The sequence below is a fragment of the Bradyrhizobium neotropicale genome, assembly GCF_001641695.1.
Lineage (GTDB): Bacteria > Pseudomonadota > Alphaproteobacteria > Rhizobiales > Xanthobacteraceae > Bradyrhizobium > Bradyrhizobium neotropicale.
In genome coordinates this window covers 54464-111500 of record NZ_LSEF01000042.1, presented here as the reverse complement: position 1 = coordinate 111500, position 57037 = coordinate 54464, and the positions used below count along the sequence as shown (strand labels likewise).

Annotated in this window: 51 protein-coding genes (2 of these 51 cut by a window edge); 25 read left to right on the top strand and 26 right to left on the bottom strand. The window is 65.8% G+C overall.

Going from position 1 to position 57037, the window contains the following annotated elements:
* On the bottom strand, nucleotides 1–663 hold the 5' portion of the coding sequence (gene trhA, locus AXW67_RS13715) for a PAQR family membrane homeostasis protein TrhA (protein WP_027555047.1). 33 nt of this gene lie to the left of the window's left edge; the window shows 663 of its 696 coding nt (coding positions 1–663); its start codon is at nucleotides 661–663; its stop codon lies off the left edge, out of view.
* Nucleotides 664–841: 178 nt separating this feature from the next.
* Here trhA and AXW67_RS13710 point away from each other — a divergent pair, with 178 nt between their 5' ends.
* Entirely contained in the window at nucleotides 842–2311 is a 1470-nt protein-coding gene (locus AXW67_RS13710) for a YcjX family GTP-binding protein (RefSeq protein WP_063678308.1), read from the top strand.
* Complete coding sequence (locus AXW67_RS13705; RefSeq protein ID WP_063678307.1) at nucleotides 2308–3336, top strand: YcjF family protein; 1029 nt, start codon at nucleotides 2308–2310, stop codon at nucleotides 3334–3336. The genes AXW67_RS13710 and AXW67_RS13705 overlap by 4 nt, the downstream gene beginning before the upstream one ends.
* A gap of 116 nt (nucleotides 3337–3452) precedes the next feature.
* On the opposite strand, the gene AXW67_RS13700 is transcribed toward AXW67_RS13705, so the two are convergent.
* Nucleotides 3453–5032: glycosyltransferase family 39 protein (locus AXW67_RS13700; RefSeq protein WP_145927598.1), on the bottom strand; the 1580-nt coding region annotated here is incomplete at its 3' end.
* 217 nt (nucleotides 5033–5249) lie between these two features.
* Between AXW67_RS13700 and AXW67_RS13695 the strand changes: the two genes are divergently transcribed.
* The 4 genes from AXW67_RS13695 (at nucleotide 5250) to AXW67_RS13680 (ending at nucleotide 9064) form a co-directional block, all read left to right on the top strand.
* On the top strand, nucleotides 5250–6983 hold the full coding sequence (locus AXW67_RS13695) for an adenylate/guanylate cyclase domain-containing protein (RefSeq protein ID WP_145927593.1): 1734 nt from the start codon (nucleotides 5250–5252) through the stop codon (nucleotides 6981–6983).
* 136 nt (nucleotides 6984–7119) lie between these two features.
* Complete coding sequence (gene sorA, locus AXW67_RS13690) at nucleotides 7120–8319, top strand: SorA family sulfite dehydrogenase catalytic subunit (RefSeq protein ID WP_063678305.1); 1200 nt, start codon at nucleotides 7120–7122, stop codon at nucleotides 8317–8319.
* 12 nt (nucleotides 8320–8331) lie between these two features.
* Nucleotides 8332–8655 (top strand): SorB family sulfite dehydrogenase c-type cytochrome subunit, encoded by a 324-nt coding sequence (gene sorB / locus AXW67_RS13685; protein ID WP_063678304.1) that lies wholly within the window; start codon nucleotides 8332–8334, stop codon nucleotides 8653–8655.
* Between the two features lie 208 nt (nucleotides 8656–8863).
* Nucleotides 8864–9064, top strand: coding sequence for a cold-shock protein (locus AXW67_RS13680; protein WP_027527932.1), 201 nt, complete (start codon nucleotides 8864–8866; stop codon nucleotides 9062–9064).
* Nucleotides 9065–9235: 171 nt separating this feature from the next.
* On the opposite strand, the gene AXW67_RS13675 is transcribed toward AXW67_RS13680, so the two are convergent.
* Nucleotides 9236–9697, bottom strand: coding sequence for an Lrp/AsnC ligand binding domain-containing protein (locus AXW67_RS13675; RefSeq protein ID WP_063678303.1), 462 nt, complete (start codon nucleotides 9695–9697; stop codon nucleotides 9236–9238).
* A gap of 113 nt (nucleotides 9698–9810) precedes the next feature.
* Between AXW67_RS13675 and putA the strand changes: the two genes are divergently transcribed.
* From putA to AXW67_RS13660, 3 genes are all read left to right on the top strand, one after another.
* Nucleotides 9811–12810 carry a bifunctional proline dehydrogenase/L-glutamate gamma-semialdehyde dehydrogenase PutA gene (gene putA, locus AXW67_RS13670; protein WP_063678302.1) on the top strand — a complete coding sequence of 1000 codons (3000 nt, stop codon included), beginning with the start codon at nucleotides 9811–9813 and terminating at the stop codon, nucleotides 12808–12810.
* A 111-nt stretch (nucleotides 12811–12921) separates the two neighbouring features.
* On the top strand, nucleotides 12922–14127 hold the full coding sequence (locus AXW67_RS13665; RefSeq protein WP_027555707.1) for a CaiB/BaiF CoA transferase family protein: 1206 nt from the start codon (nucleotides 12922–12924) through the stop codon (nucleotides 14125–14127).
* A 130-nt stretch (nucleotides 14128–14257) separates the two neighbouring features.
* Complete coding sequence (locus AXW67_RS13660; RefSeq protein WP_063678301.1) at nucleotides 14258–14905, top strand: glutathione S-transferase family protein; 648 nt, start codon at nucleotides 14258–14260, stop codon at nucleotides 14903–14905.
* 195 nt (nucleotides 14906–15100) lie between these two features.
* Here the strand turns inward: AXW67_RS13660 and AXW67_RS43165 are convergent, their stop codons facing one another.
* The 3 genes from AXW67_RS43165 to AXW67_RS13650 all read right to left on the bottom strand — a co-directional run bounded on the left by AXW67_RS43165 (nucleotide 15101) and on the right by AXW67_RS13650 (nucleotide 17929).
* Nucleotides 15101–15268, bottom strand: coding sequence for a hypothetical protein (locus AXW67_RS43165; RefSeq protein WP_198024827.1), 168 nt, complete (start codon nucleotides 15266–15268; stop codon nucleotides 15101–15103).
* Between the two features lie 27 nt (nucleotides 15269–15295).
* The gene (locus AXW67_RS13655; RefSeq protein WP_063678300.1) at nucleotides 15296–16846 is read right to left on the bottom strand and encodes a hypothetical protein; all 1551 of its coding nucleotides are present in this window, start codon (nucleotides 16844–16846) and stop codon (nucleotides 15296–15298) included.
* 93 nt (nucleotides 16847–16939) lie between these two features.
* On the bottom strand, nucleotides 16940–17929 hold the full coding sequence (locus AXW67_RS13650) for a hypothetical protein (protein WP_063678299.1): 990 nt from the start codon (nucleotides 17927–17929) through the stop codon (nucleotides 16940–16942).
* A 291-nt stretch (nucleotides 17930–18220) separates the two neighbouring features.
* Here AXW67_RS13650 and AXW67_RS13645 point away from each other — a divergent pair, with 291 nt between their 5' ends.
* Entirely contained in the window at nucleotides 18221–18592 is a 372-nt protein-coding gene (locus tag AXW67_RS13645) for a Crp/Fnr family transcriptional regulator (RefSeq protein WP_027555711.1), read from the top strand.
* Nucleotides 18589–19401: an MBL fold metallo-hydrolase gene (locus AXW67_RS13640; protein ID WP_027555712.1), complete on the top strand. Its 813-nt coding sequence runs from the start codon at nucleotides 18589–18591 to the stop codon at nucleotides 19399–19401. The genes AXW67_RS13645 and AXW67_RS13640 overlap by 4 nt, the downstream gene beginning before the upstream one ends.
* 115 nt (nucleotides 19402–19516) lie before the next feature.
* Here AXW67_RS13640 and AXW67_RS13635 read toward each other — a convergent pair whose 3' ends face one another.
* The 3 genes from AXW67_RS13635 to AXW67_RS13625 form a co-directional block, all read right to left on the bottom strand.
* A complete protein-coding gene (locus AXW67_RS13635; RefSeq protein WP_063678298.1) occupies nucleotides 19517–20014 on the bottom strand; it encodes a TPM domain-containing protein in 498 nt (165 codons plus the stop codon).
* 2 nt (nucleotides 20015–20016) lie between these two features.
* Nucleotides 20017–20940 (bottom strand): TPM domain-containing protein, encoded by a 924-nt coding sequence (locus AXW67_RS13630; RefSeq protein ID WP_063678297.1) that lies wholly within the window; start codon nucleotides 20938–20940, stop codon nucleotides 20017–20019.
* A gap of 138 nt (nucleotides 20941–21078) precedes the next feature.
* Complete coding sequence (locus tag AXW67_RS13625) at nucleotides 21079–21687, bottom strand: LemA family protein (RefSeq protein WP_027555715.1); 609 nt, start codon at nucleotides 21685–21687, stop codon at nucleotides 21079–21081.
* 168 nt (nucleotides 21688–21855) lie between these two features.
* On the opposite strand from AXW67_RS13625, the gene AXW67_RS13620 reads away from it, so the two are divergent.
* From AXW67_RS13620 to AXW67_RS13605, 4 genes are all read left to right on the top strand, one after another.
* On the top strand, nucleotides 21856–22710 hold the full coding sequence (locus AXW67_RS13620) for an enoyl-CoA hydratase (protein WP_063678296.1): 855 nt from the start codon (nucleotides 21856–21858) through the stop codon (nucleotides 22708–22710).
* Nucleotides 22711–22715: 5 nt separating this feature from the next.
* Nucleotides 22716–23876 (top strand): acyl-CoA dehydrogenase family protein, encoded by a 1161-nt coding sequence (locus AXW67_RS13615; RefSeq protein ID WP_063678295.1) that lies wholly within the window; start codon nucleotides 22716–22718, stop codon nucleotides 23874–23876.
* A gap of 109 nt (nucleotides 23877–23985) precedes the next feature.
* Nucleotides 23986–24210 carry a hypothetical protein gene (locus tag AXW67_RS13610; protein ID WP_145927590.1) on the top strand — a complete coding sequence of 75 codons (225 nt, stop codon included), beginning with the start codon at nucleotides 23986–23988 and terminating at the stop codon, nucleotides 24208–24210.
* Between the two features lie 12 nt (nucleotides 24211–24222).
* Nucleotides 24223–25419, top strand: coding sequence for an acyl-CoA dehydrogenase family protein (locus AXW67_RS13605; RefSeq protein ID WP_063678293.1), 1197 nt, complete (start codon nucleotides 24223–24225; stop codon nucleotides 25417–25419).
* Between the two features lie 80 nt (nucleotides 25420–25499).
* Here the strand turns inward: AXW67_RS13605 and AXW67_RS13600 are convergent, their stop codons facing one another.
* The 3 genes from AXW67_RS13600 to AXW67_RS13590 form a co-directional block, all read right to left on the bottom strand.
* Nucleotides 25500–27821 (bottom strand): xanthine dehydrogenase family protein molybdopterin-binding subunit, encoded by a 2322-nt coding sequence (locus AXW67_RS13600; RefSeq protein WP_063678292.1) that lies wholly within the window; start codon nucleotides 27819–27821, stop codon nucleotides 25500–25502.
* 216 nt (nucleotides 27822–28037) lie between these two features.
* Nucleotides 28038–28913: a dihydrodipicolinate synthase family protein gene (locus tag AXW67_RS13595; RefSeq protein ID WP_027555721.1), complete on the bottom strand. Its 876-nt coding sequence runs from the start codon at nucleotides 28911–28913 to the stop codon at nucleotides 28038–28040.
* Between the two features lie 63 nt (nucleotides 28914–28976).
* A complete protein-coding gene (locus AXW67_RS13590) occupies nucleotides 28977–29942 on the bottom strand; it encodes a VOC family protein (RefSeq protein ID WP_063678291.1) in 966 nt (321 codons plus the stop codon).
* Between the two features lie 197 nt (nucleotides 29943–30139).
* Between AXW67_RS13590 and AXW67_RS13585 the strand changes: the two genes are divergently transcribed.
* Both AXW67_RS13585 and AXW67_RS13580 read left to right on the top strand, forming a co-directional pair.
* Nucleotides 30140–31006, top strand: coding sequence for a S1C family serine protease (locus AXW67_RS13585; protein ID WP_063678290.1), 867 nt, complete (start codon nucleotides 30140–30142; stop codon nucleotides 31004–31006).
* On the top strand, nucleotides 31003–31374 hold the full coding sequence (locus AXW67_RS13580) for a response regulator transcription factor (RefSeq protein ID WP_063678289.1): 372 nt from the start codon (nucleotides 31003–31005) through the stop codon (nucleotides 31372–31374). The genes AXW67_RS13585 and AXW67_RS13580 overlap by 4 nt, the downstream gene beginning before the upstream one ends.
* A gap of 12 nt (nucleotides 31375–31386) precedes the next feature.
* Here the strand turns inward: AXW67_RS13580 and AXW67_RS13575 are convergent, their stop codons facing one another.
* From AXW67_RS13575 to AXW67_RS13560, 4 genes are all read right to left on the bottom strand, one after another.
* Complete coding sequence (locus AXW67_RS13575) at nucleotides 31387–32463, bottom strand: sensor histidine kinase (RefSeq protein ID WP_027555725.1); 1077 nt, start codon at nucleotides 32461–32463, stop codon at nucleotides 31387–31389.
* Entirely contained in the window at nucleotides 32450–33142 is a 693-nt protein-coding gene (locus AXW67_RS13570; protein ID WP_027555726.1) for a response regulator transcription factor, read from the bottom strand. The genes AXW67_RS13575 and AXW67_RS13570 overlap by 14 nt, the downstream gene beginning before the upstream one ends.
* A gap of 97 nt (nucleotides 33143–33239) precedes the next feature.
* Nucleotides 33240–33827: a hypothetical protein gene (locus AXW67_RS13565; RefSeq protein WP_063678288.1), complete on the bottom strand. Its 588-nt coding sequence runs from the start codon at nucleotides 33825–33827 to the stop codon at nucleotides 33240–33242.
* Between the two features lie 347 nt (nucleotides 33828–34174).
* Nucleotides 34175–36511, bottom strand: coding sequence for a Tex family protein (locus AXW67_RS13560; RefSeq protein WP_027555728.1), 2337 nt, complete (start codon nucleotides 36509–36511; stop codon nucleotides 34175–34177).
* A 486-nt stretch (nucleotides 36512–36997) separates the two neighbouring features.
* Here AXW67_RS13560 and AXW67_RS13555 point away from each other — a divergent pair, with 486 nt between their 5' ends.
* Nucleotides 36998–38467 carry an amidase gene (locus tag AXW67_RS13555; protein WP_063678287.1) on the top strand — a complete coding sequence of 490 codons (1470 nt, stop codon included), beginning with the start codon at nucleotides 36998–37000 and terminating at the stop codon, nucleotides 38465–38467.
* A gap of 40 nt (nucleotides 38468–38507) precedes the next feature.
* On the opposite strand, the gene AXW67_RS13550 is transcribed toward AXW67_RS13555, so the two are convergent.
* Nucleotides 38508–38825 carry a hypothetical protein gene (locus AXW67_RS13550; RefSeq protein ID WP_063678286.1) on the bottom strand — a complete coding sequence of 106 codons (318 nt, stop codon included), beginning with the start codon at nucleotides 38823–38825 and terminating at the stop codon, nucleotides 38508–38510.
* Nucleotides 38826–38972: 147 nt separating this feature from the next.
* Here AXW67_RS13550 and AXW67_RS13545 point away from each other — a divergent pair, with 147 nt between their 5' ends.
* Both AXW67_RS13545 and AXW67_RS13540 read left to right on the top strand, forming a co-directional pair.
* The gene (locus AXW67_RS13545) at nucleotides 38973–39884 is read left to right on the top strand and encodes a PaaI family thioesterase (RefSeq protein ID WP_063678285.1); all 912 of its coding nucleotides are present in this window, start codon (nucleotides 38973–38975) and stop codon (nucleotides 39882–39884) included.
* Between the two features lie 107 nt (nucleotides 39885–39991).
* On the top strand, nucleotides 39992–40357 hold the full coding sequence (locus AXW67_RS13540) for a hypothetical protein (RefSeq protein ID WP_027555732.1): 366 nt from the start codon (nucleotides 39992–39994) through the stop codon (nucleotides 40355–40357).
* On the opposite strand, the gene poxB is transcribed toward AXW67_RS13540, so the two are convergent.
* The 3 genes from poxB to AXW67_RS13525 all read right to left on the bottom strand — a co-directional run bounded on the left by poxB (nucleotide 40354) and on the right by AXW67_RS13525 (nucleotide 43731).
* Nucleotides 40354–42090, bottom strand: coding sequence for a ubiquinone-dependent pyruvate dehydrogenase (gene poxB, locus AXW67_RS13535; protein WP_063678284.1), 1737 nt, complete (start codon nucleotides 42088–42090; stop codon nucleotides 40354–40356). The two genes, AXW67_RS13540 and poxB, sit on opposite strands and share 4 nt — an antisense overlap.
* Nucleotides 42091–42176: 86 nt before the next feature.
* Nucleotides 42177–42803 (bottom strand): 2-dehydro-3-deoxy-6-phosphogalactonate aldolase, encoded by a 627-nt coding sequence (locus AXW67_RS13530; protein ID WP_063678283.1) that lies wholly within the window; start codon nucleotides 42801–42803, stop codon nucleotides 42177–42179.
* A 13-nt stretch (nucleotides 42804–42816) separates the two neighbouring features.
* Nucleotides 42817–43731 carry a 2-dehydro-3-deoxygalactonokinase gene (locus tag AXW67_RS13525; protein ID WP_063678282.1) on the bottom strand — a complete coding sequence of 305 codons (915 nt, stop codon included), beginning with the start codon at nucleotides 43729–43731 and terminating at the stop codon, nucleotides 42817–42819.
* A 214-nt stretch (nucleotides 43732–43945) separates the two neighbouring features.
* Here AXW67_RS13525 and AXW67_RS13520 point away from each other — a divergent pair, with 214 nt between their 5' ends.
* Nucleotides 43946–45043, top strand: a complete 1098-nt coding sequence (locus tag AXW67_RS13520) for an LLM class flavin-dependent oxidoreductase (protein WP_063678281.1) — start codon at nucleotides 43946–43948, stop codon at nucleotides 45041–45043.
* 57 nt (nucleotides 45044–45100) lie between these two features.
* Nucleotides 45101–45655 carry a flavin reductase family protein gene (locus tag AXW67_RS13515; protein WP_063678280.1) on the top strand — a complete coding sequence of 185 codons (555 nt, stop codon included), beginning with the start codon at nucleotides 45101–45103 and terminating at the stop codon, nucleotides 45653–45655.
* Between the two features lie 203 nt (nucleotides 45656–45858).
* On the opposite strand, the gene AXW67_RS13510 is transcribed toward AXW67_RS13515, so the two are convergent.
* From AXW67_RS13510 to AXW67_RS13490, 5 genes are all read right to left on the bottom strand, one after another.
* Nucleotides 45859–47727 carry a sigma-54-dependent Fis family transcriptional regulator gene (locus tag AXW67_RS13510; RefSeq protein ID WP_063678279.1) on the bottom strand — a complete coding sequence of 623 codons (1869 nt, stop codon included), beginning with the start codon at nucleotides 47725–47727 and terminating at the stop codon, nucleotides 45859–45861.
* 184 nt (nucleotides 47728–47911) lie between these two features.
* Nucleotides 47912–51214 carry an acetyl-CoA carboxylase family protein gene (locus AXW67_RS13505; RefSeq protein WP_063678278.1) on the bottom strand — a complete coding sequence of 1101 codons (3303 nt, stop codon included), beginning with the start codon at nucleotides 51212–51214 and terminating at the stop codon, nucleotides 47912–47914.
* A gap of 11 nt (nucleotides 51215–51225) precedes the next feature.
* On the bottom strand, nucleotides 51226–52947 hold the full coding sequence (locus AXW67_RS13500; RefSeq protein WP_063678277.1) for an AMP-binding protein: 1722 nt from the start codon (nucleotides 52945–52947) through the stop codon (nucleotides 51226–51228).
* Between the two features lie 167 nt (nucleotides 52948–53114).
* Complete coding sequence (locus tag AXW67_RS13495) at nucleotides 53115–54797, bottom strand: methyl-accepting chemotaxis protein (RefSeq protein WP_063678276.1); 1683 nt, start codon at nucleotides 54795–54797, stop codon at nucleotides 53115–53117.
* A gap of 117 nt (nucleotides 54798–54914) precedes the next feature.
* Nucleotides 54915–55514: a TetR/AcrR family transcriptional regulator gene (locus AXW67_RS13490; protein WP_063678334.1), complete on the bottom strand. Its 600-nt coding sequence runs from the start codon at nucleotides 55512–55514 to the stop codon at nucleotides 54915–54917.
* A gap of 190 nt (nucleotides 55515–55704) precedes the next feature.
* Between AXW67_RS13490 and AXW67_RS13485 the strand changes: the two genes are divergently transcribed.
* The 3 genes from AXW67_RS13485 (at nucleotide 55705) to AXW67_RS13480 (ending at nucleotide 56694) form a co-directional block, all read left to right on the top strand.
* Nucleotides 55705–56082, top strand: coding sequence for a tautomerase family protein (locus tag AXW67_RS13485; RefSeq protein WP_027555743.1), 378 nt, complete (start codon nucleotides 55705–55707; stop codon nucleotides 56080–56082).
* 77 nt (nucleotides 56083–56159) lie between these two features.
* Complete coding sequence (locus tag AXW67_RS42715) at nucleotides 56160–56297, top strand: hypothetical protein (RefSeq protein WP_161491254.1); 138 nt, start codon at nucleotides 56160–56162, stop codon at nucleotides 56295–56297.
* 1 nt (nucleotide 56298) lies between these two features.
* The gene (locus AXW67_RS13480) at nucleotides 56299–56694 is read left to right on the top strand and encodes a GFA family protein (protein WP_063678275.1); all 396 of its coding nucleotides are present in this window, start codon (nucleotides 56299–56301) and stop codon (nucleotides 56692–56694) included.
* A gap of 32 nt (nucleotides 56695–56726) precedes the next feature.
* Here AXW67_RS13480 and ubiA read toward each other — a convergent pair whose 3' ends face one another.
* Nucleotides 56727–57037 carry the 3' end of a 4-hydroxybenzoate octaprenyltransferase gene (gene ubiA, locus AXW67_RS13475; RefSeq protein ID WP_063678274.1) on the bottom strand. Its footprint extends 604 nt past the window's final position, so 311 of the gene's 915 nt are visible here — the last part of the coding sequence; its start codon lies beyond the right edge, outside the window; its stop codon occupies nucleotides 56727–56729.

Genomic DNA, 57037 nt, shown 5'->3' with positions numbered 1-57037 from the left:
ATGGCACGCCGCGCCGGCCAACACAAAGCCGTGCCAGATCGCATTCTGGAAGCGCAGGCGACGCCAGGCGTGGAAGATCACGCCGAGCGAGTAAAGCGCGCCGCCCGCAAGCACGAGGCCCAGCGCCATCGCAGGCAGCGCCGTGACCACGGCGTCGTAGAGCATCAGGCCGCTCCAGCCCATGGCGAGATAGATGCCGATCGAGACGCGGTCGAACTTGCCGGGCCAGCCGAGCTTCAGCACGATGCCGAGGATCGCCACGCACCAGACGCAGACGAGCAGCGCCAGCGCGAACACACTGTCCTTCAGCTCCAGGATGAACGGCGTATAGGTCGCGGCGATCAAGAGATAGATCGCGGAATGGTCGAAGCGCCGCAGCAGCCATTTGGCCGGCGACACCGGCCAGAGATTATAGGTCGCCGAGAGCACCAGCATCGAGAGCAGGCCGGCGACATAGATCGAGACACCGACGATGTCGACCGCGCTGGCATAGACCGCCGCGAGCACCACGAGGACGGTGGCGGCAATGATGCCGGAGAGCACGCCGATGGCATGGATGATGCCGTCGGCGATCAGCTCGGCGCGGTCATAGTCCCAGCCGATCGCATCGGCCGCGGCATGGACCGAGTTGGATGCAAGTTGCTTCACTCTGAAGACGGTCATGGCAATCCGAAGGCGACGCTATGGCACTCTTATGTGGGTCTTGCTGGCTCGGCAGAGCGTTCAACCGCTGCTTCGCCGACAAAGGCGGTGGAAGTATGAACTTGATTTTCGTCAGGCAGTTGCCACCTTTGTGACTAATCCATTTTGCGTATTACCCCGCCCGAGCCCCTTCGTTCACATGGCATTCAGCTTTCAGGATATGGTCGAGGAGGCACGCCTGTCGGCCCGGGCGCTGATGGACTATGGCGAGCACTTCTTCAACCCCACGGTGCGGCTCGGCGTCACCGGCCTGTCGCGAGCCGGCAAGACCGTGTTCATCACCGCGCTGATCCATGGCCTCACCCGCGGCGGGCGGTTTCCGGTGTTCGAGGCCTACGCGTCGGGCCGGATCGCGCGGGCGCATCTGGCGCCCCAGCCAGACGACGCCGTGCCGCGCTTCGCCTATGAGAACCATCTGCGCGCGTTGCTCGAGGAGCGGCGCTGGCCGAATTCGACCGTCGACATCAGCGAGCTGCGCCTCATCATCGACTACCAGCGCCAGAACGGAGCGGACCGGACCCTGACGCTCGACATCGTCGACTATCCCGGCGAATGGCTGCTCGACCTGCCGCTGCTCCAAAAGAGCTACGAGCAGTGGTCGGCGGAGAGTCTGGCGCTGTCGCGCGAGGCGCCCCGCGCCCATCTTGCCGCCGAATGGCACGCGCATCTTGCGACGCTGAAGCCGGAGGCGCGCGAGGACGAGCAAGCGACGCTTGTCGCTGCAAGGCTCTTCACGGGTTATTTGCGCGCCTGCCGCGACGAGCGCTTTGCCATGAGCCTGCTGCCGCCCGGCCGCTTCCTGATGCCCGGCAGTCTCGCCGATACACCGGCGCTAACCTTCGCGCCGCTCGACGTGCCTGCGGGCGGACAGGCGCCGGACGGCTCGCTCTGGGCGATGATGGTCCGCCGCTTTGAAGCCTACAAGGACGTCGTGGTGCGGCCGTTCTTCCACGATCATTTCGCCCGGCTCGACCGCCAGATCGTGCTGGCCGATGCGCTCGCCGCATTCAACGCGGGGCCCGAGGCGCTGCACGATCTCGAAGCCGCGCTCGCCGGCATTCTCGACTGCTTCCGCATCGGCCGCAGCACGTTCCTCTCCAGCCTGTTCCGGCCGCGCATCGACCGCATCCTGTTCGCGGCGACCAAGGCCGACCATTTGCATCATTCCAGTCACGACCGGCTCGAGGCCGTGCTGCGCCGTGCGGTCACGCGCGCGGTGGCACGCGCCGAAAACACCGGTGCGGAGATCGACGTGGTGGCGCTCGCCGCCGTGCGCGCCACCCGCGAGGCGCAGGTCGCGCACGGCCGCGACAGGCTGCCGTCGATCCTGGGAACACCGGCGGCGGGTGAAAGTGCCGGCGGCGAGTTCTTCGACGGCAACACGGAAGTGGCGACCTTTCCGGGCGACCTGCCCGCCGATCCCGAAGCGTTGTTCGACGGTACCGATGCCTATCGTGGCCTTTCCACAGGCGAAGCCGAGAAGAGCGATTTCCGCTTCCTGCGCTTCCGCCCGCCAAAACTCGAACGCGAAGGCACGGAAGAGCCGGCGCTGCCTCACATCCGCCTCGACCGTGCCTTGCAGTTCCTGATCGGAGACAAGTTGCTATGAACGACCGATCCCAACAGCGGCGGCCGGCAACGTTCCGGCTGGATGATCCGGGCGTCGTCGTCACCGAGGCCGATGAGACCGGGCGGATCGGTCGCGGGACGATCCAGATCACGCCGGAGCCCGATTCGTCGATGCTGCCTGTGCCGATCGAGCCGGCGCTACCGGCGCGGCGTGGCTTTCCCTGGGGCACGCTGTTCTGGTCAGGCGTCGCCGGCCTGACACTGCTCGGGGTCGGGCTTGGCGTGGTGCATCTGATCGAGGATCTCTTCGCGCGCAATGAAAGCCTCGGGATCGTCGGCCTTGCCCTCGCTTTCGTTACCACGCTTGCGCTCGCGGTGGTGATCGGACGCGAGGCATTCGGCCTGGCGCGGCTTGCCACGATCGAGAAGCTGCATCAGCGCGCGGCCGCGGTGCTCACCAGCGATGATCGCGCCGAGAGCCGCGCGATCGTGCAGGACTTGCTCAAGATCGCGCATCAGAACCCGCAGCTCGCACGCGCCCGCGCGACGCTGGAGAGCCACGCCGGCGAGATCATCGATGGCGCCGACATGATCCGGCTCGCCGAGCGCGAATTGATGACGCCGCTGGATACGGAGGCACGGCGGCTGGTGTCATCGGCCGCGCAGCGGGTCTCGATCGTGACCGCGGTCTCGCCGCGCGCGCTGATCGACGTGCTGTTCGTGTTCGTGGCCTCGCTCCGCCTGATCCGGCAACTCGCCCGGCTCTATGGCGGCCGGCCCGGCGCACTCGGCATGATCCGCCTCATCCGCCACGTCATCGCCCATCTCGCCATCACCGGCGGCATGGCCGCGAGCGACAGCCTGGTACAGCAGATGCTCGGCCATGGCATTGCGGCAAAGCTGTCGCAGCGGCTCGGCGAAGGCGTGCTCAACGGCCTGTTGACCGCGCGGCTGGGATTGGCCGCGATCGACGTCACCCGCCCGCTGCCGTTCGCGGCTCTGCCGCAGCCCAAGCTAACCGACCTCGCGACGGATCTGCTGCGGAAGAAAGAGGACGAGGAGTAGCCTTCGCCTCTCCCGCTTGCGGGGAGAGGCCGAAATTCAAGCGCAGCTTGAATTTCGGGTGAGGGGGACTCTCCGCGAATCCATCTGTCACCGTCCCCGCGGAGACTCCCCCNNNNCCCAACCCTCTCCCCGCGAGCGGGGAGAGGGAGAAGAGGGCCAGCACACGCCACTGGAACAGCGGCGAGTCCTTCGGCGGCGAGAGCTCCGGGGTCCAGCCGGTGAGCTTTTCCAGCGCGTAGGTATCGATCACGAGGCCGCGCCAGCGCCGTTCGACCTCTGCCAGTGGCTCGCGCCTGGCCGGGATCGAATCCCATACCAGTGAGCGATTGTCGGGCACGCGGCCGACATAGATTCCGGCATGACCGCGAATCTTCTCCATGCCGGGGTCGCGAAAGTCCTGGAAGCGGCCGCGCTCGTTGAGCTCAATCACCGGCCCGCGGCCCCTGAACAGCCAGCGCATCATGGCGTAGGTGCGGTAGTCCGTGGTCGCGATCCAGGTCGCGCCGGTCTCATCCAGCGCGGTCTGGACCCGTGCCGCAACCTGCTCGTAGCCGGCCTCGGCACCGACCGGATCGATCTTGCCGAGCAGGTTCCAGGGGGCAGCAACGTAGTAGAGGAACACGATCACGACGAATACGATCCCCGAGACGACCGCCGTCTTTGCCCAGAACACGCTAAACCGGACCATCCGGACCGGCCAACATTCGCACGGCAGCATCGCGAGGTTGATCGCGGCGGCGGCAAATCCGACCGGCCACATGAACATCGGCCAGGTGTCACCGACCCGCAGCGTGAACGATTTCACGAGGAAATAAAGGAACGGCACCAGCACCGCGGTGGACAGGAGGATCGCAACCGGCTCGCGCGCGCGATAGCCGCGCCACGCCATCATCGCCAGCCCTGCCAGCACCACCGGCAGCATGACGAAGCCGACAAGCCCGAATTGCAGTCCGATATAATCTCCGACCGTGCGCAAGGAGATCCCGTAATTGGCCGTGGCACGCACGCCCTGGAAGCGGAACGAGGCCCAGTCGTGCCCGGCGTTCCAGATCAGGACCGGCGAGAACACCGCGATTGCGATCACCACGGCAAGGTAAGGATAAGGGCTGCGCAGCCAGCGCCAGCGCCAATCCGGCACCAGGAGAAAAGCCGCGACCGCAGGCGCAAACATGATCGCGGTGAATTTCGACAGCATCGACAGGCCGGCGAACAGGCCGGCCGCGAGCCACCAGCGGCCGTCACCGCCGAGCGCGAGCCGCACCAAGGACCACATCATCGCCATCGCGAACGGGATCAGGGCGACGTCGGGCGCGACCTTGGCCATCAAGAGGCCGTAGTAGAGCGCGGCCTCGGGCATCAGCACCGCGAGCGCCATCGCGCGCACGTCATGGGTAACGCGGCGGACTATGTCGATGAGCAGTAGCTGCATCACCAGCATCGCGACGATGCCGCCAAAGCGGACGCCGAGCACGGTGTCGCCGAAGATCGCGGTGCCGAAGCGGATGAACCAAGCGATCATCGGCGGATGGTCAAGGAAGCTGAGCGCGGTTTCCTTCGACCAGGTCCAATAATAGGCTTCGTCGGTGCGCAGCTCGATCGCGGAGGCGTAAACGATGCGCAGCAGCGTCATCGCCGCGATCACGAGCGCGGCCATGACGAGGGAACGACGCGCAGCGCCGTCGGGCTTCAGTGTCATGTCGGCGGCCGTCGTCACGGCCGCGCTTTTCCCCGACTTGGGAGAGCGAGTCAATGTGGGGCATGTTGCCGCGTATTTCCACGTCTTCCCGGACAAGCGCGCCGATCCGGGACAACGGCGGCGGGATTTGCCAGGTATGTGATCTGGGACGTTGCCTCCGCCCGGGAATTTAACTCTCCGCTGGCTGTTCTACTTCATGAACTGATACAACCGAATCATGGCCACCGCTTCCGCACGAATGTCCGAAATGATCCGCGGCACCAGCCTGCGGCAAGTGCGGCTGGTCTGCGGCGTCATCCTTTTCTCGTATGTGATCAGCCATTTCCTCAACCATGCGCTCGGCAACATCTCGGTCGATGCGATGGAGGCCGGGGTCTACTACCATACAGCCTTCTGGCAGTTCCTGCCGGTCGCGATCGTGTTCTACACGGCGGCACTGACGCATATGGGGCTCGGCGTGTACGCGCTGTACCAGCGTCGCCAGTTCCGCTGGAAGACGATCGAGCCGCTCCAGCTCGTGCTGGGGTTGAGCATCCCCGCCCTCATCATGGCCCATGTTATCGGGGTGCGCCTCGGCCACACGCTGTACGGCCACCAGAAGCTTTATCCCCAGGAGCTCTATCTGTTCTTCGCCGGGTCATCCAACCGGATCTGGCAGATGACCATCCTGCTTGTCATTGCCTGGGTGCATGGCTGCATCGGAATCTATTTCTGGCTCCGCCTGAAGTCTTTCTTCACGCGCGCCGCGCCCTATCTGCTCGCCGCCGCCGTGCTGATCCCGACACTGGCGCTGCTCGGTATCTACCAGGGTGGCCGCAGCGTCGTCGCCGACAGCGACGACGGCGAATGGCGCACGCATAACCTCACAAGGCGCCAGCTCGGCACCCTCGCGGAAGCCAACACGCTCGACCGTATCACCGGCGGCCTCACCGTCGGCTATCTCGGCCTGCTGGGCGTGGTCCTGCTCGCGCGCGGCGTGCGGGCCTTGCGCGAGCGGCGCGGCGGCATGATCGCGTTGTCCTACGGCAACGGCAAGACGGTGCGCGTCCCCAAGGGCCTCTCCGTGCTGGAAGCAAGCCTGCGCCACAACGTGCCGCATGCCAGCGTTTGCGGCGGCCGCGCCCGCTGCTCGACCTGCCGCATCCGTGTCATCGGCGATCATGGCGCCCTGCCCGAGCCCTCTCAGCGCGAAGCCTTCGTGCTCACCCGCGTCGGCACCACCGATCCCTCGATCCGGCTGGCCTGCCAGTTGCGGCCGACCTGCGACCTCTCCTTCTTCCAGCTCTTCACGCCGCACACGCTGTCGGCGAACGCGCAGGCCTCGACGCCGGCGCGGATCGGCCAGGAACGCTATCTCGTCAGCCTGTTCGTCGACATGCGCGGCTCGACGCAGCTCGCCGAGAAGCGGCTGCCGTTCGACACCGTCTTCATCGTCAACCGTTTCCTCGGCGCGGTGTCGCAGGCGGTGATCGAGAATGGCGGTCAACCAAACCAGTTCGTCGGCGACGGCATGCTGGCGCTGTTCGGGCTCACGACGGATCCGCAGACCGCCTGCCGCCAGGCGCTGAGGGCCGCCGCCGGCATCGCCCTCCATATCGACGAGCTCAACGAGCTGTTGAGCCACGATCTGCGCCAGCCGATCCGCTTCGGCATCGGCATCCACGGCGGCGAGGTCATCATCGGCGATATCGGCTATCGCGATCACACCGTCTTCACCGCGCTCGGCGATGCCGTCAACGTCGCCGCCCGGCTCCAGGACATGACCAAGACGCTGGCCTGCGAGGCGATCGTCTCGGAGGAGGTCCGTCACACCGCCGGCCTGGGCGACGATGCGCTGCCGCAGCGGGAGGTCACGATCCGCGGCCGCGACGAGCCGATGACCGTGCGCGTCGTCGCGGACGTCAGGCAGCTCTCCGCCCTGGTCGACCGCGGTGAGCGCGTCGCGGCGTAACACCGCCTTGTTGCAGCGCAGCGGCATGGGCCTGCTGCGAAAGCACGAATTGACTTCGCCGCCAGCGGTGCAACAGATGATCGCGGGCTCGCGGTGATGATCGCGACTCAGCGCAAAAATCTCCGGGGGGAGACACATGATCGACAGACGCAACCTGCTCAAGGGAGCGGGCCTCGCCGCGTTGGCGGCGGGATTCGGCGCCAGCAAAGCGCTGGCCCTCGACACCGTCACCCTGCCCTTCGCCAATGGCGAACGGCCGCTGGTGAGATATCCGCAGAAGCGGCCGATGATCGGCCTGACCAGCCGGCCGCCGCAGCTCGAGACGCCGTTCGCGGTGTTCAATGACGGCCCGATCACGCCGAACAACGCGTTCTTCGTCCGCTATCATTTGTCGGACCTGCCCTACAATCTGGATCCCGACAAGTTCACGCTCGAGATCAAGGGCAAGGTCGACAAGCCGCTCAAGCTCTCGCTCAGGGATATCCGGAAGATGAAGGCGACCGAGATCGTCGCCGTCAACCAGTGCTCCGGCAACAGCCGCGGCTTCTCCGATCCGCGCGTCGCCGGCGGCCAGCTCGCCAACGGCGCGATGGGCAATGCGCGCTGGCGCGGCGTGCCGCTGAAGACGGTGCTCGAGATGGCGGGCGTGCAGGCCGGGGCCAAGCAGGTCACCTTCAACGGCATGGACGGCCCGGCCAGCGACAGGACGCCGGACTTCGTCAAGGCGCTCGACATCGAGCACGCCACCGACGGAGAGGTGATGCTGGCCTATGGCATGAACGGCGAGGACCTGCCGTTCCTCAACGGCTTTCCTCTACGCCTGATCGTGCCCGGCTATTACGGCACCTACTGGGTCAAGCACCTCAACGAGATCACCGTCATCGACAGCGTCTATGACGGCTTCTGGATGAAGTCGGCCTACCGGATTCCGGACACGCCGAACAATGCGATCGAGCCGGGCACCGCGCCGAAGGCGACCATCCCGATCAACCGCTTCACCATCCGCTCCTTCATCACCAGCGTGCCCGACGGCGCGAAGCTGAAGGCGGGAAGCACAACGCTGCGCGGCATCGCCTTCGACGGCGGCAAGGGCATCAAGGAGGTCGCGGTCTCGACCGACGGCGGCAAGACCTGGACCAGTGCGAAGCTCGGCAAGGATCTCGGCAAATATTCCTTCCGCGAATGGAAGCTGCCGGTGAAGCTCGCGGCCGGCGCCTACGACCTCAAGGTTCGCGCGACCGGCAATGGCGGCGAGACGCAGCCGGACACGCCGCGCTGGAACCCGGCGGGCTATTTGCGCAACGTCGTCGAAACCGTCCGCGTGACCGTGGCCTGAAGGAGGATAACCATGCAACGGACCGTTCTCCTCGCCGTCGCGGCTGCCGCCGGCCTTGGCTGGTTTGCGCCCGGCCCCGGCGCGGTGACCGCCGCGCCCGTCAACTACAAGATCCCGGACGAGGTCGCGGCCTTCAAACCCGGCCCGAATCTCGAGGTCGTCCAGGGCAATTGCACGGCCTGCCACTCGGCCGATTACGTCAACACGCAGCCGCCGATGAAGGACAGGAAGGCCTTCTGGCAGGCCGAGGTGACCAAGATGATCAAGGTTTACGGTGCGCCGATCGACGACGCCGATATCGGCAAGATCGTCGACTATCTGGCCGCGACCTATTGACAGGTCGCGGCATGCGTGCGGGCCAAATGACCGCTAAACGGGCAAAACCGGTAAAAACGCCGCGAAGTTGAGCGGTTTTCGCCGAAACGCCCGTGCGGTTTGAGCTATCAAGCCCGCAACATTTTGCGTATCCTATTAGGACCGAACCGGCCGGTTGGCGGGGACTGGCGGTTCGCGATCTCGGAGGAAGACCCGCGGAGAAGACGTGATGCCCAAAGGTACGGTCAAGTGGTTCAACCCGACGAAGGGTTATGGATTTATCCAGCCTGCGTCGGGCGGCAAGGATGTGTTCGTGCATATCTCGGCGGTGCAGAAGGCCGGTTTGTCCACGCTCAACGAGGGACAGACGGTGGAATATGAAGAGATCGCAAACCGGGGCAAGACCTCCGCAGAAAACCTCAAAGTATAAGCCCGCCAGCCTTTGCTGCCTCCCGGACGTCTTTCGGGAGTGAGGCCAAAAAAATTTCAGAAGACGGTCAGTGCATTCGACGACAGGCGTTGCGATTGCGCACGGATAGCTATTTTGTCTGCGAAGGCCGCGTGTTCAACGCCACGGCAATGACAATCGCGACGGCACTCCTCAGCCCACCGGCAACGGTGCGTCGCGCTTGATCTCCTCCATCACCGCATAGGTGCGCGTCTCGCGCACGCCCGGCATCGACAGCAAGGTCTCGCCGAGGAAGCGCCGGTATGCGGTCATGTCGGCCAAGCGCGCCTTCACAAGATAATCGAAGCCGCCGGCAACCATGTGACATTCCAGAACCTCGGGCGCGAGTTTCACCGCCCGCGCAAAGCGATCGAAGTTCTCCGGCGTGGTCTTGTCGAGCAACACCTCGACGAACACCAGGAGCCCGAGGCCGAGCCGGTGCGGGTTGAGCCTTGCGCCATAGCCCTCGACGAAGCCTTCGCGCTGCAGCCGCTTCAGCCGCTCGCCGACCGAGGTCGGCGACAGGCCGATGCGCTCGGCGAGCTCGACATTGGCGATGCGCCCATCCTCCTGTAAAATGGAGAGGATTTTCCGGTCGATTCGATCGAGTTCCATATTCTCTACGGCTGAATATCAATCTTGCTTTATTTTCTAAGGCAAACAGACGCATTTGTCTATCGAACTGCGGCGATGAGCGGATTACCTTATTCGGATCACAGGACATTGCCATGCCGAGCATTCCTTCCCCCTTCACCGCCCCCTACGCGCCCGACGACGCCGACATCGCGGCGCGCCTTCTGCCGGCGGGACACCTCAGCCCGGCGCAGGAGGCGCGGATCGACCGCACCGCCACGCGGCTGATCGAGGCGATCCGCAAGCGCGACGACCGCCTCGGCGGGGTCGAGGACATGCTGCGGGAGTTCGCGCTCTCGACCAAGGAAGGGCTGGCGCTGATGGTGCTGGCCGAGGCGCTGCTGCGCGTGCCAGACGCCCGCACCGCCGACCAGTTCATCGAGGACAAGCTCGGTGAAGGCGACTTCATCCATCACGAGACCAAGTCCACAGCCTTCCTGGTCAACGCCTCGGCCTGGGCGCTCGGCCTGTCGGCGCGGGTGATCCAGCCCGGTGAGACACCCGACGGCACCATCGGCCGGCTGGTGAAGCGGCTCGGGGCGCCGGCGGTGCGCGCCGCCACGCGCCAGGCGATGCGGCTGATGGGCAATCATTTCGTGCTCGGCGAGACCATCGAGCAGGCGCTGGAGCGGGGTGGGCCGCGCTCCGGACAACAATCCCGCTATTCCTTCGACATGCTCGGCGAGGCTGCGCGCACGGCCGCCGATGCGAAGCGCTATTTCGACGCCTATGCGAGCGCGATTCTAACCATCGGCAAGGCGGCGGGCGACCAAGCCCTGCCCGACCGGCCCGGCATCTCGGTCAAGCTCTCCGCGCTGCATCCGCGCTTCGAGGCGGTCAGCCGCGAGCGCGTGATGCGCGAGCTGGTGCCGCTGCTGCTTGATCTGGCGCGGCGCGCCAAGAGCTACGACCTGAACTTCACCGTCGACGCCGAGGAAGCCGACCGGCTCGAGCTGTCGCTCGACGTGATCGCGGCGACGCTCGCCGATGCCTCGCTGGCCGGCTGGGACGGCTTCGGGCTCGCGATCCAGGCCTATCAGAAGCGCGCCAACGCGGTGATCGACTATATCGACGAGCTTGCGCGCGCACATGACCGCAAGCTGACGGTGCGGCTGGTCAAGGGCGCCTATTGGGACACCGAGATCAAGCGCGCGCAGGAGCGCGGGCTCGACGGCTACCCGGTGTTCACCCGCAAGGCGATGACGGACCTGAACTTCATCGCCTGCGCGCGAAAGCTGCTCGCCTTGCGGCCGCGCATCTTCCCGCAATTCGCCACCCACAACGCGCTGACGGTCGCGACCGTGCTGGAGCTTGCCGGGGGCAGCGGCGGCTTCGAATTCCAGCGCCTGCACGGCATGGGCGAAGCGCTCTACGAGCAGCTTGCCAAGGATCATCCTGACATCGCCTCCCGTACCTATGCGCCGGTCGGCAGCCATCGCGACCTGCTCGCCTATCTGGTGCGGCGGCTGCTGGAAAACGGTGCCAACTCTTCCTTCGTTGCCCAGGCCGCCGATTATCGCGTGCCGGTCCCGGCGCTGCTGCAGCGTCCGGCCGACGCCATCGCCCGGCCGCAGCAGGCCTCGCATGCCAAAATTCCACTGCCGTGCGACCTCTTTGCACCGGAGCGGCGCAATTCGCGCGGCATCGAATTCGGCGAGCGCGCCGCTCTGGAACCGCTGCTCACCGACATCAGGGACGAGACGTTCGAGCTCAAGCCGGTCACTGATGCGACACCCGATCAGGTCAACGCCGCGGTCTCAGCAGCGCGCGCGGGCTTTGCGGCCTGGAGCCGGACGCCTGCGGCTTCGCGCGCGGCATCGCTCGAGCAGGCCGCGCATCTCCTGGAGAGTCGCCGCGCTCATTTCATGGCGCTCTTGCAGCGCGAGGGCGGCAAGACACTGGACGATGCGCTGTCGGAGGTGCGTGAAGCCGCGGACTTCTGCCGCTATTATGCGGCGCAAGGCCGAAAACTGTTCGGCAGCGAGACGGCGATGCCGGGCCCGACCGGCGAAAGCAACGCACTGGGCTTGCGCGGCCGCGGCGTATTCGTGGCAATCTCGCCCTGGAACTTTCCGCTCGCGATCTTCCTTGGTCAGGTCACGGCGGCGCTGATGGCCGGCAACTGCGTGGTGGCAAAACCTGCCGAGCAGACGCCGTGCATCGCGGTCGAGGCAGTGCGGCTGCTGCACGAGGCCGGCATCCCCGCCGATGTACTGCGCCTCGTCACCGGCGACGGCCGCACCGGAGCGGTGCTGATCGCGCATCCCGATATCGCCGGCGTCGTCTTCACCGGCTCGACCGAGGTCGCGCGCGCGATCAACCGGACGCTTGCCGCGAAGGACGGCCCGATCGTGCCGCTGATTGCAGAGACCGGTGGCATCAATGCCATGATTGCGGATGCAACGGCGCTGCCCGAACAGGTCGCCGACGACGTCGTGACATCCGCGTTCCGTTCCGCCGGCCAGCGCTGCTCTGCCCTGCGGCTGCTGTTCGTGCAGGAGGACGTCGCCGACCGCATGATCGAGATGATCGCGGGCGCTGCGCGCGAATTGAGGATCGGCGATGCGCGCGATGTCGCGACCCATGTCGGGCCGGTGATCGACGAGGAGGCCAAGCAGCGGCTGGATGCGCACATCGCGCGGATGAAGAAAGAGGCAGAGCTGCACTTTGCTGGGACCGCGCCGGAGGGCTGCTTCGTCGCCCCGCATATCTTCGAGCTCCGGGATGCCGGCCAGCTCACCCAGGAGGTGTTCGGCCCAATCCTCCACGTCGTCCGCTATCCGGCGGAGAGGCTCGGACAGGCGCTGGCCGCGATCGATCGCACCGGCTACGGGCTGACGCTCGGCATCCATTCCCGTATCGACGATACGGTCGAGGCGATCATCGACCGCGTTCAGGTCGGCAACATCTACGTCAACCGCAACATGATCGGCGCCGTGGTCGGCGTACAGCCGTTCGGCGGCAACGGACTGTCAGGAACCGGCCCGAAGGCCGGCGGCCCGCACTACCTCGCGCGCTTCGCCACCGAGCAGACCGTGACCATCAACACGGCGGCGGCCGGCGGCAACGCTGCCCTGCTTGCGGGCGAAGAGTAGGCACGGGAAGGAGCGTTGCATCCCGCCAGAACATCGGTCTAATGCTCTCATGATGAGCCCGCGCTAATTCCAGCGCGCGGGAAACAACAAGAGCGAGGGAGCAACGCCACGATGGAAAAGGGCATTTTTGCGGGCCTGAAGGTTCTGGACTGCGCGAGCTTCATCGCGGCGCCCGCTGCCGCGACCGTGCTGTCGGATTTCGGCGCCGACGTCATCAAGATCGAGCCGCCCGGCGCCGGCGACCCCTACCGCAATCTGCCGAACCTGCCGGGCTACCCGACCGGCGAGCACAATTTCGCCTGGCTGCTGGAGGCCCGCAACAAGAAGAGCATCGCGCTCGACCTCTCCAAGCCGGAGGCGCAGGCCGTGCTCTACAAGCTCGTGGAAGAGGCCGACGTCTTCATCACCAACATGCCGCCGCCGGTGCGCACCAAGCTCGGCATCACCTATGATCACCTCGCCCATCTCAACGACCGGCTGATCTACGCCTCCTTCACCGGCTATGGCGAGAAAGGCGAGGAGGCCAACAAGCCCGGCTTCGACAGCAACGCCTATTGGGCGCGCTCCGGCCTGATGGACCTCGTCCGCGCCGACACCAACACGACGCCGGCCCGCTCGATCGCCGGCATGGGCGATCACCCCTGCGCCATGGCGTTCTATGGCGCCATCGTCACCGCACTGTATCAGCGCGAGAAGACCGGCAAGGGCTCGCATGTCGCCTCCAACCTGATGGCGAACGGCGTGTGGGCGGCGAGCGTGCTGGCGCAGGCAAAACTCTGCGGCGCCAAGTTCGGCGAGCGGCGGCCGCGTGAGCGCGCGCTCAACGCGGTGACCAACCACTATCAGTGCAAGGACGGCCGCTGGATCATCCTGTCGCTGCTGAACGAGGACCGGCAATGGCCGACGCTGGCGCGCTGCATGGGGCGCGAAGATCTCATCGACGACCCGCGCTTCATCACCAAACCCGATCGCCACGCCCGTTCGGTCGAGTTGATCAAGATTTTTGACGAGGTGTTTGCCACCAGGGATCTCGCCGAATGGCGCAAGATCCTCGACGGCAACGGGCTTGTGTTCGGCGTCGTCGGCATTCTCGACGACATCCCGAACGACAAGCAGATGCTCGACAACGAGGTGCTGGTGCCGTTCGAGAACGACACCATGCTCACCATCAACAGCCCGATATGGATCGACGGCGCCAAGAAAGTGCAGCCGCGCAAGCCGCCCGCCATCGGCGAGCACAGTGACGAGATTTTGCGCGGGGCCGGATACGACGAAGCGGCGATCAAGCAGCTGCGGTCGTCGGGGGCGGTGGGATAAGGGGCGGCAGGTCTGCCGTCGTCGTCCCGGGGCGCGGATGCATTTCTGGATTGCTTCGCTGCGCTCGCAATGACGATACGGGACGATGTAGCCTCACCGACAACATCGCCCATCGCCTCGTGAGGGTCCCATGCCCAGCTACCGCCTGCACTACTTCCCCGAATCCGGCAACAGCTACAAGCTGGCGCTGATGCTGACGCTGTGCGGGGAGACGTTCGAACCGATGTGGACCGACTTTGGCGGCGGCGTCACACGCACGCCGGAGTGGCGCAATACCGTGAACGAGATGGGCGAGATTCCCGTGCTCGAGGTCGACGGTGTGAAGATGACGCAGACCGCGCCGATCCTGCTCAAGCTCGCCGAACAATATGGCCGCTTCGGCGGTGAAACCGCGGGGGAGAAGTTCGAGCTGCTCCGTTGGCTGTTCTGGGACAACCACAAGCTCACCGGCTACATGGCGACGTACCGCTTCATGCGGACCTTCATCCCGAACGGCGATCCGCAAGTGCTGAAGCATTTTCAGCGTCGGCTGGACGATTTCCTCGGCATTCTGGAGAGACACCTTCAGCACAACGCCTTCGCGATCGGCGCCAAGCCGACGGTCGCCGATATCTCGATGATGGCCTATCTGCACTATCCGAGCGACGAGCACGGCTATGATTTCGCCGCGAGCCATCCGGCCATTCACACCTGGCTCGGCCGCCTCGCCGCGTTGCCGGGCTGGAAGTCGGCCTACGACTTGCTGCCCGGCAAGCGTCTGACGCATTACGCAAAGTGAAGGCCTTCCTTTTCCCTCTCCCCGTTCTTACGGGGAGAGGGTTGGGGTGAGGGGCCCTCTCCACGAAAATGGTGACGGTGAGACTCGCGGAAGCTCCCCCTCATCCGGATTGCATCTTCGATGCAATCCGACCTCTCCCCGCAAGCGGGACGAGGAGAACTTGCGGCTCGTTCTGAGATTCAACTGAAGAAGCTGCTACGACCGCAGCGCCAGCCAGCCGAGCGTAAACAAGATCCCGCCGACGATGACGACGACCGCGACCGCCCAGGTGCTGACGCGGATGCTGCCGGTGACCTGTTTGGCTTCCTCATTGCGCGCAATCTCGCGATTGCGCTCCTTGTTGGCCTCGCTGGTATCCGTCATGGGTCAACCAAAATCGCTGTTGCCGGCTTAACGCGTCTTGATGAAACACATGCCGATGCGGCTCGATGCCGAAGCAGCCTGACAGGTGAGACCTGTAGCACAGGTCCATGACGTAAAACTCTTGTCAGCCGTTCCCGATCCCGCATTTTGCAGGGAACAGTGCGCGCCCCAGCCGTCCTGATATTCGGTGCCCGCCAGCTCCCGGCTGCCGCGGGTCTGCGGCCGGCTGGCAAATCCGCGTGAGAAATCAGGACGCTTGCCTTCGGCGAACGCGGTCAGGATATCGCGGCGGCGGATCTGGTCGCCGAAGAAGTGCGGCGAGGCCGGCACGATGGTGGAATTGGACGGCTTGTCCGCGAGCCAATCCACGCCCGGAAAATGGAAACCGCCGATGCCGCGGGTCTGATGGCAGCCGGCGCAGGTGACGTCGTTGAGGCGGCGCTGGAAGCCCGCGACGGAGCGGATGTTCTCCATGGTGATGCCGCGCGCGGCCGCCTGTTTCAGCGCGCCGACCACGTCACTGTCGGTGAAGACCGGTTCGGCCTTGCCCTCGCCTTTCCCCTCTCCCTGCATCATGCCGAACTCCGGCTGCAACGCCGAGGCATCGACGCCAGCGGGCGTCGGCGCCACCGCGGCCTTGGCCAGGAACTTTTCGGGGATCAGCACCGTGCCGCGATCGAACTCGCGAAGATTTTCGGGGTCGAGCAGCCACGCCTTGAAGTCGCGTCGGAGCGCATCGTCGGCGAGGATCCTGTCGCGGTCGATCTGGTTCTCCAGCGTCGATTCCTCGAACAGTTTTGTGTCGTGGTTGTACCTGAAGACCTTGAGAAGATAGTCCGAGCGGAAATCGTGCAGCGCCGATTTCGGCGCGACCGAGATCTGGATGTTGGTCTCGATCCGGTCGATCATCGCATCGTAGGGAAAAGAAACGCTGCCGATCAGCCCCTGCCAATCGCCATTGTCGAGCCAGCGCCGCGCGACCTCGGCGCAAGTGATCGGCTTGCCGTTTGAATCGGTCTGGCGCGCGTCCCTCGCCTTCATCACCAGGTTGAGCGTCATCGGCAGGCGCGTCGCGGTCTTGCCGCCGTCGGGATTGCCGTCGAAGCGCGCCAGCCGGTAGATCAGGCGGATCTCGCCGCAGGAGTCTTCCGAAACGTAGGCGCGGTCCATGCGGTTGACGATACCGGCGAGCACGAAGCGGGTGTCGGGGGATTTCAGGAAGGCGCGGTCGAACAGATGGACGTCAAAGCCTTCGCCGACGCCAATGCTCTCGGTCGGCGACGCCGCCCTGTATTGCGCGACATAGCGGTCGAACTCCGCGTCGATCGCCGGCGGAATCTCCTTGAGCGGCGGCAGCGATGAGAACAGGAGGTCCGTCGTCAACGGAAAATCCGCGTTCCGCTCCGGCCACAACAGGCGCGAGATCGTGAGCGTATCGCTCTGATCGAGCTTGCGCAGTAAATCGGGATCGGTGATCGCGGTGCCGCGTTCGAGCGGCGCATTCTCCGCCGCCGATAGCGAAATGAGGCCGCCGAACAGCACGACGGCAGCAACGAGAATTCGCAACGCGCGGCTCATGTCTCCACTAACACCGCGCTGGTCCGCCTATTCAAGCAAAAAGGCGCTTCACATCGTGGTGAAGCGCCTCTTTGAAAGTCGGATATCGGCGGCTCAGCGCGCGACGATCAGGCCCTTGCTGGTGACGACCACCCAACGGCCATCCTGGCGGCGGATCGCGTCGACGCGGCCAAGGCCGGGCAAGGGATCGCCGGCATAGACCTCGTAGAGGCCTCCCCGGCCCTCGATCAGCGCGCCGCCATTGGCGACGTCGCGCAGCACCCAACCTTCGATCGTCGGCAGCCGGCCGACCTCGGTCTTGGGCGCGGCGGGCACTGGGGCCGGCCCAGCTGCGGCGGTGGCAACCTGGGTCGGAGCGATCGAGCCGGTGGTCTCCTTCGCGGGTGCCGCGGCTGCGGCCTGCGCGGGCGCGGCGGGCGGCGTGGCGCGGAGCTTATCGACGGTCTCGGACAGCTTTGCCAGCTTGGCCATCGGCTCGGCCTGCGCCTTCTCGATCTTGTCGAGACGGTCGTTGGTCCGGTTGAACTGGCTGAGGCCGGTCTTCGAGGTGTGCTCGACACTGGCCTTGAGCGCGACGACGTCGGCATCGATCCGGGCGACCGAGCTCTCCAGCGCGCTGGTGTCGGCCACCTGGGCCGGCGCCGGGGGCGGGCTGGCGGCGAAATGCATCACACCGGCGGTCGCCAGCGCGCCGCTGACCGCACCGACGCAGCCGGCGAGCGCGATCACCGCGGCCATCGCCGACATGCGCCGCTTGCCGCCCGCCTCGCGCGGCTCCTCAGCCTTCACATGCGGGGCGAAATCCTCACGGTCCCAGGAGCGGTCCGAGGGTGCCATGACAATGAGCTTGCCGGGCTTCGTCTCGAGCTTGGCTTCAGCCTTGGCCTCGATCTTGGGTTCGGCCTCCTGGCTGGCGCTGAGCTTCGGCACCACGATCCGCGGCGCCTCGACCTTCGCCTCGTCCGGCTGGGGGGGCGCCTCGTGGTCGGGGGCGATCGAGGGGGCCTCGATGCCGGCGCCAGCCTCGACGGCCTGCGGCGCGGCAGCGGCATCAAGGGCGCCAGTCTCCTGGCCTTCGGGCATTGCTTCGCTCACGGCTCAAATACTCCACTCAAGATTGACCTTTTGGTAACTTTCATTGCTTGCGAAATCCTTACCTTCGGACCCGCTTACCGAAATTTTAGGAACTCATCCGAGGCCGAATTTGGCCGGGAAAGTGGAACCGGCGTGGCGGCCGGGAAACAAATTGTCAGCCGATGCTGCCTTGCGGCATGCGCCGTCTCCGTCGAACGGCTTGTTTGCCGGACCTTGGTCCGCGGCTAACATGGCGCGTCCCGTCAGCCAGAAGGCCAGGGGGTGCCAAGGGGAGGCACAATGACGATCGAGAAGTGCATCAACGAGTTTGGTGTCGGTGACGTCATCTTCGAGGAAGGCTCGACCGGCCGCGAGCTGTTCGTCGTGCTTGACGGCGAGGTCGAGATTGCCAAGGTCGCCGGCATCACCAAGACCACCATCATCACCCTCGGCAAGGGCGAGTTCTTCGGCGAGATGGCCGTGATCGACGGCTCGGCGCGCTCGGCAACCGCGATCGCGGCGGCGCCGAATACGCGGGTGATGAAGATCAACCACGCCCGTTTCGTCTATCTCGTCAGCCAGCAGCCGGCCTTCGCGCTGATGGTGATGGACGCGCTCTCCAAGCGCCTGCGCGCCTCCAACGCCGTCACCTACCGGGCAGCGCAGCCATGAGCGACCGCAAGCCGACGGCCTTCCCGATCCTGATGAAGAACGACACCTGCTCGCTGATCCAGGCGGCGGAGGACGTCTATCAGATCCGCTTTTCCAATCGCGCCGCCAACGCCTATCTGGTGCGCGGCTCGGCGCGCACCATCCTGATCGACGTCGGGCTCTCCACCAACTTTCCGGCGATGGTGGAATGCCTGAACTTCGCCGAGTGTCCGCCCGAGAAGATCGACATGGTGGTGCTGAGCCACGAGCATCTCGACCACATCGGCGCCGCCTGGCATTTCAACGAGCGCCGTACCTTCATCGCCGCCCATCGCCTCGCCGCCAACAAGATCATGCTGCGCGACGACTTCTCGATGCTGCGCAAGATGTTCAACGAGCCGAACGTGCCGATCAACATCGACATCTGGCTCGAGGAAGGCAATCTGATCGACCTCGGCAATTTCCGCCTCAACGTGATGCACACGCCGGGCCACACCTCGGCCTGCATCACGCTGTTCGACCAGGACAAGGGCCTGTTGTTCGCCGCGGACACCTTGATGCCCGGCGGCGTGATGGGCGGCGTGTTCGGCTCCGGCAGCATCGCCGACTACATCCAGTCGCTCGAACGGCTGAAGGGGCTGGATTCGAAGATCCTGCTCTCGGGCCACGGCAGGCTGTCAGATACGCCGCAGGAAGATGTGCGCATTGCGATCGCACGCTCGCACGGCCTGCTGGAGGACACCGCGCAACTGTTCGATGCACTCGATGCGCGTTCGAATTTCGAGCCGATCATGCAGTCGGTGCGGGATTTGAACAAGCTGGATGATTAGACGGCACTTCGCGTCGTGCGTCCGTGCACGAGGGGATGCTCGACGCCTCCACAATGTCGTCCTGGCTTTCGCCAGACGACATCGGGGTTCGCCTTTGCCCCCCGCTTGGCTGAAGTCACATCACCACCGGCCTGTCCGGCAGCTCGTTCGGATGCGGCCCCCTCGGCGGAAAATGCTTCGCCAGCTCCCGCGACACCGCCTCGATGCCGCCGATGGCGCCGCGCTCGAACTGGCCGGACCTGAACTCGGCCTCCATCGCACGGCAGATCTTTTCCCAGCCCTCAGCCCCAACGTCCGCATCGATACCGCGGTCGGCGATGATCTCGACGTCGCGATCGGCGAGCAGGAGATAGATCAGGACGCCGTTGTTGTGCGCGGTGTCCCAGATCCGCAAATGCGAGAACACGTCCAGCGCGCGCGCGCGTGCCGGCTGGTCGCGGAACAGCGCCGCGCCGTCGAGCGCGCCCTCGACGACGAAGCGGACCTGGCCGGCATGGGTGGCTTCACAGCGTTTGATCGCCTGCTCGATGCGGTCGAGCACGGCTGGTGTGAACACCTGCTTGGCGCGCCAATGGTGCTGGAAGAGATGCCGGGTGATACGCCCTATGCTCATGACTACCAGCTCCCCGAGGCGCCGCCGCCGCCAAAGCTGCCGCCCCCGCCGCTGAAGCTGCCGCTGTCGCTCGACGAGGAGCCGCTGCTCCAGCCGCCGCCCGAACCGCTCGACCAGGAGCCGCCGCGCGACGAGCCCGTGCCTGGCCCCGTCGCCATCGGAAAGAGATCGGCGATGAAAGCGAGGATGAAGGCGATGACGCCGACGGCCAGCGCGATGCCGGCGGAGCCGACCATGAACCAGGCGAGCGCCGCGAGCACGCCACCGGTCGCGACCGAGCCGAGCAATCGCCCGAGCATCGTGCGCAGGATTCCTCCGACGAACAACGAAGCGAACAAAGCGAAGGGAATGACAGGTCCGAAATCGTTCAGATCGCTGCTGAAGTTCGTACTGCGCGCGGGCGCCGGCAACGGCTCACCGTCGATCGCGCGAATCATGCGATCGACGCCGTCAGAGATGCCGCCGGCGAAGTCGCCCGTCCTGAACTTCGGCGTGATGACCTCGTCGATGATCCGCCGCGAGTTGACGTCGGTTAGCGCGCCTTCGAGGCCGTAGCCGACCTCGATGCGCAAATGGCGGTCGTTCTTGGCGATCAGCAGGATCGCGCCGTCGTCGACCTTCTTCCGTCCGATCTTCCAGGCGTCCGCAACGCGGATCGAATACTGCTCGATCGTCTCCGGCTGTGTCGTCGGCACGATCAGGACAGCAATCTGGCTACCCTTCTTCGCCTCGAAATCCCTGAGCTTCTGGTCGAGCGAAGCGATGGCGCCGCTCGACAACGTACCGGTCTGGTCGACGACGCGCCCCGTGAGCTGCGGCACGGCGACGTCGGCTGCGGCGGCGAAGGTAAAGGTGAGGAACAGCGCAAGCAGAAGGATGCCCCGCGACAAGAAGACGGAACAAGCGCGCAACAATCTCGCTGTCATCGCCCGGCTCGACCGGGCGATCCAGTATTCCAGAGACGCCGGCAGGATACGGAGAAGCCGCGGCGTACTGCATTCCCCGCTTTCGCGGGGAATGACGCCGGTGGGTGGGATAACGCGCATCCGCAAAATCGAACGCGTTTACTTCGACGGCGCCGGTGCCGGATTGAAATCCACCTTCGGCGCAGTCGAGATCTCCTTCTCGTTGTCGACCGAGAAGTTCGGCTTCTCCTTGTAGCCGAACGCCATCGCCGTGAAGTTGGTCGGGAACGAGCGGATGGTGACGTTGTAGTCCTGCACCGCCTTGATGTAACGGTTGCGCGCCACCGTGATGCGGTTCTCGGTACCTTCGAGCTGCGACATCAGGTCCTTGAACAGGGCGTCCGATTTGAGCTGCGGGTAATTCTCGGTGACGACCAGCAGCCGAGACAGCGCGCTGGAGAGCTCACCCTGAGCAGCCTGGAATTTCTGGAAGGCTGCAGGATCGTTGAGCACCTCGGGCGTCGCCTGGATGCTGCCGACCTTGGCGCGCGCATTGGTGACCCCGAGCAGCACGTCCTTCTCCTGCTGGGCAAAGCCCTTCACCGAGTTGACGAGATTGGGCACGAGATCGGCGCGGCGCTGGTACTGATTCACGACCTCCGACCAGTTGGCCTTGATCTGCTCATCCTGGCTCTGGATCGCGTTGTAGCCGCAATTGGTCAGGCTGAGCGAGGCCAGCGCCGCCAGCACTGTCAGAATCTTGCGCATCAAATTTCTCCCGGTGGAATCCAGGCAAGCTATCAGATAGAGCACGCGGGACGCCAGACGTCTTGCACCCATGGCGCGAAAAGCAGCCGACTGACGCAAGCCTCTTGCCTATCACCGGGCGACATAGTCAACTTGGAGCAACAAGACGAAAAGCGCCAGGGGAACGCCATGTCCTCGTTCGAGACCATCCTCGTGGAGCGGCCGGAGCCGGCGATTACCCGGATCGTGATGAACCGGCCCGAGGCGCGTAACGCGCAGAACCTGCAAATGACCTACGACCTCAACGCCGCCTTCGATGCGGCGGTGCAGGACGATGCGGTCAAGGTGATCATCCTCGCCGGCAATGGTCCGCACTTCTCCTCCGGTCATGACCTGCGCCCGGGTGGCAGGAATGCCGCAGGCGTCGATTTTCCGCCGATCGGAAATTGGGGCGGCTTCGCTGAAGCTGGCGCCCATGGCCGCTTCGCGCGCGAGCAGGAAATCTATCTCCAGATCACCCGGCGCTGGCGCAACCTTGCCAAGCCGACCATCGCCGAGGTGCACGGCAAATGCATCGCCGGCGGCCTGATGCTGGCCTGGGCCTGCGACCTCATTGTCGCCAGCGACGATGCCCAGTTCTGCGACCCTGTCGTCACCATGGGCGTCTGTGGTGTCGAATGGTTCGTGCATCCCTGGGAGCTCGGTCCACGCAAGGCCAAGGAATTCTTGTTCACGGCCGACAGCTGGAGCGCGCAGGAGGCGCATCAGCTCGGCATGGTCAACCGGGTCGTGCCGCGCGCGGAATTGTCGACCGCCGTGCTGGCCTTAGCGCGCAGCATCGCCACAAGACCGTCATTCGCGCTAAAGCTGACCAAGGAGGCCGTCAACCGCTCGATCGATGTGATGGGTCAGCCGGCCGCGATCGACCAGGCCTTCGCGCTGCATCAGCTCTGCCACGCTCACAATCTTCAGGAGTTCGGCATGGTGGTCGATCCATCCGGCCTGCATCCCTCGGTGCGCAAGCCACCGGCGGCCGCGGAGTAGAGACGATGGATCTCAATCTCAGTGATGAACAAAAGCTGCTGCGCGAGAGCGCAGAGCGCTTCGTGACCGAAAGCTATGATGCCGACCATCGCCGCAAGATGGCGAACGATCCGCTCGGCTTCAGCCCGGTGGTCTGGAAGCAGTTTGCCGAGCTCGGCTGGCTGGCGCTGCCGATCGCGGAAGAGTTTGGCGGGCTCGGCGGCGGCGCGGTCGAGATCGGCATCTTGATGGAGGCCTTCGGCCGCGGGCTGGTGTCCGAGCCTTATGTCGCGACCGTCGTGCTGGGCGCTGCACTGATCGACAGATGCGGCAGCACCGCGCAGAAGCGGGCGCGGCTACCGAAGATCGCGGACGGATCGTTGAAGCTCGCCCTTGCGCATTCCGAACGCGCGGCGCGGTTCGATCTCGCCAGGGTCACGACTATCGCGAACAAGACCGCGCAGGGCTGGCGCCTTGCCGGCAGCAAGATCGCGGTGCTCGACGGCCATGCCGCCGACGAGATGATCGTGTCCGCGCATATCCATGATCATCGCGGTCCATCGAGACGGATCGGCCTGTTTGTGGTGCCGGCGCGGACGCCGAGCCTCGCGATCGCAGACTATCCGCGCCTCGGCGGCGGGCGCGCCTGCAACATCGCGCTGTCCGATCTGCATCTGCCGGAGGATGCCCTGCTCGGCGACGGCGACGGCGCGCTGCCCGCGATCGAATGGGCGGTTGACCGCGCCATGGCCGCACTCGGCGCGGAGGCCGTCGGCATCATGCAGACGCTGCTGGAAACGACGCTGGAGTACACCAAGATCCGCAAGCAGTTCGGCCGGCCGCTGTCCGCCAACCAGGTGATCCGCCATCGCCTCGCCGACATGGCGATGCAGGTCGACGAGGCACGTTCGATGGCTCTGCGCGCCGCGCTGAAGGTCGATGCAGCGCCGGTCGAGCGCGCGCGGGCCGCCTCGGGAGCAAAGGCGAAGATCGGCAAATGCGCGCGCTTCGTCGGCGAGCAATCGATCCAGCTTCACGGCGGCATGGGCGTCACCGAGGAGCTCGAGGTCGGCGCCTATTTCAAGCGGCTCATCGCCTTCGACACGCTGTTTGGCGGCAGCGCGCATCACTACCGCAGGCACGCCATGCTCGGCAGACGACAAGTCGACGGGCTGGTCGACGACTGAAATGCCTTTTGCTGCAACCCTACTCCTCTGTTCCTTGCCAATCCCAATCTTGGCCGCTGCATATTGGCATTGGAAGGTCTATGGTTTGTACAGGCGGCTTGGAGATCGGGTGAAAGACCTCGGCTACTACTGGTTCTCAACCCAGTTTCAAGCGCCGGGTCTGGCGACGCAGCTCTATCGTTGTGAGGATTTTGCGAGATTCCTGTCGAAGGAATCGTTGACGGAGATAGAAGCGGTCCGGAGAGACACGAGGCCCGCCATCGTCGCAACCGTACTTTGGGTGGCGATGGCCGTCGCTCTGTTCTTCATTTCGGCCTGGCGTCCGATAAACTAGGGAACGCGCATCATGGACCTGTCGTTCAATGCTGAAGAGCGCGCCTTCCAGGACGAGGTGCGCGGCTTCATTGCGAAAAATCTCAGCGACGAGATGAAGCGCGCGACCGCGCTGACGCCGTCGGTTTTCTCCGATCCCGATATCGGCATGGCCTGGCAGCGCGCACTGCACCGCCAAGGCTGGGGCGCACCGGGCTGGCCGGTGGAGCATGGCGGGCCGGACTGGACGCCGGCGCAGCGCTGGATTTTCGAGACGGAATGCGCGCGCGCCGGCGTGCCCAACGTCAACGTGATGGGCGTGAAGATGGTCGGGCCCGTCATCATCGGCTTCGGCAGCGACGCGCAGAAGAACTTCTATCTTCCGCGCATCCTCTCCGGCGAGGACTATTGGTGCCAGGGCTATTCCGAGCCAGGCTCCGGCTCCGATCTCTCGTCACTGAAAACGCGCGCGGTACGCGACGGCGACGACTACATCATCAACGGCACGAAGATCTGGACCACGCATGCGCACCATGCCAACCGCATGTTTGCGCTGGTCCGCACCAGCGACGGGCCGCGGCAACAGGACGGCATCAGCTTCATCCTGATCGACATGAAGACGCCAGGCATCACCACGCGCCCGATTCTCACCATCGGCGGCGACCACGAGGTCAACCAGGTGTTCTTCGACGACGTGCGGGTGGCCGTCGCCAACCGCGTCGGCGAGGAAGGCAAGGGCTGGACCTACGGCAAATATCTGCTCGAGTTCGAGCGCGGCTCCGGCATTGCCTCGGCGAAGCTGCGCGAGGGGCTCAAGGCGATCGCGGAGCTCGCGGAGTCCGATCTCACGGGGCGTGCGATCGACAGCCCCGACATCGCCATGCGCATCTCCGAGGTCGAGGTCGACATCGATGCGCTCGAGATGACGGAGCTGCGCGTGCTGTCCGCGCTCCAGACCGGGCAAAACCCCGGCGCGGTGTCGTCAATCCTGAAGCTGCGCAACAGCGAAATCCGGCAGGCCGTGACCCGGCTGGGCGCCGACGTCATCGGCCACGATGCCCTCGCCGTCGAGCCGATGCGCCCGCTCTACAAGCTCAACCACACGCCCGCGACGCCCGAGGACATGCTGACCGTCGTGCCGGAATATCTCAACGGCCGCGCCTACACGATCTTCGGCGGCACCTCGGAGATCCAGCGCGACATCATCGCGAAGATGATGCTGGGGATTTGAGGGCGTGCTGGCCCACATACTCCGCCGTCGTCCGGGCGGAGGCCGGGACGACGAGCTGACTTTGGGGTGGCGGCGGAGTGCTAACCAGCCTTCGCGTCCCTGATCGCCTGCCAGATCTTCTGCGGCGTGAGCGGGGTGTTGAGCTGGGCGATACCGAGCTCGGCGAGCGCGTCCATCACGCCGTTGGTGACGCAGGGCGGGCCGCCGATCGCGCCGGATTCGCCGCAGCCCTTGGCGCCGAGCGGATTGGTGCGGCAGGGCGCGGAATCATCGAGCGTCACCACGATCGGCGGAACGTCGTCGGCACGCGGGATGCAGTAGTCCTGGTAGCTCGCGGTGAGAAGCTGGCCGTCCGGATCATAGGACACGCCTTCATACAGCGCCTGGCCGATGCCCTGCGCGACACCGCCGTGGATCTGGCCCGAGACCAGCATCGGGTTCACGGCGACGCCGACGTCGTCGACCGTGGTGTAGCGCACGACGCGGGAGACGCCGGTCTCGGGATCGATCTCGACCTCGCAGATATGCGTGCCGTTCGGCCAGCTCGGACCATCGACCTCGCCTTCGGAATCGACGCTGAGCTTGGCACCGCCTTCTTTCTCGGCGAGCTCGAACAGGCTGATGCGGCGGTCGGTGCCGACGACGGTGAGCATGCCGCCCTGATATTCGATGTCCTCGACCGAGGTCTCCAGCACATTCGCCGCCTTCTCGCGCGCCTTCTGGATCAGGTCGTTGGAGGAGACCGCGACCGCGGTGCCGCCGACGAACAGCGAGCGCGAGCCGACGCTGCCAAAGCCCGTCGCCAGATCAGTGTCGCCCTGGACGACGTCGATCTTGTCCATGGGAATGCCGAGCGTGCCGGAGATCATCTGGGTGTAGGTGGTCTGAAGCCCCTGCCCCATCGCCATGGTGCCGGAGTGCAGGATGACCCGGCCCTGCGAGGTCGCATGCAGGCTGACCTTTTCGGTGTGCGCGCGGCCGCCGGTCCATTCGATGTAGGAGGTGAGCCCGCGACCGTAGAGCAGGCCCTTCTTCTTCGCCGCCTTTTTGCGTGCGGCAAAGCCGTCCCAGTCGGCGAGCTTGGTGGCGCGGTCGAGCATGTGTGCGAAAGCGCCGGAATCGTAGACCTGGCCGGCCGCGTTCGTGTAGGGCAGCTGCGCCGGCTTGATGTAGTTCGCTTTGCGGATCGCGCGCGGATCCATGCCGATCTTTCGCGCGGCGGCGTCGAACAGACGCTCGACGATGAACACGGCCTCGGGACGGCCCGCGCCGCGATAGGCGCCGACCGGTGCGGTGTGGGTCATCACCGTCTTCACCTCGAAATGCACCAACGGCAGGTCATAGACGCCGGTCTGCACGAACGGCCCGAGCACCAGCGGAATGATATTGCCCGTGCCCGAGGAATAGGCGCCGGTGCAGCCGATCGACCTGACGCGATAGGCGAGCACGCGCCCCTTCTCGTCCAGCGCGAAGGAGGCGGTCGAGGTGAGATCGCGGCCGTGGGTGCCGCTGACAAACTCGTCGGTGCGGTCGCCGCGCCAGCGGATCTTCTTGTTCAGCTTGGTCGCGGCGTAGGCGACGATGCCGTCCTCCGGATAAAGGCTGGTCTTCTGGCCAAAACCGCCGCCGATGTCGCCGACCAGCACGCGGACACTGTCCTTGGGACGCTTGAGGATCGCTTCTGCCAGAAGATCACGGGTCGAGGCCGGCGTCTGCGACTGCACGTGCAGAAGGAGGCGGCCGGACTTCTTGTCGATCTCGGCAATGGTCGAGCGCGGCTCCATGGCGGAGGGCACGAGGCGCTGGCTGACGATGTCGAGCTCGACCGTATGTGCGGCCTTGGCGAAGGCTTCATCGACCTTGGCGGCATCGCCATAGCTCATGGCGCCGACGATGTTGTCGGGCGCCTCGGGCCACACCACAGGCGCGCCGGGCTTCACGGCCTCGACAGGGTCGACCACCGCGGGCTGTATGTCGTACTCGACGACGATCGCCTCCGCCGCGCTCTGCGCAGCGACGCGCGAGGAGGCCACCACCGCCGCCACCGCCTCACCGGCGTAGCGCACGACCTCATGGGCGAGCAGGCGGCGCGGCGGCACCGTCATCGGCTTGCCGTCGGGGCGCTTGAATATGTTGAGGGTCGGGATGCTGCCGATGTCGTCCTTGACGAGGTCGGCGCCGGTATAGATGGCCGTGACGCCGGGCATCGCGGCGGCCGCGCTGGTGTCGATCGAGACGATCTTCGCGTGGGCATGCGGTGAGCGCAGTACATGCAGCCACAGCGCGCCGTCCTCCGGCTTGTCGTCGATGAACTGCCCCTTCCCGGTGAGCAGCCGCTGGTCTTCCAAACGCTTGACGGGCTGCCCCGCTCCGAAACGCAAACTGCCGGGAAGAATGTTCATTCCAAAGGTCCCTTGGATCTTATCGAAACTGCGGGGGCCTTTTAGCGGATCGATCCGGGGCAGGCCAGCCGCGGTTTTGGGCGGGATATCCCCAATTTCGTCATGTCGCCCCGCGTTTGCCATGCCGGGGCGATGCGCGGCATCGAGCCCGGAATCCATCAGAATCTGCCGCTAAATGGATTCCGGGCTCGCGCTTCGCGCGCCCCGGAATGACGACTACGCCAGCTCCCGCAGCGCCCCTTCCACAACCTTGCGCTGCTCGGCGTCAAGCGCGGCCTGCGGCGGAATGGGGTCGCCGACGTCATAGCCCTGGATCGCAAGCCCTGCCTTGATGCAGGCGGCGAGGTTGAAGCGGGCGAAGGCTTCGTTGATCCGCCACAGCCTTCGCTGCAGCGCCATGGCCTCGTCCCAGCGGCCCTTCTTGCAGAGGTCGTAGAGCGCGACGCTCTGGCGCGGGATGATGCAGGCCGGCCCTGCCATCCAGCCGAGGCCACCGATCAGCATCACGGCCGCCGGAATGTGCGCCGAGGCCGAGAACACGCGCAAGGCATCGCCGCAGCGGTTCATGATCGAGAGCAGCCGTCCGGTGTTGGTCGAGGCATCCTTGATGTAGCCGATGCGCGGATGCTCGGCGAGACGCGCGATGACGTCGAGCGTCAGATCGGAACGCTGGAATTGCGGATTGGTGTAGATGACCACGGGAATATCGACGGCATCAGCGATGCTGCGGAAGTAGGATTCGACCTGGGCGTCGGAGAGTGGAAAATAAGCCTCCAGGATCGCCAGAATGCCGTCGGCACCGAACTTCTGATAGGCCTTCGCCTGCGCGACCGCATCCGCGATCGAGGTCGAGGCAACGCCGGCCACCACGGGCACGCGGCCCTTCGCGGCCTCGATCGTGGTTTGCACAACCGTCGCGCGCTGCGCGGCATTGAGATAGGCGAACTCGCCGGTCGAGCCCAGCGGCGTCAGCCCGTGCACGCCGGCGCCGATCAGATCGTCGCAGAGCCTGCCGAGCACGTTCGTGCGCACCGCACCGTCGGCATCGACGGGCGAAACGAGATAGGGGAAGACGCCGTGAAAGTCGGGCATGTCGGAGAGTATCCCGGGAAATCAGTTGCGCTCTCCGGGTATTAGCAATGCCCGAGCCTTCGATCAAACCTTGATCAGCCGCACCCGCGTACCCCAGGGATCGACGGCCTCCACGCCATTCGCAAGCGCCGTGACCTGCGCACCGCCCTTGCGCAGGCGCTCCTCCTGCGCAGCGAGCAGCTCCTGCTTCTCCGTCACCAGCGAGAACCAGGCGAGGCCCGTCGTGCTGTCGTCGCGACGGCCGGCGCCCTGGCTCTGCCAGACGTTCATGCCGAGATGGTGGTGATAGCGGCCCGACGACAGGAACGAAGCGCCGTTGCGGCGGCGGGTCGGGTCGAGCCCAACCGTGCCGTGATAGAAGCTCTCGGCCTGCGCGAGATCGCCGACGCGCAAATGCATGTGGCCGATGCGCAGGCCATCCGGCGCCTTCGGATAGTCGCTGACGCGCGGATTGGTCAGCGACAGGAGATCAGGGATGTTGAGCTCGTCGGTCGCCATCTTCACGCTGCCCTCGCTCCACTGCCATTGCGAGGGATCGCGGTCCGCATAGACCTCGATGCCGTTGCCTTCGGGATCGTCGAGATAGACGGACTCGCTGACGAGATGATCGGCAAAGCCCGACAGCTGCACACGATGCGAGGCGGCATGCACTAGCCAGCGCGCCAGATCCTTGCGCGTCGGCATCAGGAAGGCGGTGTGGTAGAGACCCGCCGCATTGCGCGGCTCGGTCGCGGCCTCGGGACGGGCCTCCAGCACCAGCAGCGCGATCCCGCCCGTGCCGAGCTTCGCCGATGTCGCCGAGCGCTCCATCACGGTGAGCCCGAGCACGTCGCGGTAATAATCCGCGACCACATCGAGATTCTTCACCCGCAGTGTCACCATGCCCACGCGCATCGGCGTGCGGCTGGCATAGGTCGGCTCGCCGCCTTGCGGAGTGCCCTCGGCCCGCGCCGCGGCCGCAGCGGCGGCTGCAAGCGAGGTTGCGCCGGCGAGTTGCAGCAGGGTTCGGCGGGTGAGATCGATGGTCATGGGTCTGGGCTCGCCATAAACTTGGGGCCGTAAGGCGCAATGCTGGGCGGATTGCTACACGGTCCCGTGAGCGGGTCCCAATCACAACTGCGTCGGCCGGGACAATACGGTGGGCGGTCACGGAAGTCCTGGCCATCCGGCCAGTTTCCAGATCGGCCGCGACATCCCAGATTGGGGACAACAGACAGGAGTCGTCCATGACCGACCTCGCCCCCCTTTCCGCGCTATCGTCCGCGCTCGCGGATGTCGTGGCGCGCACCGCGCCTTCCCTCGTCGCCGTGCATTCGCATCGTTCTCGCGCGTCCGGCTTCGTCTGGAAACCCGGCCTCATCATTACCGCCGATGAGGCACTCGCCGACGAGGGCGAGGTCGAAATCAGGCTGGCCGACGGCAACGCGGTGGCCGCGACCATCGTCGGCCGCGACCATACGACCGATATCGCGCTACTTCGCGCCAATACCGACATCGCACCGGTCAAGCTCGCCGCCACCGTCCCGGCGCTCGGCGCGCTCTCGATCGTGGTCGCGACCGACCGCGGTGCGCCTTCGGCGGGTCTCGGCGTGGTGTCGGCCGCAGGCCAGAGCTGGCGCAGCCTGCGCGGCGGCGACATCGACGCGCGGATCGAGCTCGATGTTCGCCTGCGCCCCGGCCAGGAAGGCGGGCTTGCGCTCAATGCGGCCGGCGAGGCGTTCGGCATGGCCGTGCTCGGCCCGCGACGCGTGCTGGTGATCCCGACCGCGACGATCGAGCGCGTCGCCGCGCAACTCGAGACGCGCGGCCGCATCGCCCGCGGCTATCTCGGCCTGGGGCTCCAGCCGGTGCGGCTCGACGACGGCATCGGCGCGATGGTGATGAATGTCGACAAGGCCGGGCCTTCCGCGGCAGCCGGCATTCGCCAGGGCGACGTGATCGTGGCCGTCAACGACCAGAAGCTGTCCAGCGTGCGTGCACTGTCGCGGACGCTGGGGCCGGCGAGCGTCGGTTCGGTGGTCGATGTCGCGGTGCGCCGCGGCGGCGAGCCGGTCAGCTTCAAGGTCACGATCGGCGAGAGGCCCGAGGCGTGAGCGAGGACATCGCCCCCGAGATCGTGCTCGCGCTTGAGATCGACGATCCCGCCCTCGCCGATCGCATCGCCGCACTGCTCGGCGGCGTCGCGGGGCTGCGGCTCGCCGCCCCCGGAGAGCAGGCCACCGCGACCGTCGTCGCGCAAGCCGCGCGCGGCCTGGCCGGCGACTTCGCGCTGACGCAGCGCGAGCTCGACGTGCTCGCGCTGATGGCCGAGGGCGCTTCCAACAAGATGATCGCGCGTCAGCTCGGGATCTCCGTTCACACGGTGAAATTCCATGTCGGCTCGCTGCTCGACAAGCTCGACGCCACCGGCCGCACCGACGCCGTCGCGCATGCGGCGCGCCGCGGCGTGATCAATTTGTAGGCCCATCCGGAGCTATTGCGGCGAGAGCGCAGGAAATCGAAGCTCGATCGTCAGCCCGGGTGCGTTGTCGCGCAGCGCGATCTCTGCGCTGTGCAGGCGCGTGATCGCGGCAACGAGGCTCAGGCCGAGGCCGTTGCCCGGCGTGTAGCGGCTCTGCTCGAGCCGGTAGAAGCGTTTGAACACGTGATCGCGCTGCTCCACGGGAATGCCGGGTCCGTCATCGGTGATCGCAATCACCGCGCCGCCATCGGCGCGCTGGCAGGTCACGGTCACCTGCCCGCCCGCGCGGCCATGCTTGATCGCGTTGTCGACGAGATTGGCGATAGCGTCGAACAGGAGGTCGCGATCGCCGGTCACCGGCACCTCGCGCTCTCCGTTCAGGCTCAGACGGGTCGCGACCTGTTCGGCTGCAGCGTCGTAGAGCTCGACGACCTCGCCGGCGATCTCGGCGAGGTTGAGCGCGCGAAAGGCGCTGCGGCGGGCGCGGGTCTCGATCTCGGATATACGCGTGATCGAGGCGAACATGCCGAGCACGGCATCGAGATCGGCGATGGTGTGACCGATCAGCGTCGCGTCGGCCTCGCTGTTGCGCGGGGTGTGATAGGCCTTTTCCAGCCGGCCGCGCATGCGCGTGAGCGGCGTGCGCAGATCGTGGGCGACGTTGTCGCTGACCTGCTTGACCTCACCCATCAGCGTCTCGATGCGATCGAGCATCAGGTTGAGGTTTTCCGCAACGCGGTCCCATTCGTCATGACTGCCGCGCAGGGGGATGCGCCGGTCGAGGCCGGCGAGCATGATGGCACGGCTCGTCGCATTGATCTCCTCGATCCGCCCGACGGTACGCCGCGTCACCAGCACGGCGGCGAGCCCGGCCAGCGCCAGGAGCAGCACGGCGACCGCCACCATCGCGAGCTCGATCATCCTCGTGAAGCCGTCGTGATCGCCGACGTCGCCGAGCCTGCTCCGCACATAGCCAAGCGTCCCGAAATAGACATAGGCCATGATCGCCGCGACGATCAGTCCGAACGCGGCGATCGCGATCAGCGCCAGTCTGAACGTCGAAGAGCGTAACGTGTTAGCCAGGAGCACGGAGGCAATATCCGATGCCGCGGATGGTGTGGATCAGCGGATAGGCCTGGCTGTCGTCGACCTTGCGGCGGACGCGGCCGACATAGACGTCGATGATGTTGGTGGAAGGATCGAAGTGGAGGTCCCAGACATGCTGCAGCAGCATCGCGCGGGAGACGACGCGGCCCTCGTTGCGGACAAGATATTCGAGCAGCTGGAACTCGCGCGGCAGTAGCGGGATCTTGCGGCCGCGTCGGCTGGCGCTGCGCGCGATCAGATCGATGGCGAGGTCGCCGACCCGCAAGATCGTTTCCTTGGCGATGGTCTCGCTGCGGCGGCCGAGCGCCTCGAGCCTCGCCAGCAGTTCGACGAAGGAGAAAGGCTTGACCAGATAGTCGTCGCCGCCGGCACGCAGGCCCCGCACGCGGTCGTCGACCTCGCCGAGCGCGGAGATGATCAGGAAGGGTGCGGCAATGCCGTCGTCGCGCAATTGCCGCATCACGGCGATGCCGTCGATGTCGGGCAGCATGCGGTCGATGGTGATCACGGCATAGTCGCGCGCGACGCCGTGGCTCAGGGCCTCGCGCCCGGTCGCCGCAAGATCGACCTCATAGCCCGAGGTCGTCAGCTCCTCGGCGAGCTGGCCTGCGGTTTCCGGGTCGTCCTCGACGACCAGGATGCGACGGTGACCTCCGGTCATGACGAACTCCGCGCGACGGTCGCCACCAGACTATCCCGTTCCGGGGCTGAGCGGAACCGCCCGGTGGCGATCGCGACAATGGTGCGGTACGGCAATGCTAGTACCAATTGTATCCGCACACATTGACCCATTGCCAGCCATAGGCCGTCCAGCTCCTTTGCCAGCAGCCGTCGTCGTAATAGTTGGCGTAGACGAAGGGCGCGCCGAAGAAGGCGAACCGGTGGAAGCGATGATGCCGGAAGAAGAAGGCGTGGCGGCCAACGAAGGGCCGACCGCGCCAGCCCGCGCCCGCAAACCGCGGCCCGAAGGCGGCACGGGTCGCGAAAGGTGCACCGGCAAAGCGCGGCCCGATCATGGCGTGGGCAGCCATCGGCGAACCTGCGAAGCGCGGCGCAAAGGCCGCACGCGCCATCGGCGCGCCGCCGAAGCGGGCGCCACCGAAATGAGCTCCACCCATGCCGCCGACATGCATGCCGCCACCCATACCGCCGACATGCATACCGCCACCGCCGAAATGCCCGCCTCCGAACCCGCCATGGCCGCCGCCGCCAAAGCCGCCTCCGCCAAAGCCGCCTCCGCCATGTCCGCCACCGCCGCCACCACCGCGCGCGAGAACGGGCGACGCGACCGCCAGCGTCGCAGCAAGTGCCGCTGCGACGAGCCCTGTGAGAAGCCTGTTGTTCATCGGATAATCCTCCTTACGGTGCAGCGGTCGTCTCGCTGCACGAGGGGGATCAGGAGAAGCGAATGCGCTGTCCCCATCAACTTACAAATGCGCCAGATTCTGACGCCAAAGTCAGGAACGCGCGCTCCCTCACACCCTCTCCCCGTTCTTACGGGGAGAGGGTGGGGTGAGGGGCTGCTTCCGCAATCGCGATTTTGAATTGGAGGCAGAATACTCTCGCGACACGCAATCGTGTACGAGTCGGAGAGATTATTGATGTGGCTCGAGGACTGCCTTGCCCCTCACCCGGATCGCTGAAGCGATCCGACCTCTCCCCGCTGAAGCGCGGGGAGAGGTTGAAGATCGCCTCACGCCGGCTTGCCGCGTCCGCTCTTCTCGGCCGCACGGCGCAGTGCCTCGGCGAGCGCGCCGCCACCGGAGGATTCCTGCTTGCGCGGCGCCGACGAGGTCATGCGGCCAGTGTTGCGCGAATTGTCGCGCTGCATGCCCGGGGCATCCTTCTTCGCGCCGACCTCGTCGTCAAGACGCAGGGTCAGCGAGATGCGCTTGCGCGCAACCTCGAAATCCAGAACCTTCACCTTGACGATGTCGCCGGGCTTCACCACCTCGCGCGGGTCCTTGATGAAGGTCTTTGACATGGCCGAGATGTGCACGAGGCCGTCCTGGTGCACGCCAATGTCGACAAAGGCGCCGAAGGCGGCGACGTTGGTCACCGTGCCCTCGAGGATCATGCCCTTCTGGAGATCCTTGATCTCCTCGACGCCTTCCTTGAACACCGCCGCCTTGAACGCCGGGCGCGGGTCGCGGCCCGGCTTTTCCAGTTCGCGCAGGATGTCGGTGACGGTCGGCAGACCGAAGGTCTCGTCGACATAATCCTTCGGCTTCAGCGTACGCATGACATCGCTGTTGCCGATCAGCGCCTTGATATCGCTCTTGGTCGCCGCGAGGATCCGCCGCACCACCGGATAGGCCTCCGGATGCACGCCGGACGCATCGAGCGGGTCCTCGCCGCCGAGGACGCGCAGGAAGCCCGCACACTGCTCGAACGCCTTCGGCCCGAGCCGCGGCACCTCCTTCAGCGCCTTGCGCGACTTGAACGGGCCGTTGGCGTCGCGATGCTGCACGATGCTCTGTGCCAGCCCGGCGCCCACGCCCGACACCCGCGCGAGCAACGGCGCCGAGGCGGTATTGACGTCGACGCCGACCGCGTTCACGCAGTCTTCGACCACGGCATCGAGCGACTTGGCGAGCTTGGCCTGGCCGAGATCGTGCTGGTACTGCCCGACGCCGATCGCCTTGGGCTCGATCTTGACGAGCTCGGCGAGCGGATCCTGCAGGCGGCGGGCGATCGAGACCGCACCGCGCAGGGTGACGTCCAGCCCGGGCAGCTCCTGCGAGGCAAAGGCGGAGGCCGAATAGACCGACGCGCCGGCTTCCGACACCACGATCTTGGTCATCTTCAGCTCGGCAAGGCCCTTCACCAGATCGGTCGCGAGCTTGTCGGTCTCGCGCGAGGCGGTGCCGTTGCCGATCGCGATCAGCTCGACGCGATGCTTCAGCGCGAGCCTGCCGAGGATCGCGAGCGACTCGTTCCATTGCCGCTGCGGCTCGTGCGGATAGATCGCGGTGGTATCGACCACCTTGCCGGTCGCGTCGATGACGGCGACTTTCACGCCGGTGCGGTAGCCGGGATCGAGCCCCATGGTGACGCGGGTGCCGGCCGGCGCGGCCAGCAGGAGGTCGCGCAGGTTCGAGGCGAACACGCGCACGGCCTCGGTCTCGGCCGCGTTCCACAGCCGCATGCGCAGATCGATGTTGAGATGCACCTGGATCTTTGTCCGCCAGGCCCAGCGCACGGTGTCGATCAGCCAGCGGTCGCCCGCGCGCTTGAGGTCGGCAATGCCGAACCGCTTCATGATCTTCAGTTCATAGGCGCTCGGCACGCCCGGCGGCGGCGCTTCGGCTTCGGCCTGAATCTGGAGATCGAGAATCTCCTCCTTCTCGCCGCGGAACATCGCGAGGATGCGGTGCGACGGCAGTTTCGTCAGCGGCTCGGAGAACTCGAAATAATCGGCGAACTTTTCGCCCTCGGTCTTCTTGCCCTCGCGCACCTTGGAGGCCATGCGCGCGTTGGTCCACATCTCCTCGCGCAAGCTTCCGATCAGGTCGGCGTCCTCGTCGAAGCGTTCGACAAGGATGGCGCGGGCGCCGTCGAGCGCAGCGGCGGCATCGGCGACGCCCTTCTCGGCGTTGACGAACGCTTCTGCCACGACCTTCGGATCGTTGCCGGGCTCGGCCATCAATTGATTGGCGAGCGGCTCGAGGCCGGCTTCCTTGGCGATCTCGGCCTTGGTGCGGCGCTTCGGCTTGAACGGCAGATAGATGTCTTCCAGGCGCGCCTTGCTGTCGGCGGCGAGGATCGTGGCTTCGAGTGCGGCATCGAGCTTGCCCTGCTCGCGGACCGATTCGAGGATGGCCTTGCGGCGGTCTTCGAGCTCGCGCAGGTAGACGAGGCGTTCTTCCAGCGTGCGCAGTTGCGTATCATCGAGCGCGCCGGTCGCCTCCTTGCGGTAGCGGGCGATGAAGGGAACCGTGGCGCCGCCGTCGAGCAGCGTCACCGCCGCCTCGACCTGCTCCGCCCGAACCCCAAGCTCCTGCGCAATCTTCTGGTTGATATTTGCCACGCGAGAATCCCTCTTCCAAGCACGCGACCAGAACCGAACCACCGGTCGCGGGACGCCGCTTATGAACCAACCGGGGTTGATTCATCAAGGTGCGGTGCGGAACAGTCGACAGAGCATTTTTTGTTGAACCGATGCGATCTCGCCACATTCGTGCGGGGTGTGACGGCGGGCCGCTGACGATGCGAACACTCTATCCCATTGTCGTCCCGGCGAAAGCCAGGGCGATATCGCGCGCGACCACGTCAAACGGTCATTGCGAGGAGCGCAGCGACGAAGCAATCCAGACTGCCGCGCCATGGTGAAACTCCGTATTGCTTCGCCGCGTTCACAATCATGGCGCCCCCCCTTCATACTGCGCCGCGATCCGGTCCAGACTTTGGGAGCCATCGACCTCTCCATTCGACGCAACCCTGCTCTTCGCGCCGTCTCGGTTGATTCGCGCGGTTCCTTGCGAAAGGAAGGTGGCCACGAGAGGGATTGAATCGCATGACTTTGCCGATGAGCTGGAGTGAATGGGCGCAGCACGATGGCGTGGCGCTGGCGGCGCGCGTCCGCAACGGTGAGCTGACGCCCAAGGAACTGGCGCGCCAGGCCGCGGCCGGCGTTGCCAAGGTCAATCCGGCGCTGTCCGGCGTGGTCGAGCTGTTCGACGACGTCATAGCCGAGCCCGCCAAGGACGGCGCCAATCTGTCCGGGCCGTTCGCCGGCCTGCCCTTCCTGATGAAGGATCTCGGCCCGACCATGAAGGGCCGGCTTCAGGAGATGGGCTCACTTTTGATGCGCGGCAACCGCGCGGCGGCCGATACCTTCCTGACCGGCAAGTTTCGCCAGGCGGGACTCAATCTGATCGGACGGACCACGACGCCGGAGTTCGGCGTGTGCAGCTCGGCGGACAATCCGGCGGTCTATGTGACGCGCAATCCCTGGGACACCGACTACACCACCTGTGGCTCCTCGGCCGGCAGTGCCGCGATGGTCGCGGCCGGCGTGGTGCCGATCGCGCATGCGACCGACGGCGGCGGCTCGATCCGCATTCCCGCCGGCGTCAACGGCAATATCGGGCTGAAGGTCTCGCGCGGCGTGTTCTCGCTCGCGCCGCATCTGTCCGATCTCAGTGGCCTCGTCTCGATCCAGGGCTGCCAGTCGCGCTCCGTACGCGACACCGCCGCCTTCGTCGACCATGCCCGCGGGCCGGCGCCCGGCGAATTCATGCCATTCTGGACCACCGCCCAGCCCTACGGCGAGATGATCAAGCGCGATCCGGGCAAGCTGAGGATCGCGCTATCGCATCATTGGGGCGACTACACCGCAACGCCGCACATCGCCGCCGAGCTGGAGAAAGCCGGCCGCTTCCTCGAAGGCCTCGGCCACCACGTCGACCACGCGCTGCCGGAGCTCGACTTCCGCGCTGCCTTCGACGCGCAGACCACCTGCTACATCAGCAACTTTGCCGTGGTGATCTCCAATATGCTCGCCGCGCGTGGGCTGGAGCGGCCGCCGGAGGATCTGGTCGAGCCCGTCAACATCCGGATCTGGGAAGCCGGGTGGCACACGAGCTTCGCCGAGCGGGCGAAGATGCAGGCGGTGTTCAACACGACGTCGCGCGGTTTCGGCGCGTTCTTCGAGCAATGGGACGTCATCCTGACGCCGGTCACCGCGCTGCCGACGCCGAAGGTCGGCACGAAAGAATATCTCACCATATCCGACAATCCGGACGTCCTCGACTGGTTCGGCAATCTTTGGCACAATTTCGCCTTCACGCCGCTGGCCAATCTCTGTGGCATGCCCGCGATCTCGATGCCGATGGCCACGCACGAGCACGGGCTGCCGCTCGGCATCCAGGCGATCGCCAAGCAGGCCAATGACGGCCTGCTCCTGCAACTCGCTGCGCAGATCGAGCGCGCCATCGACGGCAAGTGGAACGGCGGCAAGAAGCCGAAGGTGCACGTCGGCTGAGGCACGGCGATCGCATCGATCTGCGATCGCGCGATCGGCTTCAGTTCTTCACGGTCGGAATCGTCTCGGGGGGGTGCTGCTGACCCTGCTGATGCATGGCGAGCGCCTTGTCGAGCGCTTCACGCAGCGCCAGCGCCGCGCCCGGACTGCAACGCAGATGCGCGGTCTGCACCACGTCAACCCTGACGGCAGCGCCGATCGGCATCAAGAGATTCGCGGCGAGCTCGATCTGGATTGCACCGTTGTGATGGCCGAAGCACGACGCGCCGTCGAAATAGATGACCGGAGCGCGTTCGGCGCTGGAGGTCGAAATGGTGACGGGCCCCTGGTTGGTGACGGACGTTTCGGGGTCGGCCATGGGTACTCCTGCAGGCAGTGGACAAACGGAGGGCCACCATCGCCGCTTCGCTCGGCCATGTCGAGGCCAAACCGGCCGGCAGCCCTGCCCCGCTAGGGCGCTTTGCGAGGTTTTGCACGATGGGCGCCACTGGTCTAGAACGTCGCCATGTCGACTTCACAGACCATCGGGTTGCCGTTCGAGGAACTTGCCGAGGCCATCAAAGGTCGCCGCTCCGACTACGGCCACATCAGCGGGCTCCAGCTCGACCGATTTGCGCCCGGTGAGGCCTGGTCCAGCCTGCCCTATCGTCCCGTCTTCGTCGGCGACACCGAGACCGGTGTGCTGCATGGCGGGGTCGTCACGGCGATGCTGGACGAGAGCTGCGGCATGGCGGTGCAGCTCGCGCTCGACGGCACGCGCGCGATCGCAACCCTCGATCTGCGCATCGACTACCAGAAGCCGGCGACGCCCGGCCTCGACATCAAGGCGCATTCGGTCTGCTATCGCACCACCCGCTCGATCGCCTTCGTGCGCTCCACGGCCTATCAGGAATCCGAGGACGATCCGGTCGCGACCGCCACCGCCTGCTTCATGATCGGCGCCAACCGCACCAACATGCTCGCCGACCGCAGGGTGGATACGCGCGCCATCCCCACGCTGGAGGCGCCGGACGATCCCGCGGGCCCGTTCGCAAGCAGCCCATTCGCGCGATGCCTCGGCATCCGCGTCAACGACGACGGCACGCTGACGATGCCGTTCTCGCCAAAGATCATCGGCAACCCGATCCTCCCCGCGATCCATGGCGGCATGACCGGCGCCTTCCTCGAGACCACCGCGATCGTCGGCGTGACGCGCGAGCTCGGCATAGCTGCATTGCCCAAGCCGATCGGCCTCACGATCAATTACCTGCGCTCCGGCCGCGCGCTCGACAGCTTTGCCAATGTTTCGATCGTGAAACAGGGCCGGCGCATCGTCGCCTTCGAGGCGCGGGCCTGGCAGGACGATCCCGCCAAGCCTATCGCCACTGCTTTCGGCCATTTCATGCTGCGGCCGACGCCCGGGAACGACGAGGAATAGGTGTATTTTACTTGACGGCCAAGGTTTGACGTCCAAGGCTTGAGGTAGGCTTGAAGGCCAAGGTTTGGGCCACAACGATAGCGCGTTCCCCCGCGAGAGGTATTGGATTGCGGCATCCGATCGACATCGTCGCTATGTTCGCCGCCCTCTGGCTGCTGGCGTCGATGGTGCTCGACGCGGTGACGCCGAAGGAGCTGACGGCGGTCATGATCGGTATCGCGATCGGGCCTGCCATCGTCATTACCGCCGTGTTCTATTATCTGCGCTGTCCGCGCACGGATTTCGCGGTGATGTTCTCCGCGCTATGGCTGATCTCGGACATCGCCATCGGCTTCATCTCGCCGATGCCGCTGCCGCACTTCCTGATCGTGCTCGGCTTCGTGCCGGCGCTGCTGGTCGGCCTCGTCCTGCACTGGCAGCGTTTCCAGCGCCGTCACGAGCGGTTCGCCTGGCCCTCGATCAAGCGGGGCTAGCGCGGCAGCAGGTTGGTCCTGGCTAGATCCAGGACCTCGTCGCCGCGGCCGTTCATCACGGCGCGCAGGACCCAGAGGCTGAAACCCTTGATCTGCTCGGGCGTGATGGTCGGCGGCATCGACAGCTCCTGCTTGGCGGTGACGACGTCGAGCAGCGCCGGCCCATTGTGCGCCAGCATCTCCTTCATCGCGCCGGGGAGCTCGCCGGGGTCCTCCACGCGTTTGGCAAAGATGCCCATCGCCCGCGCCATTGCCGCGAAATCCGGGTTCTCCAGGTCGACATTGGTGTCGACGAAGCCGGCCGCCTTCATCTCCAGCGCGACGAAGCCGAGCACGCCGTTGTTGAAGACGACGACCTTCACCGGCAGCTTCATCTGCGTCAGCGTGATCAGATCGCCCATCAGCATGGTGAAGCCGCCGTCGCCCGACAGCGAGATCACCTGGCGGCCGGGCTGCGCGGCCTGCACGCCGATCGCCTGCGGCATGGCGTTGGCCATCGAGCCGTGCGTGAAGGAGCCGATCAGCCGGCGGCGGCCGTTCATGTTGAGATAGCGCGCGGCCCACACCGTCGGCGTGCCGACGTCGGTAGTGAACACCGCATCATCAGTCGCATGGTCGCTGACGACCTTGGCGAGAAATTGCGGATGGATCGGCTTGCTGCCCGGCGTGCCCTTGGCGAGGGCGTCGAGGCCTTCGCGCGCTTTCTTGTAGTGCGCGATCGCATCGTCGAGATGTCTGCGCTGCGTCTTGGTCTTCAACAACGGCAGCAGCGCCTCGATGGTCAGCCTGACGTCGCCGACAAGGCCGAGATCGAGCTTGCAGCGCCGGCCGAGGTTTTCCGGCCTGATATCGACCTGCGCGACCTGGCAGTCGGTCGGGAAGAACTGCTTGTAGGGAAAATCGGTGCCGAGCATCACGAGGGCATCGCAGGCATGCATGGCCGCGTAACCCGAGGAGTAGCCGATGAAGCCGGTCATGCCGACGTCGTAGGGATTCTCGTACTCAACATGCTCCTTGCCGCCGAGCGCATGTACGATCGGGCTTTTCAGGGTCTCCGCGAGCTGCATCAGCGGCTCATGCGCGCCGGCGCAGCCGCGGCCGCAGAACAGCGTAACGCGCTCGGCGCCGTTCAGGAGGTCTGCGAGCGCCTTCAGTTCACCCGCCTCCGGCACGATCTTCGGCGCGGACAGCGCGAGTGTGCGCGTTGCCGAGAGCGCACGCTTCGGCGGCGCGCGGAAGGCGACGTCACCGGGCATGGCGACGACGGCGACGCCGCGCAAGCCCACCGCCGCGCGGATGGCGTTCTCAAGCACGTAAGGAAGCTGGCTCGCATCCGAGATCAGCTCGCAATAATGACTGCACTCGCGGAAGAGATTTTGCGGGTGGGTCTCCTGGAAATAGCCGCCGCCAATCTCGGCCGACGGAATCTGCGCTGCGATTGCGAGCACAGGAAAGCGGCTGCGATGCGCGTCGAACAATCCGTTGATGAGATGCAGATTGCCAGGCCCGCAGGATCCCGCGCACACCGCGAGGCTTCCGGTCATCGCCGCTTCGCCGGCGGCGGCGAACGCCGCAACCTCCTCGTGCCGGACATGCACCCATTCGATGGTGCCGCGGCGCCGCAGCGCTTCGGTGAGACCGTTCAGGCTGTCGCCGACGATACCGTAGATCCGCTTGACGCCCGCCTGCTCGAGCGTTGCCACGAACAGATCGGCCACATTGTTGATCGCCATATCGGTCTCCTGATCTCGCTGATGCAGCAAGATAGGATACAAAGCGGCTGTGACGGGATCACGGCTGGTTTATTGCCGGCTCAGTCTTACAAAATCGCCCGATCATAGGCAGCGACCGTCGCCTTGGCGCGCGCCACGACGTCGGCGGCGGTCATGCCGGGCTTGTAGAGACTGCTGCCGAGCCCGAATGCCGTCACGCCACCTTTGATATACTCGGCAAAATTCTGGTCGGAGACGCCGCCGACGGCGGCGATCATGACGCCGGCCGGAAGCACGGCGCGGATCGCGGCAATGCCGGATGCGCCGAGCACACTCGCGGGAAAGAATTTCAGGCTCGATGCGCCCGACCGCGCCGCGAGCAGCGCTTCGGTCGGCGAGAACACGCCGGGCATCGTCACCATGCCGTGCTGATGCGCGCGCGCCAGCACCTCCGTGTCGACATTCGGCGAGACCATCAGCTTGCCGCCGACGTCATGGAGGCGGTCGACATTTTCGGGCGTCAACACCGTGCCCGCGCCGATCAGCACACCGGCAGGCGCGAGCTTCACAGCAAGCGCAATGGAGCGGAACGGATCCGGCGAGTTCAGGGGAATTTCGATCGCGGTCATGCCGGCCTCGATCAGCACGCCGACGATGGCCTCGGTCTCCTCGGGCTTCACGCCGCGCAGGATCGCGACCAGCGGTCGCTTCATCGGCGGAAAGGGAACGCTCATCTCAAGATTCCTTCTACTTCGTCCAGATCGCGGCGGCCGCCATCGACAAGCCGCGGCGGACCGCCTCGTCCGCATCGACCGGCGCAACGGACACCGACAGCGCATCGAAAGCCAGGCGATACAGCATCGCAAGCCGTCCCGAGGCAATCAGCGTAATTCCCGTTTTCGGAACAGTGCCGGAGAGACCTGCCGCCAGCTCAACGCCGATCAACGTGCCCGAAAGGGTTTCGCGCGCCGCCGCCGGCGTGCCGCCGAACAGGAGCTGCCGCGACCGCGCGCCGAACAGGAGATTGGCGGCGAAGGCCGGCGCCTCGAACGCGGCCGTCACGGCCGCCTTGAAGCTCGCGACATCCTCGGCGTCATCGGCACCGGCGACCGCGAGCGACAGGATCGTCTCGCGCGAGACCACGCTGAAGAGCTCGCCGCTCATGAAGGTGGAAAAATGCGCGACCGCGCCGTCCTTCACCCGCACCCATTTGGAATGGGTGCCGGGCATGCAGACCAGCGCTTCGCCTACGGCGTCGAGACCAAGCGCGCCGAGCAATTGGGTCTCTTCGCCTCGCATCACGTCCGGCGACTTCGCGTCGCGCTGCGCGATGCCCGGCAGGATCCGGATGTCGCGGGCCTCGCCGGGCACGCGCGCGGCCTGCTTCAAAATCGCAGGCAGCGGCGCCGGCGTGTCGACATAGCCAGCCTCGACCCAGCCTTGCCGCGCACCCGCCATGCCGCAGACGAGAACCGGGAGATGATCGGGCGCCTCGACCGCGGCAAGATGTGATTGCAGCACGGCGGCGAACCCGGACTTGGCCGCCACGAGCATGCCCTCGCTGCTGCGGCGCTCGGCCAGGACCAGACCGGCACGGTCGATCAGCCAGAGCCGGAAGCTGCTGGTGCCCCAGTCCACCGCGACATAGGCGGGCTCGTTCATGTCAATCTATCCTCGTCTCACCGGCAAGACGCCGTCTCGCGACAATGAGACGGCGCCTTGCGGATCTGCGTCGAGATACCGGCTATTGCGCGGGCAAACCAGCCTTTTTTCACTGATTCAAGTCTCCTGTGCGCTGGCACACCGCTTGCTGATACTTCGCCACTGGAGTCCATCAACGCGCAACAAGACGCATCAACATCAGATGAGGAAACACATGGAGATCGGCTATTTCACGATGCCTTCGCATCCGCCGGAGTGCGGCCTGAAGGAAGGGAACGACTGGGACCTCCAGGTCATGCGCTGGCTCGACGAGCTCGGCTACCAGGAGGCCTGGGTCGGCGAGCATCACACCGCGCCCTGGGAACCCAATCCCACGCCGGATCTCCTAATCGCGCAGGCGCTGATGCAGACCAAGAAGCTGCGCATCGGGCCGGGCGGCTTCCTGCTCCCCTATCACCACCCGGCCGAGCTCGCCAACCGCGTCGCGATGCTCGACCACATGTCCGAGGGCCGGCTCAATTTCGGCGTCGCCGCCTCAGGTCTGCCGAGCGACTGGGCCATGTTCAACGTCGACGGCATGAGCGGGCAGAACCGCGACATGACCCGCGAGGCGCTGGAGATCATCCTGAAGCTATGGATGGAGCCGGCGCCCTTCACCCACAAGGGCAAGTACTGGACGGTGACCAAGCCGGACACGATGTTCGACTTCCTGAAACCGCACATCATGCCGTTGCAGGCGCCGCATCCGCCGATCGGCGTCGCCGGCCTGTCGAAGAACTCGGACACGCTGAAGCTTGCCGGCGAGCGCGGCTTCATTCCGATGAGCCTCAACCTCAATCCGGCTTATGTCGGCAGCCATTGGGACTCGGTCGAGATCGGCGCGGCCAAAACCGGTCGCAAGCCGAACCGGCAGGACTGGCGGCTGGTGCGCGAGGTGTTCGTCGCGGATACCGATGAGGAAGCCTGGAAGCTCTCGACCGGCGACATGATGGGCCGGATGATGCACGAGTACTTTCTGCCGCTGCTCGGCCATTTCGGCTTCAAGGATTATCTGAAGCACGCGCCCGACGTACCCGACAGCGACGTCACCGTCGAATATTGCGCCAAGCGGAACTGGATCGTCGGCTCGCCGTCGACCGTGGCCGAGAAGATCGAGAAGATCTACGACGAGGTCGGCGGCTTCGGCGTGCTCCTGGTGTTCGGCTTCGACTACAAACACAAGGCTGAAGCCTGGCACCACTCGCTCTCGCTGCTCAAGAACGAGGTGATGCCGCGCCTGACGCATCTCGGCTCCGCGAAGAAGGCGGCTTGACCGGCAGCGGCTGCGGCGCGATCGTGCCGCACCCGCCTCAATTTCGGAGATTTCGGCGTGAGCGTCGACGCAACGGACTTCAAGCAGGCGATGCGGCAATGCGCCGGCGCCGTTGCGCTGGTCACGGTGGGCGCCGAGCACGGCACGCGCACGGGGCTGACGGTGACCTCGGCCTGCTCGCTGTCGGACTCACCGCCCTCCCTGATCGTCAGCGTCAACCGTAATGCCAGCGCGCATACCCGCATCCGCGAGGAAGGCGCCTTCGCGATCAACTTCCTGCACGAGGGGCACGCGCTGCTGGCGCTGACCTTCAGCGGTCAAAAGGGCGTCAATGGTGATGATCGTTTCGCCTTCGGCGAATGGAAGCGCGGAGCGACCGGCGCGCCGGTGCTGATTGATGCGGTCGCCGCGTTCGACTGCGTGCTGGCGCAGGAATTCGAGACCAGGACGCATTCGATCTTCGTCGGCGAGGTGCGCGGCGTGTCGCATGCGGCGACGGCCGCTCCGCTGGTGTATCTGCGCGGCCATTTCCATACCCCGCAGGAGATCCGCGAAACGATTTCGCTCGGCGACCTCGATGCACGGCATCTGAGCTGGACGGATTTTTCGTAAGGGACCTCGCTGCTTTCCCTTCTCCCCTTGTTGTGGGAGAAGGTGGCGCGAAGCGCCGGATGAGGGGTCTCTGTCCGCGCATACGAACAGTGAGGTGAATTGCGGAAGCAGGCCCCTCACCCGTCTCGCCGCTACGCGGCGAGCCACCCTCTCCCACAAGGGGAGAGGGTAAGAAAGCTCGCAACTCGGCAAAACGATTGGCGCTACTGCGCCGTCTCGATCTTCATCGCCTTGATCTTCCGATACAGCGTGGCGCGGCTGAGTTTCAGCGCACGCGCGGCTTCGGTGACGCGACCGTCGTGCTTGCGCAGCGCCTCGATGATCGTCGCGCGCTCGGCCGCGGCGAGATCGGGCTCGGCCGCCCGGCCGCCAAACGGCGGCAGATCGAGGTCGGCGTCTGTGATGACCCCGTCCTCCGCCGTGCAGCCGGCGAGCCGCAGCACGTGGCGGAGCTGGCGCATGTTGCCGGGGAACGGATACGCCGACAGCAGCGACCAAGCCTCCTCCGAGAGGCGGCAGTTCGGCGCCTCCTCGCGCGCGATCTGGCGGATGACATCGTCCCGGTCGGCGCGCTCGCGCAGGGCCGGCAGCCGCACCTCCATGCCGCGCAGTCGGAAGTAGAGGTCGGCGCGGAAGGCGCCCTCCTCCGCCATGCGGCCGAGATCGCGATGGGTGGCACTGATCAGGCGGATGTCGACGGGCACCGGCCTGAGCGCACCGAGCGGCCAGACCTCGCGGTTTTCCAAGACGCGCAGCAGACGCGTCTGCAGCGCGATCGGCATGTCGCCGATCTCGTCGAGGAACAGCGTGCCACCATCGGCCTGCACGATCAGGCCCTTCGAGCCCTCGCGCCGCGCACCGGTGAAGGCGCCGGCCTCGTAGCCGAACAACTCGGCATCGATCAGGCTTTCCGGCATCGCCGCGCAGTTCAGCGCGACATAGTTGTTGCGCGCGCGGTTGCTCGCGGCATGAATGGCGCGCGCGAACACGTCCTTGCCGACGCCGGTCTCGCCATGCAGCAGCACTGGAAGATTGTGATCGCCGATCCTTCTGAGCCGTTTCACGCTCTTGACCAGGCCGGGATCGCGACCGGCAAGCCGGTACAGCGTATCGAACCGGTCGACAGGGCTCTCGCGGCCCGCGACCGACACACGCGCGGATGACCTTGCGCGCAGCGGCGGCGCGACATGGCCCTGTCCCAACGGGCCACCATCGCCGCGGCGCAGCGCGACGATCTCGTCGGCGCTGCGCGCCGCGTGATGATCGAACTTGATGTAGCGCGTTGCGTCGATGCCGGATGCGATCATGCCGTCGGTCAGGCTCAGCATCGCGCGCGCCGACCGGCAGGCGCCGACGATGCGACGGTCGTCGTCGTAGGCGATGAGGCCGCTGCCGCCGTCACCTGGCACGGTCGCGATCCAGGCGTTGCGGAAATGATCGCGGAAGATCGCGCCCTCCATCCGCCGCGTCGCCTCCATCGTCACCGCGAGCGCGAGCTGATGCGCCGCGCGCTCGAGATCCCGCCGGCAGGAGGTGATGTTGACGGCACCGGCGAGGCGCCCGGCCTGGTCGAACAGCGGCGCCACGGCGCAGGAGAACATGTGCCACTGCTCGCGAAAATGCTCGTCGCGGTGCACCAGGATCGGCTTCTCCTCGGCAAGCGCGGTGCCGAGACCGTTGGTACCTTCAAAGGCTTCGGCGAAGTTCGAGCCGGTGTAGATCTTCCAGTCCAGGAACATCTTTGCGTCGGCCTCGCCCGGCAGACGGCTGAAGAGCATGGTCGCGTTCGTGTCAGCCAGATTGACGCAATAGCCTGCGTCGCGCAGCACGCGAGCGAGGTCGTCGAGCTCGGGGGTAAGGAGCCGGATCGTCTTCTCCATCGGCTCGGCGACGTGGCGGACCTCGGCTTCGGTGAGGGTCTGCGGCGGGCCCTGCCGGGCGGGGTCGAGCTTGTGGCTGATCAGGCACCGCCGCCAGGAGTTGGCGATGCGCGAGGAGGCATCGACGTCGGCCACATGATTGGCGACGGACAAGACACGGGCGACATGGTTCGAGGCCGAAAGGCTGGCCATCGCGGACGTCTCCACCCTGTATTATTGTGCAAAGTCTGGCACCGCAGGCGGGGATGTCAATCGGGAACCGGGAACACGGTGGGGAGCGCGCGCTACTCAGCGCCGTCGTGGCCGGACTTGTCCCGGGCATGACGATGCGGAAGCAGATTGCCTGCTACTCAGCGCCTGAATTGCTGCACCGCCCTCACCACGTATCGATGCACGGCCGCTTCTTCTCCGTCCGCTGCGGCGGCTTCGGTACGGAGCGCAGGCCCGCCATGATCCAGCGGCGCGTCTCGGCGGGGTCGATGACGTTGTCGATCTCGAACACGGAGGCGATCGAAACCGCCTTGCCGTTGGCATAGAGCTCAGCGACCTTGTTGCGGTAATAGGTCTCGCGCTCGGCCGGATCGGCGATCGCCTCCATCTCCTTGCGGAAGCCGAGGCGGACATAGCCCTCTAAGCCCATGCCGCCGAACTCGCCAGTCGGCCAGGCCGCGGTGAAGAACGAGGCATGGAAGCCGCCGCCGATCATCGACTGCGCGCCTAGCCCATAGCCCTTGCGCAGCACGATGCCGAACAGTGGCACAGTGAGGCTTGCACCAGTGACGAACATGCGCGAGACGTGGCGCACGATCGCGGTCTTCTCGGCTTCGGGGCCGACCATGAAGCCGGGCGTATCGCAGAGCGAGACGATGGGCAGATCGAAGGCGTCGCAGAGCTGGAGGAAGCGCGCGGCCTTGTCGCCGGCGTCGGCATCGATCGCGCCACCGAGATGGCGCGGATTGTTGGCGATCAGGCCGAACGGCCTGCCCTCGATGCGGATCAGCGCAGTGATCATGCCGACGCCGTAGTCGCGGCGCAGTTCCAGCACGGAATCCTTGTCCGCGACGAGATCGATCACGCTGCGAATGTCGTAGACGCGCAGGCGGTTCTCCGGGATCGCCCGGCGCAAGAGGCGCTGGTCGGCCGCCTGCCAGTCCGACACCGCACCCTGGAAATAGGACAGGTATTTCTGCGCGACCCGCGTCGCCTCCTCCTCGTCCTCGACGAGAATGTCGATGACGCCGTTCGGCGCCTGGAACGAGACCGGGCCGAGTTCGGCGGGATGATAGACGCCGAGGCCGCCGCCCTCGATCATCGCGGGGCCGCCCATGCCGATCGAGGCGTTTTTCGTCGCGATGATGACGTCGCAGCAGCCGAGCATCGCGGCGTTGCCGGCGAAGCAATAGCCGGAGACGACGCCGATGACAGGCACGAGGCCGGAGAGCCTTGCGAACTGCACGAAGGACGGACCATCGAGCCCGGTCATGCCGAGCCGGTCGGTGTCGCCGGGCCGACCGCCGCCGCCTTCGGCATAAAACACCAGCGGGACGCGCCAGTCTTCCGCCAGCGTCAGCATGCGGTCGATCTTCTTGTGGTTCATATGGCCCTGCGTGCCCGCGAGCACGGTGTAGTCATAGGCCACGACGATACAGCGCCCGCCGTCCGCACCGAACTTGTCGGCATTGACTGTGGCAACGCCCATGATCAGGCCGTCGGCCGGGGTGTTCTTGATGAGGTCGTCGAGCTTGCGGCGGCGGCGCTGGGCTGCGATGGCAAGGCTGCCATATTCCATGAAGGAGCCATCATCGACGAGCTGGGCGACGTTCTCGCGCGCGGTGCGCTGATTGGTGTTGCGGCGGCGCTCGACCGAGGCTGGGCGGTTCTCATCGAGCGTGTTGGCCTGGCGCGCGATCAGCTCGGCGAGATCAGCGCGGATATGGTCGAGATCGATGTCGGCTTCCGCCGCCGACACGTCGGCCGCGACGTCGAGCGGCTCGATATACATGATCGGCTCGCCATGCAGCAGCGTGACGCCATCGCCGGCGACGAGTGTCATGACGCGGCCGCCCTGCTCGGCCATCACCAGATGCTCCATCTTCATGGATTCAATCACGGCGAGCTGCTGGCCGGGGCGTACGACCTCGCCTTGCTTCACCTGGATGGTGACGATCGTGCCCTGCAAGGGCGCGGCGACCATGACCGTCCCTTCGGGCACCTCCTGCGCGATGTGCGCCTCAGTGCCGGCGCCGCTTCGCTCGGTTGCAGCGAAGTAGAGCGGCCTTGCCGCGCCATCGGCCTCTTCGACGAGCTTGCCGATATTGCGATCGATGAAATCGGTCGCGATGCGGTTGGTCCTGAAATCGGGATGCGCCAGCACCGCCTGAAGGAAGGCGATGTTGGTGATGACGCCGTCGATCCGAAACTCGCGCAAGCTCCGCGAGGCCTTGGCGACCACGTCGTGCCAGGCCTCACCCGGCGTGTGCACGATGACCTTTGCCAGTAGCGAGTCGAAGGCGGCGCTGGTCTTGTAGCCGGCATAGCCAAAGCTATCGACACGGACGCCCGGGCCTGACGGCGGCTCGAACACCGCGAGCACGCCGCCGGTCGGATGCGTCGCGCCAGTCTCGTCCAGCGTCTCCATGTTGACGCGAAGCTGCATGGCATGGCCGCGCGGCTTCGGGATCGCATCTTGCGACAGGCCGTGCGAGGCCAGTGAGGCGCCGGCGGCGACCGCGAGCTGGGCGCGGACGAGGTCGATCCCGAGCACCTCTTCCGTCACGGTGTGCTCGACCTGGAGCCGCGGATTGGCCTCGATGAAAGCAAAACTGTCGTCGGCGCTGCCGTCGACCAGGAATTCGAACGTGCCGAGATTGTCGTAGGAAGCAGCGGCCGCGAGCTGCTTCGCCGCCTCGATGATGCGGCCGCGCAGGGGCTCGCTCAGCGAGGGGCTCGGCGCCACCTCGATCAGCTTCTGGTGCCGGCGCTGGATCGTGCATTCGCGCTCCCAGAGATGGGAGATGGCGCCGTGGCGGTCGCCGATGATCTGCACCTCGATATGGCGCGCCTGCCGGATCAGCCTCTCAGCATAGACGCCGTCGAAGCCGAAGGCGGCCTTGGCCTCGGACTGACAGCGCGCATAGGCTTCCGCGAGATCGTCGGCTTTCTCCACGACCCGCATGCCGCGGCCACCGCCGCCGGCCATCGCCTTGATCACGATCGCCGCATTGCTGCCGAGCGACGCAAAGAACGCCGTGATCTCCTCCAGCGACGATGGGCCGCTGGTGCCGGCGATGATCGGCACGCCGCACCGTTTGGCGAGCTGGCGCGCCGCAACCTTGTCGCCGAACAGTTCGAGCGCAGCGATCTTCGGTCCGACGAAGGTGATGCCGGCGTCAGCGCAGGCCTTCGCGAACGCGGCGTTCTCGCTGAGGAAGCCGTAGCCGGGATGCACCGCATCGCAGCCGGCCGCTTTGGCCGCTTTCACTACGCCGTCGATATCGAGATAGGCCCGAGCGCCGCGGCCCGGAATTTCGATCGCCTCGTCGGCGACGCGGACGTGCAACGACAGCGCGTCGTCGGCGGGATGGATCGCGACCGTTGCGATGCCGGCGTCGGCCGCGGCGCGCGCGATGCGAATGGCGATCTCGCCGCGATTGGCGATCAGGAGCTTTTTGAACGACATCGATCTCTCACTCAGACTGCAGCAGGCAAGTTGGGATCGAGGTCCTGCTTCTTCACCTTGCCCGTCGCCGTCAGGGGCAAAGCTTCGATGATGCGGACCTCCGGGATCTTGTAGACGGCCATGCGCTCGGCGCACCAGGCACGCAGGTCCTCAGCGGAGATGGTGCCGACCGCCTCCGGCTTGAGCTGGATATAGGCCACCGGCACCTGCCCCTTGTCGGGATCATCGCGCCCGACCACGCCGGAGCCCAGCACCTTCGGATGCTGTCCGAGCAGTGCCTCGATCTCCGGCGGAAACACGCTCATGCCCTTGACCTTCAGCATCTCCTTGCGGCGACCAAGGAAGTGGAGGAAGCCGTCCCTGTCGATGGTGCCGATGTCGCCGGTGCGCAGCCAGCCATCGATCAGCGACTCCGCGGTCGCCTCCGGCTTGTTCCAGTAGCTCTTGAGCAGCGACGGCGTGCGCACGCGGATCTCGCCTTCCGCGCCGAGCGGCAACAGCGCGCCGGTCTCGAAATCTGTGATCTTGAACTCGGCACCGGGGACCGGCAGCCCGACGAAGATCGGCTGGTTGTTGAGATCAAAATCGCGGTCCTGGAAGCCGGCGGTGAAGGTGTTGGAGGTGTGGGTCTCCGTCATGCCCCAGGCCGCCTCCATCAGGATGGTGCCCGTGAGATCCTTCCAGCGCCTGCGATAATCGGCGTTGAGCTTCTTGACGAAGGAAACGACGCGCACCTGCTTCAGCGACGACAGGTCGAACTCGCTCCAGCGCGGATGATCCATCAGCTCGACCGCGCCGTCGACCGGCATCGCTGTGATCGTGACCTTGTACTTGTCGATCGCCGCCATCGCGCCGACGGCGTCCCAGCGCGCCAGCAAAACCAGCGTCGCGCCGGAGAACAGCGGGAAGATCAGACCGAAATTCTCGCCGGCGATCCAGAACTCGGGAAAGAACGACAGGAACACGCTGCTCTCGTCCGACAGGACCGAGATGCCGTAATTGGCGGCGGCCGTATAGACCATGTCGCGATGGGTGTGGACGCAGCCCTTGGGCATGCCCGTCGTGCCGCCGGTGTAGTTGAGCGCCGCGACCTCATCGAGGCTCGGCGGTGGCAACGGCGTCGGCGCGGGCATCGCGGCAAGCGCAGGTAGCAGATCAGTGGCGCCGGGCACCGCGACGCGCGGCGTGCGGATCGAGTCCGGTGTGGGGAACGACGGCGTCGCCGGCACGACATCGGCAAAGCTCGTGACGATGATCTCGCGCAGACGCACCTCGCTCCTCACCTGCTCGACGACAGGCATGAGCTGGTCGAGCGCCACGATCACTTCGGCCTGGGTATCGTTCAATTCGTAGGACAGCTCGAACGCACGCGACAGCGGGCTCACGGGCACATGGATTGCGCCGAGCTTCAGGATGCCGAAGAAGACGATATGGAACTGCGGGCAGTTCGGCAGGAAGACGGCGACGCGGTCGCCCTTGCGCACGCCCCTCGCCTGCAACAGGGCAGCAAAGCGGTCGCTCTGCCGGTCGAGGTCCGCATAGGTCGTGACATGACCATAGAAGATCACCGCAGGACGCTCGGGGCTCTGCTTCGCCCAGGCGCGCAGATATTCCGTCAGGGGAACTTCGCCGTGCAGATAGTGCGGCGAGCGCGGCATGCCCTTCGGCCAGGCCTTGTCCCACAGGCCGCGCAAGGTGGCGAGGTAGTCCTTCTCGTTGAGACCTGCGCTCATGACGTTTTTCCCGTGCTGTTTTTCTTTTCGCGAGGGCACGCGCGCACCCTCGATAGACGTCGTTACAGGTCGAGCACGGCAGACTTGATGTCAAGAAAAACAGTGTTTCCGCATCACGGCCGATGCCGTGACGCGGAAAAAGCAACGAGTTGCGGCAAGCGCCTCTGTTATGCCGCGCGCACGCCGGCGACGAAGGCGCTGACTTCGTCCTGCAGCGACTGCAGCTTGTGCGTGAGCCGGCCGCTCGATTGCAGCACGAGGCCGGCGGCATGGCCGGTCTCCGAGGTTGCGTCGGTGACGCCGGAGATGTTCTGCGAGACCTGATTGGTGCCGGACGCCGCCTCCTGCACGCTGTGCGCGATCGCCTGCGTGGCGGCGCCCTGCTCCTCGACAGCGGCCGCGATCGACGAGGAGATCTCGTTGACCTCCATGATAGTCGTGCGGATGCTCTCGATGTTGCCGACGACCTGATGGGTCTCGGCCTGGATCGCCGAGATCTGCGCGCCGATCTCGTCGGTGGCCTTGGCGGTCTGGCTCGCCAGCGACTTCACCTCGCTTGCGACCACCGCAAAGCCCTTGCCGGCTTCGCCTGCGCGCGCCGCTTCGATCGTGGCGTTGAGCGCGAGCAGGTTGGTCTGGGAGGCGATCTGGTTGATGAGGTCGATGACCTCGCCGATCTTGTGCGCGGCGGAAGCAAGCCCCTGCACGGTGTCGTTGGTGCGCTGGCCGTCGGCAGCGGCCTGGTCGGCGACCTGGGCCGCCTGTGCGACGCGCTGGCTGATTTCGGCGATCGAAGAGGATAGCTGGCCGGCTGCGGAGGCCACCGTTTGCACGTTGCTCGAGGCCTGCTGGCAGGCGGTCGCGACGAAGGAGGCGCGCTCGCTGGCGCGGTTGGCGGTCTCCGACATGCCCTGGGCGGCCTGCTGCATCTCGCGCGCCTCGTTGAAGACCTCGCGCACGACGGCCTGGACGCTCGCCTCGAACTTGCCGGCGAGATCGGCCATCGCCTTGCGCTTCTCGTCGTCGGCCTTGTGCTTCAGCTCCTGCTGCTCGGCATGCATCTGGCGCACCGCCGAGGCGTTGTCCTTGAACACCGCGAGCGCCTTGGCGAGCCCGCCGACCTCATCGCGGCGGCTGGTGTAGGGCACTTCGAATGCGCTGTCGCCGGAAGCGAGGCGCTCGGTCAGCGCCGTGATCCCGGCGAGCGGCCGGGTGACGCTGCGGCCGATCACGAAGGACGCACCGAGCACGAGCACCAGCACCACGAGGCACACGAGGCCGAATGTCACGGCGTTCTGACGGAACACGGCGTCGACGTCATCGAGATAGATGCCGGTACCGATGATCCAGCCCCAGGGCGCAAAGCCCCTCACGTAGGAAATCTTCGGCACGGGCTGCTCGAAGCCGGGCTTCGGCCAGAGATAGCCGTAGAAGCCGGCGCCCTGCTTGTTCACGACATCGACGAAGCCCACGAACAGCGCATTGCCTGCGGGATCCTTCATCGCGGAGAGATCCTTGCCGTCCAGCTCGGGCTTGATCGGATGCATGACCATCTTGGGGGTCATGTCGTTGATCCAGAAGTACTCGACCTTGTCGTAGCGCAGGCTCTTGATCTCCGCCTGAGCCGCCGCTTGCGCCTGCTCGCGCGTCAGCTTTCCCTCGCCTTCGAGCTTCTGGTAATGCGCCAGGATGCCGTAGCCGACGTCGACCATCTGCTGTGTCTTGGCCTGGCGGTCGGCGACCATCTGCGCGCGCAGCGTCGAGAGCGCGATCGGCGCCAGTGCGATCATGCCGAGGAGACTGATGGCAACGATCAGAACCAGCTTGAAACTGATGCGGGAGAAAATCATCGGTGCTCGCAAAATTGGCAATGCTGATATGCCAACTTATCCCGAACGCCTTAGCAAAGAATTAAGCATTCGGGTTCGGCCGCGCCTCTGCGCGCAAGGCGAGTCGGCACGGCCCGCCTAGCGCTTGGTCGCACCGAGCACGAGATCGATGGTGTGGGCGGCGATCTTGCGAAGCTGAGCCTCGTCGCCGAAGGCGCGTTCGAGCACGGCAAGGCCGCGCGTCACCGTGATGATGTGCAATGCTGCGGCCCCGGACGCACCGCTGAACTCACCCCTTTTGGCGCCGGCCGACAGCGCGTCCTCAACCAGGGTGGTGATGCGCGTCACCAGGTCCGCAAAAGCCCGGCGCGCATCCTCGTCCAGCCCCTCGCCTTGAGCTGACCCAAGCTCCATCAGCCCGCGCGTGGTCGGACATCCCCGAGGCGGCGTCCCGGAACGGAAGTTCGTGATGGTCAGATCGAAGAAGGCCGTGAGGCGCTTGCGCAAGGTGCCGGTACCGAGCGCCGTCTGCACGGCGCCGAGATAGTCGCCCGCGTAGCGCTCGTAAGCGAGGAGAAACAGCGCTTCCTTGCTGCCGAAGGCATTGTAGAGACTGCCGCGCTGAACGCCGGCATCGCGCGCGATGTCCGACAGCGACGTGCCCCGCACTCCCTTGCGCCAGAACTGATCGAAGGCGATGCGCAGGACATCGTCATGGTTGAACTCGCGCGGCCTCAAGTCTGTCTTCTCCTCGATGTCGCCCGCTTCGCCGGGGCCGCACAAAAGTATTTGACGCGATGTCAACAACGTGGTTTCTTGACAGCGTGTCGAAAACTAATTGGGCCCGATAACCGGTTTCGTCAATACGCTCGGCGGCCATTCGGCCAGCGCCGCGGCGGTTCAGGCCGGCATGGAAAGGAATCCACCGATGCCTCTCCTTCACATCTCGCTGCGTGCCGGAAAACCGGCGGCCTACCGGCAGGCGATCCTCGACAGCCTCTACCGCGCCATGCGCGAAGCGCTCCAAGTGCCCGAGGGCGACGAGTTCATGACCATCACCGAGCTCGAGCCAGCGAACTTCCGCTGCGGCAACGCCTACGGTGTCACGCGCAGCGACGACGCGGTGCTGATCCAGATCACCGTGTTCGACACCCGCACCGCCGAGCAGAAGAAAGCGCTGTACCGGCGGATCGCGGACCTGCTCGGCGAAAGGCCGGGCATCCGCTCCGAGGACGTGTTCGTGAACGTTCTCGATGCTCCCAAGGAGAACTGGTCCGTCGGACACGGACTGGCGCAGTTCGCGTGAGGCCCCTATCGCAATATGCCACCGTACGTCCGACGTGCCCCCTTGAGAATTGACCGCAGGAAGGCTCTGCGCGCGAGATGACCCGCGATCTCGACATGCTCAAGATCGACATCGACGTGATCGACACGATGATCCGTCTGCGCGGCGCGCCAGGCGCTCCGCAGGTGCAGGCGGAAGAGGCTGCCGAGAGACCGGCCGAGCCAGAGGGGGAGTGAAGTGACTGCATTCCGCGGAAGCTGCCTGTGCGGCGAAGTCGCCTTCGAGATCGAGGGCCCGTTCGATCGCTTCCTGAACTGCCACTGCTCGCGCTGCCGGAAGGCATCGGGGTCGTCGCATTCATGCGAGGTGATCGTGCGGGCCGCGGCGCTGCGATGGCTGCGTGGCGAGGCCTCGGTCGCGCGCTACGACCTGCCGACGGCGCGGAGCTTTGCCACCGCGTTCTGCAAGGTCTGCGGCAGCCCCATGCCTCACCTCACCGGCAGCGGCCGCGAGGCAATCGTTCATGCCGGCGCGTTCGACGAGCCGCTCGGCGCGACGCCGGATCGGCACGCACAGTGGTCGTCACGCGCGCAATGGTATGTGCATGGGGACGGACTGCCGGTGGAGGACTGAGGCGCAGACGGGCACGCGTGCGACGCGAGCGCTCACCAGGTCCCGATGAGCGCCGCGATTGTCAGGAGCGCGCCGGTCAGAACATTCGACAAGAACAGGCTGAAGCTCAACTGCGGACGCGCGAGGTCGATGCGCCAGGCCTGCCAGCCAAGATGTGCGGCGATCACCACCATTCCAACGGCGTAAGACGACGACATGCCCAGCAGCCAGCCACCCAGCGACCAGGATGCGACCGTAAGGGCGTAGAACAGGCCGATACAGGCTTGTCCCTTCTCGCCGAACAGGATCGCCGTCGACTTCAGGCCGAGACGAACGTCGTCCTTGACGTCGACATAAGCGTAGA

Bases quoted from the DNA above. Each gene is read 5' to 3' on its own strand.
- AXW67_RS13660 (WP_063678301.1), top strand. From the start codon at position 14,258: ATGCCCAGCTACCGCCTGCACTACTTCCCCGAATCCGGCAACAGCTAC.
- AXW67_RS43165 (WP_198024827.1), bottom strand. From the start codon at position 15,268: ATGACGGATACCAGCGAGGCCAACAAGGAGCGCAATCGCGAGATTGCG.
- AXW67_RS13630 (WP_063678297.1), bottom strand. From the start codon at position 20,940: ATGACAGCGAGATTGTTGCGCGCTTGTTCCGTCTTCTTGTCGCGGGGC.
- AXW67_RS13600 (WP_063678292.1), bottom strand. From the start codon at position 27,821: ATGAACATTCTTCCCGGCAGTTTGCGTTTCGGAGCGGGGCAGCCCGTC.
- AXW67_RS13570 (WP_027555726.1), bottom strand. From the start codon at position 33,142: ATGACCGGAGGTCACCGTCGCATCCTGGTCGTCGAGGACGACCCGGAA.
- AXW67_RS13625 (WP_027555715.1), bottom strand. From the start codon at position 21,687: ATGCGCAAGATTCTGACAGTGCTGGCGGCGCTGGCCTCGCTCAGCCTG.
- AXW67_RS13485 (WP_027555743.1), top strand. From the start codon at position 55,705: ATGCCTCTCCTTCACATCTCGCTGCGTGCCGGAAAACCGGCGGCCTAC.
- AXW67_RS13710 (WP_063678308.1), top strand. From the start codon at position 842: ATGGCATTCAGCTTTCAGGATATGGTCGAGGAGGCACGCCTGTCGGCC.
- AXW67_RS13650 (WP_063678299.1), bottom strand. From the start codon at position 17,929: ATGCCCGAAGGCCAGGAGACTGGCGCCCTTGATGCCGCTGCCGCGCCG.
- AXW67_RS13505 (WP_063678278.1), bottom strand. From the start codon at position 51,214: ATGTCGTTCAAAAAGCTCCTGATCGCCAATCGCGGCGAGATCGCCATT.
- AXW67_RS13695 (WP_145927593.1), top strand. From the start codon at position 5,250: ATGGCCACCGCTTCCGCACGAATGTCCGAAATGATCCGCGGCACCAGC.
- poxB (WP_063678284.1), bottom strand. From the start codon at position 42,090: ATGGCGATCAACAATGTGGCCGATCTGTTCGTGGCAACGCTCGAGCAG.
- sorA (WP_063678305.1), top strand. From the start codon at position 7,120: ATGATCGACAGACGCAACCTGCTCAAGGGAGCGGGCCTCGCCGCGTTG.
- AXW67_RS13635 (WP_063678298.1), bottom strand. From the start codon at position 20,014: ATGAGCATAGGGCGTATCACCCGGCATCTCTTCCAGCACCATTGGCGC.
- putA (WP_063678302.1), top strand. From the start codon at position 9,811: ATGCCGAGCATTCCTTCCCCCTTCACCGCCCCCTACGCGCCCGACGAC.
- AXW67_RS13510 (WP_063678279.1), bottom strand. From the start codon at position 47,727: ATGGCCAGCCTTTCGGCCTCGAACCATGTCGCCCGTGTCTTGTCCGTC.
- AXW67_RS13645 (WP_027555711.1), top strand. From the start codon at position 18,221: ATGACGATCGAGAAGTGCATCAACGAGTTTGGTGTCGGTGACGTCATC.
- AXW67_RS13595 (WP_027555721.1), bottom strand. From the start codon at position 28,913: ATGCCCGACTTTCACGGCGTCTTCCCCTATCTCGTTTCGCCCGTCGAT.
- AXW67_RS13665 (WP_027555707.1), top strand. From the start codon at position 12,922: ATGGAAAAGGGCATTTTTGCGGGCCTGAAGGTTCTGGACTGCGCGAGC.
- AXW67_RS13705 (WP_063678307.1), top strand. From the start codon at position 2,308: ATGAACGACCGATCCCAACAGCGGCGGCCGGCAACGTTCCGGCTGGAT.
- AXW67_RS13525 (WP_063678282.1), bottom strand. From the start codon at position 43,731: ATGAACGAGCCCGCCTATGTCGCGGTGGACTGGGGCACCAGCAGCTTC.
- AXW67_RS42715 (WP_161491254.1), top strand. From the start codon at position 56,160: ATGACCCGCGATCTCGACATGCTCAAGATCGACATCGACGTGATCGAC.
- AXW67_RS13555 (WP_063678287.1), top strand. From the start codon at position 36,998: ATGACTTTGCCGATGAGCTGGAGTGAATGGGCGCAGCACGATGGCGTG.
- AXW67_RS13655 (WP_063678300.1), bottom strand. From the start codon at position 16,846: ATGAGCCGCGCGTTGCGAATTCTCGTTGCTGCCGTCGTGCTGTTCGGC.
- AXW67_RS13605 (WP_063678293.1), top strand. From the start codon at position 24,223: ATGGACCTGTCGTTCAATGCTGAAGAGCGCGCCTTCCAGGACGAGGTG.
- AXW67_RS13675 (WP_063678303.1), bottom strand. From the start codon at position 9,697: ATGGAACTCGATCGAATCGACCGGAAAATCCTCTCCATTTTACAGGAG.
- AXW67_RS13545 (WP_063678285.1), top strand. From the start codon at position 38,973: ATGTCGACTTCACAGACCATCGGGTTGCCGTTCGAGGAACTTGCCGAG.
- AXW67_RS13585 (WP_063678290.1), top strand. From the start codon at position 30,140: ATGACCGACCTCGCCCCCCTTTCCGCGCTATCGTCCGCGCTCGCGGAT.
- AXW67_RS13620 (WP_063678296.1), top strand. From the start codon at position 21,856: ATGTCCTCGTTCGAGACCATCCTCGTGGAGCGGCCGGAGCCGGCGATT.
- AXW67_RS13500 (WP_063678277.1), bottom strand. From the start codon at position 52,947: ATGAGCGCAGGTCTCAACGAGAAGGACTACCTCGCCACCTTGCGCGGC.
- AXW67_RS13590 (WP_063678291.1), bottom strand. From the start codon at position 29,942: ATGACCATCGATCTCACCCGCCGAACCCTGCTGCAACTCGCCGGCGCA.
- AXW67_RS13615 (WP_063678295.1), top strand. From the start codon at position 22,716: ATGGATCTCAATCTCAGTGATGAACAAAAGCTGCTGCGCGAGAGCGCA.
- AXW67_RS13495 (WP_063678276.1), bottom strand. From the start codon at position 54,797: ATGATTTTCTCCCGCATCAGTTTCAAGCTGGTTCTGATCGTTGCCATC.
- AXW67_RS13530 (WP_063678283.1), bottom strand. From the start codon at position 42,803: ATGAGCGTTCCCTTTCCGCCGATGAAGCGACCGCTGGTCGCGATCCTG.
- AXW67_RS13680 (WP_027527932.1), top strand. From the start codon at position 8,864: ATGCCCAAAGGTACGGTCAAGTGGTTCAACCCGACGAAGGGTTATGGA.
- AXW67_RS13640 (WP_027555712.1), top strand. From the start codon at position 18,589: ATGAGCGACCGCAAGCCGACGGCCTTCCCGATCCTGATGAAGAACGAC.
- AXW67_RS13520 (WP_063678281.1), top strand. From the start codon at position 43,946: ATGGAGATCGGCTATTTCACGATGCCTTCGCATCCGCCGGAGTGCGGC.
- AXW67_RS13550 (WP_063678286.1), bottom strand. From the start codon at position 38,825: ATGGCCGACCCCGAAACGTCCGTCACCAACCAGGGGCCCGTCACCATT.
- AXW67_RS13565 (WP_063678288.1), bottom strand. From the start codon at position 33,827: ATGAACAACAGGCTTCTCACAGGGCTCGTCGCAGCGGCACTTGCTGCG.
- sorB (WP_063678304.1), top strand. From the start codon at position 8,332: ATGCAACGGACCGTTCTCCTCGCCGTCGCGGCTGCCGCCGGCCTTGGC.